The sequence below is a fragment of the Lentibacillus songyuanensis genome, assembly GCF_039548255.1.
Classification (GTDB): Bacteria; Bacillota; Bacilli; order Bacillales; family Amphibacillaceae; genus Lentibacillus_C; species Lentibacillus_C songyuanensis.
In genome coordinates this window covers 57,672-115,342 of the sequence record NZ_JBCLVH010000011.1, presented here as the reverse complement: position 1 = coordinate 115,342, position 57,671 = coordinate 57,672, and the positions used below count along the sequence as shown (strand labels likewise).

At 37.2% G+C, this 57,671-nt stretch carries 47 protein-coding genes and 3 pseudogenes (2 of these 50 cut by a window edge); 8 read left to right on the top strand and 42 right to left on the bottom strand.

Annotation, left to right across the window (positions count from 1 at the left end):
* Window positions 1-282, bottom strand: partial view of a LacI family DNA-binding transcriptional regulator gene (locus tag WMZ97_RS12450; RefSeq protein WP_343272414.1) — the 5' portion only. It extends 735 nt beyond the left edge of the window; the window shows 282 of its 1,017 coding nt (coding positions 1-282); it begins with the start codon at window positions 280-282; its stop codon lies off the left edge, out of view.
* A gap of 453 nt (window positions 283-735) precedes the next feature.
* On the opposite strand from WMZ97_RS12450, the pseudogene WMZ97_RS21940 reads away from it, so the two are divergent.
* Both WMZ97_RS21940 and WMZ97_RS21935 read left to right on the top strand, forming a co-directional pair.
* A pseudogene (locus WMZ97_RS21940) lies at window positions 736-863 on the top strand (transposase); the annotation flags it as partial.
* Window positions 844-1,059 carry an integrase core domain-containing protein gene (locus WMZ97_RS21935; RefSeq protein WP_405027690.1) on the top strand — a complete coding sequence of 72 codons (216 nt, stop codon included), beginning with the start codon at window positions 844-846 and terminating at the stop codon, window positions 1,057-1,059. The pseudogene WMZ97_RS21940 and the gene WMZ97_RS21935, both read left to right, overlap by 20 nt.
* A 176-nt stretch (window positions 1,060-1,235) precedes the next feature.
* Here WMZ97_RS21935 and WMZ97_RS12445 read toward each other — a convergent pair whose 3' ends face one another.
* Window positions 1,236-2,591, bottom strand: coding sequence for an IS1182 family transposase (locus WMZ97_RS12445; RefSeq protein ID WP_343272413.1), 1,356 nt, complete (start codon window positions 2,589-2,591; stop codon window positions 1,236-1,238).
* Between the two features lie 629 nt (window positions 2,592-3,220).
* On the opposite strand from WMZ97_RS12445, the pseudogene WMZ97_RS12440 reads away from it, so the two are divergent.
* Window positions 3,221-3,588: pseudogene (locus WMZ97_RS12440) on the top strand (IS4 family transposase); the annotation flags it as partial.
* A gap of 708 nt (window positions 3,589-4,296) precedes the next feature.
* On the opposite strand, the gene WMZ97_RS12435 reads toward WMZ97_RS12440, so the two are convergent.
* From WMZ97_RS12435 to WMZ97_RS12395, 9 genes are all read right to left on the bottom strand, one after another.
* Entirely contained in the window at window positions 4,297-5,580 is a 1,284-nt protein-coding gene (locus tag WMZ97_RS12435; protein ID WP_343272412.1) for an MFS transporter, read from the bottom strand.
* Window positions 5,581-5,684: 104 nt separating this feature from the next.
* Window positions 5,685-7,667: a hydantoinase B/oxoprolinase family protein gene (locus tag WMZ97_RS12430; RefSeq protein WP_343272411.1), complete on the bottom strand. Its 1,983-nt coding sequence runs from the start codon at window positions 7,665-7,667 to the stop codon at window positions 5,685-5,687.
* The gene (locus tag WMZ97_RS12425; protein WP_343272410.1) at window positions 7,667-9,736 is read right to left on the bottom strand and encodes a hydantoinase/oxoprolinase family protein; all 2,070 of its coding nucleotides are present in this window, start codon (window positions 9,734-9,736) and stop codon (window positions 7,667-7,669) included. The genes WMZ97_RS12430 and WMZ97_RS12425 overlap by 1 nt, the downstream gene beginning before the upstream one ends.
* A gap of 397 nt (window positions 9,737-10,133) precedes the next feature.
* Complete coding sequence (locus WMZ97_RS12420; RefSeq protein WP_343272425.1) at window positions 10,134-10,313, bottom strand: magnesium chelatase domain-containing protein; 180 nt, start codon at window positions 10,311-10,313, stop codon at window positions 10,134-10,136.
* A 776-nt stretch (window positions 10,314-11,089) separates the two neighbouring features.
* Entirely contained in the window at window positions 11,090-11,242 is a 153-nt protein-coding gene (locus WMZ97_RS12415) for a hypothetical protein (RefSeq protein WP_343272409.1), read from the bottom strand.
* A 381-nt stretch (window positions 11,243-11,623) separates the two neighbouring features.
* Complete coding sequence (locus tag WMZ97_RS12410; RefSeq protein WP_343272408.1) at window positions 11,624-12,898, bottom strand: SLC13 family permease; 1,275 nt, start codon at window positions 12,896-12,898, stop codon at window positions 11,624-11,626.
* 31 nt (window positions 12,899-12,929) lie between these two features.
* Window positions 12,930-14,276, bottom strand: coding sequence for an adenylosuccinate lyase (gene purB / locus WMZ97_RS12405; RefSeq protein WP_343272407.1), 1,347 nt, complete (start codon window positions 14,274-14,276; stop codon window positions 12,930-12,932).
* 456 nt (window positions 14,277-14,732) lie between these two features.
* On the bottom strand, window positions 14,733-15,893 hold the full coding sequence (locus WMZ97_RS12400; RefSeq protein ID WP_343272406.1) for a mandelate racemase/muconate lactonizing enzyme family protein: 1,161 nt from the start codon (window positions 15,891-15,893) through the stop codon (window positions 14,733-14,735).
* A 577-nt stretch (window positions 15,894-16,470) separates the two neighbouring features.
* Window positions 16,471-18,366, bottom strand: a complete 1,896-nt coding sequence (locus WMZ97_RS12395) for a sigma 54-interacting transcriptional regulator (protein ID WP_343272405.1) — start codon at window positions 18,364-18,366, stop codon at window positions 16,471-16,473.
* An 803-nt stretch (window positions 18,367-19,169) separates the two neighbouring features.
* Here WMZ97_RS12395 and WMZ97_RS12390 point away from each other — a divergent pair.
* Window positions 19,170-19,796: a sce7726 family protein gene (locus tag WMZ97_RS12390; protein WP_343272404.1), complete on the top strand. Its 627-nt coding sequence runs from the start codon at window positions 19,170-19,172 to the stop codon at window positions 19,794-19,796.
* Here WMZ97_RS12390 and WMZ97_RS12385 read toward each other — a convergent pair.
* The 5 genes from WMZ97_RS12385 to WMZ97_RS12365 all read right to left on the bottom strand — a co-directional run bounded on the left by WMZ97_RS12385 (window position 19,720) and on the right by WMZ97_RS12365 (window position 25,289).
* Window positions 19,720-20,778, bottom strand: coding sequence for a beta family protein (locus WMZ97_RS12385; RefSeq protein ID WP_343272403.1), 1,059 nt, complete (start codon window positions 20,776-20,778; stop codon window positions 19,720-19,722). The genes WMZ97_RS12390 and WMZ97_RS12385 overlap by 77 nt on opposite strands.
* Window positions 20,779-21,153: 375 nt before the next feature.
* Window positions 21,154-22,122, bottom strand: coding sequence for a glutamate cyclase domain-containing protein (locus tag WMZ97_RS12380; protein ID WP_343272402.1), 969 nt, complete (start codon window positions 22,120-22,122; stop codon window positions 21,154-21,156).
* Window positions 22,123-22,295: 173 nt separating this feature from the next.
* The gene (locus WMZ97_RS12375; RefSeq protein ID WP_343272401.1) at window positions 22,296-23,600 is read right to left on the bottom strand and encodes a TRAP transporter large permease; all 1,305 of its coding nucleotides are present in this window, start codon (window positions 23,598-23,600) and stop codon (window positions 22,296-22,298) included.
* A 2-nt stretch (window positions 23,601-23,602) separates the two neighbouring features.
* Window positions 23,603-24,112 carry a TRAP transporter small permease subunit gene (locus WMZ97_RS12370; RefSeq protein ID WP_343272400.1) on the bottom strand — a complete coding sequence of 170 codons (510 nt, stop codon included), beginning with the start codon at window positions 24,110-24,112 and terminating at the stop codon, window positions 23,603-23,605.
* Between the two features lie 121 nt (window positions 24,113-24,233).
* Window positions 24,234-25,289 carry a TRAP transporter substrate-binding protein gene (locus tag WMZ97_RS12365; RefSeq protein ID WP_343272399.1) on the bottom strand — a complete coding sequence of 352 codons (1,056 nt, stop codon included), beginning with the start codon at window positions 25,287-25,289 and terminating at the stop codon, window positions 24,234-24,236.
* 288 nt (window positions 25,290-25,577) lie between these two features.
* On the opposite strand from WMZ97_RS12365, the gene WMZ97_RS12360 reads away from it, so the two are divergent.
* Window positions 25,578-25,979, top strand: coding sequence for a helix-turn-helix domain-containing protein (locus WMZ97_RS12360; RefSeq protein WP_343272398.1), 402 nt, complete (start codon window positions 25,578-25,580; stop codon window positions 25,977-25,979).
* 1,260 nt (window positions 25,980-27,239) lie between these two features.
* Here the strand turns inward: WMZ97_RS12360 and WMZ97_RS12355 are convergent.
* Window positions 27,240-27,677 (bottom strand): Lrp/AsnC family transcriptional regulator, encoded by a 438-nt coding sequence (locus tag WMZ97_RS12355; protein ID WP_405027689.1) that lies wholly within the window; start codon window positions 27,675-27,677, stop codon window positions 27,240-27,242.
* 269 nt (window positions 27,678-27,946) lie between these two features.
* On the opposite strand from WMZ97_RS12355, the gene WMZ97_RS12350 reads away from it, so the two are divergent.
* Window positions 27,947-29,038, top strand: a complete 1,092-nt coding sequence (locus WMZ97_RS12350) for a YkvI family membrane protein (protein WP_343272397.1) — start codon at window positions 27,947-27,949, stop codon at window positions 29,036-29,038.
* 26 nt (window positions 29,039-29,064) lie between these two features.
* The gene (gene speB / locus WMZ97_RS12345; RefSeq protein ID WP_343272396.1) at window positions 29,065-30,042 is read left to right on the top strand and encodes an agmatinase; all 978 of its coding nucleotides are present in this window, start codon (window positions 29,065-29,067) and stop codon (window positions 30,040-30,042) included.
* Window positions 30,043-30,267: 225 nt separating this feature from the next.
* Here the strand turns inward: speB and WMZ97_RS12340 are convergent, their stop codons facing one another.
* The 23 genes and pseudogenes from WMZ97_RS12340 to WMZ97_RS12230 form a co-directional block, all read right to left on the bottom strand.
* The gene (locus WMZ97_RS12340) at window positions 30,268-31,188 is read right to left on the bottom strand and encodes an LCP family glycopolymer transferase (RefSeq protein WP_343272395.1); all 921 of its coding nucleotides are present in this window, start codon (window positions 31,186-31,188) and stop codon (window positions 30,268-30,270) included.
* 255 nt (window positions 31,189-31,443) lie between these two features.
* A pseudogene (locus WMZ97_RS12335) lies at window positions 31,444-31,641 on the bottom strand (NAD-dependent epimerase); the annotation flags it as partial.
* A 438-nt stretch (window positions 31,642-32,079) separates the two neighbouring features.
* Complete coding sequence (gene istB / locus WMZ97_RS12330) at window positions 32,080-32,799, bottom strand: IS21-like element helper ATPase IstB (protein WP_343272394.1); 720 nt, start codon at window positions 32,797-32,799, stop codon at window positions 32,080-32,082.
* Window positions 32,799-34,298: an IS21 family transposase gene (istA, locus tag WMZ97_RS12325; RefSeq protein WP_343272393.1), complete on the bottom strand. Its 1,500-nt coding sequence runs from the start codon at window positions 34,296-34,298 to the stop codon at window positions 32,799-32,801. The genes istB and istA overlap by 1 nt, the downstream gene beginning before the upstream one ends.
* 443 nt (window positions 34,299-34,741) lie before the next feature.
* Window positions 34,742-35,602: a polysaccharide pyruvyl transferase family protein gene (locus WMZ97_RS12320; protein ID WP_343272392.1), complete on the bottom strand. Its 861-nt coding sequence runs from the start codon at window positions 35,600-35,602 to the stop codon at window positions 34,742-34,744.
* A 149-nt stretch (window positions 35,603-35,751) separates the two neighbouring features.
* Complete coding sequence (locus WMZ97_RS12315) at window positions 35,752-37,122, bottom strand: sugar phosphate nucleotidyltransferase (protein WP_343272391.1); 1,371 nt, start codon at window positions 37,120-37,122, stop codon at window positions 35,752-35,754.
* A complete protein-coding gene (gene wzx / locus WMZ97_RS12310; RefSeq protein ID WP_343272390.1) occupies window positions 37,122-38,564 on the bottom strand; it encodes an O-unit flippase-like protein in 1,443 nt (480 codons plus the stop codon). The genes WMZ97_RS12315 and wzx overlap by 1 nt, the downstream gene beginning before the upstream one ends.
* Complete coding sequence (locus tag WMZ97_RS12305) at window positions 38,554-39,975, bottom strand: hypothetical protein (RefSeq protein ID WP_343272389.1); 1,422 nt, start codon at window positions 39,973-39,975, stop codon at window positions 38,554-38,556. The genes wzx and WMZ97_RS12305 overlap by 11 nt, the downstream gene beginning before the upstream one ends.
* Window positions 39,968-41,023: a hypothetical protein gene (locus WMZ97_RS12300; RefSeq protein ID WP_343272388.1), complete on the bottom strand. Its 1,056-nt coding sequence runs from the start codon at window positions 41,021-41,023 to the stop codon at window positions 39,968-39,970. Before WMZ97_RS12300 ends, WMZ97_RS12305 begins: the two co-directional genes overlap by 8 nt.
* 126 nt (window positions 41,024-41,149) lie before the next feature.
* Complete coding sequence (locus WMZ97_RS12295) at window positions 41,150-42,250, bottom strand: glycosyltransferase family 4 protein (protein WP_343272387.1); 1,101 nt, start codon at window positions 42,248-42,250, stop codon at window positions 41,150-41,152.
* 26 nt (window positions 42,251-42,276) lie between these two features.
* Window positions 42,277-43,431, bottom strand: coding sequence for a glycosyltransferase family 4 protein (locus WMZ97_RS12290; RefSeq protein WP_343272386.1), 1,155 nt, complete (start codon window positions 43,429-43,431; stop codon window positions 42,277-42,279).
* Between the two features lie 91 nt (window positions 43,432-43,522).
* Complete coding sequence (locus WMZ97_RS12285; RefSeq protein ID WP_343272385.1) at window positions 43,523-44,842, bottom strand: nucleotide sugar dehydrogenase; 1,320 nt, start codon at window positions 44,840-44,842, stop codon at window positions 43,523-43,525.
* A gap of 32 nt (window positions 44,843-44,874) precedes the next feature.
* Window positions 44,875-46,041, bottom strand: a complete 1,167-nt coding sequence (locus tag WMZ97_RS12280) for a nucleotide sugar dehydrogenase (RefSeq protein WP_343272384.1) — start codon at window positions 46,039-46,041, stop codon at window positions 44,875-44,877.
* Window positions 46,042-46,057: 16 nt separating this feature from the next.
* Entirely contained in the window at window positions 46,058-46,828 is a 771-nt protein-coding gene (locus WMZ97_RS12275; RefSeq protein ID WP_343272383.1) for a glycosyltransferase family 2 protein, read from the bottom strand.
* Window positions 46,815-47,675, bottom strand: a complete 861-nt coding sequence (locus WMZ97_RS12270) for an NAD-dependent epimerase/dehydratase family protein (protein ID WP_343272382.1) — start codon at window positions 47,673-47,675, stop codon at window positions 46,815-46,817. Before WMZ97_RS12270 ends, WMZ97_RS12275 begins: the two co-directional genes overlap by 14 nt.
* Window positions 47,669-48,307, bottom strand: coding sequence for a sugar transferase (locus WMZ97_RS12265; RefSeq protein ID WP_343272381.1), 639 nt, complete (start codon window positions 48,305-48,307; stop codon window positions 47,669-47,671). Before WMZ97_RS12265 ends, WMZ97_RS12270 begins: the two co-directional genes overlap by 7 nt.
* Window positions 48,308-48,575: 268 nt before the next feature.
* Window positions 48,576-49,466, bottom strand: coding sequence for a UTP--glucose-1-phosphate uridylyltransferase GalU (gene galU, locus WMZ97_RS12260; protein WP_343272380.1), 891 nt, complete (start codon window positions 49,464-49,466; stop codon window positions 48,576-48,578).
* A 29-nt stretch (window positions 49,467-49,495) separates the two neighbouring features.
* Window positions 49,496-51,325 carry a polysaccharide biosynthesis protein gene (locus tag WMZ97_RS12255; protein WP_343272379.1) on the bottom strand — a complete coding sequence of 610 codons (1,830 nt, stop codon included), beginning with the start codon at window positions 51,323-51,325 and terminating at the stop codon, window positions 49,496-49,498.
* Between the two features lie 214 nt (window positions 51,326-51,539).
* On the bottom strand, window positions 51,540-52,202 hold the full coding sequence (locus tag WMZ97_RS12250; RefSeq protein ID WP_343272378.1) for a response regulator transcription factor: 663 nt from the start codon (window positions 52,200-52,202) through the stop codon (window positions 51,540-51,542).
* Window positions 52,203-52,315: 113 nt separating this feature from the next.
* Window positions 52,316-53,083, bottom strand: coding sequence for a tyrosine-protein phosphatase (locus WMZ97_RS12245; protein WP_343272377.1), 768 nt, complete (start codon window positions 53,081-53,083; stop codon window positions 52,316-52,318).
* Window positions 53,084-53,185: 102 nt separating this feature from the next.
* Window positions 53,186-53,947 (bottom strand): tyrosine-protein phosphatase, encoded by a 762-nt coding sequence (locus WMZ97_RS12240; RefSeq protein ID WP_343272376.1) that lies wholly within the window; start codon window positions 53,945-53,947, stop codon window positions 53,186-53,188.
* A 299-nt stretch (window positions 53,948-54,246) separates the two neighbouring features.
* Complete coding sequence (locus tag WMZ97_RS12235) at window positions 54,247-54,945, bottom strand: CpsD/CapB family tyrosine-protein kinase (RefSeq protein ID WP_343272375.1); 699 nt, start codon at window positions 54,943-54,945, stop codon at window positions 54,247-54,249.
* The gene (locus tag WMZ97_RS12230; protein ID WP_343272374.1) at window positions 54,920-55,684 is read right to left on the bottom strand and encodes a YveK family protein; all 765 of its coding nucleotides are present in this window, start codon (window positions 55,682-55,684) and stop codon (window positions 54,920-54,922) included. The genes WMZ97_RS12235 and WMZ97_RS12230 overlap by 26 nt, the downstream gene beginning before the upstream one ends.
* 248 nt (window positions 55,685-55,932) lie before the next feature.
* Between WMZ97_RS12230 and WMZ97_RS12225 the strand changes: the two genes are divergently transcribed.
* Window positions 55,933-57,015, top strand: a complete 1,083-nt coding sequence (locus WMZ97_RS12225; protein ID WP_343272373.1) for a C40 family peptidase — start codon at window positions 55,933-55,935, stop codon at window positions 57,013-57,015.
* A 184-nt stretch (window positions 57,016-57,199) separates the two neighbouring features.
* On the opposite strand, the gene WMZ97_RS12220 is transcribed toward WMZ97_RS12225, so the two are convergent.
* Together WMZ97_RS12220 and WMZ97_RS12215 are read right to left on the bottom strand one after the other, a co-directional pair.
* A complete protein-coding gene (locus tag WMZ97_RS12220) occupies window positions 57,200-57,466 on the bottom strand; it encodes an alanine-zipper protein (RefSeq protein ID WP_343272372.1) in 267 nt (88 codons plus the stop codon).
* Between the two features lie 58 nt (window positions 57,467-57,524).
* Window positions 57,525-57,671, bottom strand: the final stretch of a protein-coding gene (locus WMZ97_RS12215; protein WP_343272371.1) for a nuclease-related domain-containing protein. Its footprint extends 831 nt past the window's final position; 147 of the gene's 978 nt are visible here — the last part of the coding sequence; its start codon lies off the right edge, out of view — the gene reads right to left on this strand; its stop codon occupies window positions 57,525-57,527.

Genomic DNA, 57,671 nt, shown 5'->3' with positions numbered 1-57,671 from the left:
ATGAAATTGATGCAAGTGACAATAATCTTCAATAGACCGGATCACTTGTGTTGAAAAAGTATGAAGGATATTCGCAACGATTACCCCAATGGTTGAAGTTTTTTTTTGTCTCAGGCTTCGTGCAATATAATTTGGCTGGTAATTCAATTTTTCAACTGCATCTTCAATACGCTTTTTTGTACCTTCACTCATATAGTTGAAACGCTTATTTAAATATTGCGAAACTGTACTATTCGAAACATCTGCAGCCTTTGCAACATCTGTAATACTTACTTTTTTCATCTTCTACCTCTTTCAATTAAATCGGTTTAGTAAATCGGTTTATATTTATTATACATACCTTTGAATCCATTTTCAAGTTGTTTTTCTATTATTCGACAAACTTTGATTTTCGTTAAAATTGATTTAAAGCTACGCGATAAGATGAGCGTTGCAGTCCCTTTGTCTCAGGGCAGGCTGCATTTTTAATATCCATACAATAAAGTTGAACTATTCCACCTATTAATCAGTTTGAGCAGTGTACCAGTTAGACATTATTTATGCCAATCCCTCGATATTCCCACAACACGGGCAAAAATCTTCTTAAAAAATCTAAACACAAAACCAGCAAAACAATCATCAAGCCAACAGGTAAATTCTTATTTCGTTTGATCATATTTGATGCAATCGAGGCTGACCACAAATATAATGGACCCAAGATATAGACACGTAAAAAGGATGTGTTAAGGTAGGTATATGAAACGAAAAAGATATACACCAGAATTCAAATCACAAATCGTGTTGGAAATCTTGAAGGAAGAAAAAACGATGAGCCAGATTGCTTCGGGCATGGGATTCATGTGAATCAACTGCATAAATGGAAGCAGAGGTCGTGCACTGGATAATATTAGGATAGAGCGTTTTTGGCGAAGTCTTAAATACGAAAAGGTCTATTTAAAAGACTATGGCACTCCAAGGGAGGCAAGACGCAATATTAGAGATTATATTGATCTTTATAATCACGAACAGTCTCATCAGTCAATAAACTATAAGACACCGAGCGCCATTTATTTTCAATAGGTCAATTCCCATTTCAGCAACTATCTTCCCCATGTCAGGAAAGGTATGGTTTGTAAGATGGAAAGAGACAAAATGATGACCAACCATATTTTTATAAAATTGAATCAATTTCATAATTACTCTTTTTAAAAATATAAAGACCTGCAGAATTTGAAAATATATTTTTTAAAAATTTTTTAAGCAGCTTGTTGCTGGTTTAAACGTGCATTAATACGATCCGCAGCCAATTTTGAAGCATTATAAATAAGCGTTACGATGTCAAAGTGAACTTTTGCGCGTTTACCAGTACGATTACGAACATTGTTGAGTTGAAAGTATTCCTTTAAGTAAGCATTGACGCGCTCAACTGCACTGCGGCGTTTGAAAATCGTTTTCCATGCTTTTGATCCTCGCGCTGGTGCTGTATATCTTCTGAGATCTGTTGTGATTTTTACTTTATAAATCTTTTGGCAGATACCTTCGTTTGCTAGAGGACAATCACTGCATTCGTTTGGTCTAGTGTATTTCAACGTTTCATATTTGGCATCGAAACTATCATAACGGTAAGAATGCTCCCTGAAACAGGTCGGGGCAAAATGCTTATCAAAGCCAACAAGTTCCCTTTCGTTTTTCTTGTTATAAGCAATGACAGATTGTTGTTCCATTTGATGCACTTGCTCATAAATTGGGTCGTAATCATAGCCAGCATCCATTGTTTGATAGCGCAAAGATGGAAGCGAAAGACGTTCATCAATCCCTTTTAATAGAGGAATAGCTGCTTTGCCATCATTTAAACTGCCAGACGAAAAGAGCGATTGTAAAATGTATTGACTTGATGTACCAACAGCTAAGTGGCCTTTATAGCCATACCAGAAAACATTCTTTCCTTCGCTGTTCTTCTTCACGCCCCATTTTGGGTCTTGAGGGACTTTAGCGCGTAATTCGTCTAGGGGTACATCTAATTGGGCTTCTATTTTCTTTTCGAAAATAGGAAGATTGGCTTCCTTTTTTGCCTGTTCAATAAGCCATTGTTCTCGCTCATCCTTGGATTTGCGCCCACGTTTTTTGGATTCAGCTTTTGGCTTTTCTTCTTTTGGTGGTGCTTGATCACGTGCTTCAAAGTGGGTTGCGTCAATAGCGACAGTGTCATCATCGATAAAGCCTTCAGCGATTGCTTGAAGAACAACCTTTTCTTGTGATTTCACTAGAACATCGGAATCACTAAGTTTTGTAATAAGCCGTGAATAGGCCGATTCAGAAGGTGTTTGGTCGGAAATAAGGAACCCGCAATTCAATTTAAATACAAAGTCATCATTCAAGCGTTTTACCAAATCCTTGTTGGTAGGAATTCGCTCGACAATCCGCACAAAAAGGGAAATAATCATTGCTGCGTAATTCAGGTCTACAGGTGCACCAAGACGAGTCTTTTTGTTCACTTCACAGTAGATTGTATCCAATTCTATTGCTGAAATAATCGATTCATAACGATGGGTAGGTTCCATCTCGTATAATTCTTGGATGCCAAATAAGCTTTGTTGCCGTATAATGGTCATAGGGAGTACTCCTTCAGTCTTTTTTGGTTGTCTGTCAACTACCATTATACAAGATTTGGGGAGGTACTTCCTTTTTCGTGTCTCAAACGTGTTGGGGCGCAAGGGCTAAGAATTATGAAATTCATTCAATTAGTGTCTTGACAATGGGGTCCACCTTATTTTTATAACCCCGCCAACAATAGAGAATCCGGAATAAACTTCATGCTCACCTTTCTTACATTACTTTCCCGCTTCACTAATTTGGATGATGTTTGCTGTGGTGCCGTTGTTTTCATTATTGGTAACATCATAGTTCACAAGATTATCGGCAATAGCGGTGAATTCATTATCTATTAACCGGTTTTCCTGAGATAGCGTTTAATATTTCCCGCTTTCCTTTACCTTAGCAAAGTTAGGACGCCTAGGACTAGGTATATGGTTACGGTATGTGATGGGAAAAGTTTGTTGCGGAAATTGCATCGTGATGTAGGGTGAAATGTAGGATAGAACGTTTCCAAACTTATTTATTGCACCTGCAAACGGATTTACTTTAGCTGTTAAATCTTTATTGGTTCATGTTTCTATTCGCACCATTAGTATAATTACAGGGTATTAATTTGTTTATTCAGAGAAGATACTCCTATTTTTACGGTGTGCCGATTAAGATAGTGTTCGTGCGCAATCGGAATAAGAAAAGTGACTAGCTTGCCATTTTAAGTACCGATTGTACGCTAAGTGACCAGGAAATCATTCATATTTACGGTATGCGCCGGGATATTGAATTTTTTTTCAAAACAACCAAATCCCTTTTGAAACTTCAAAAGGGATTCCAAAGTCATTCATACAATGCGCTAATCAGTCACACGACCATTGTGTTTACTAGGTTATCGTACTTTCAGGGCAAAATCGCTGCAGCACAGATGACCGAACATTGGGTAGTATGTTTTATGAATTATGTGATGAAATAGATAAACTTGATTGGGCTGTAGCACTACAGCAATTAATCGAGCTTCTTGATAGCGCGTAACAAACTAAGCCTTTAAAAAGGCTTAGTTTTAAAAGAATTTTAAAATTGTCAATCCCATTTTTAAAGCTGAAGAGAATACATTTTGTTTATGTGCAATATAAAGAATGTCAAACACAGTTTTCTTTCCTTGTTTATGACACTTCCTCCAGTGCCATATGGTCCCTAGTATCCTATGTAATTGGAAGGCAAGGCAAATAATTAAGAATCTAAAATTCGAATTCGGTTAAACAAATGCCTTTCCACAATAGCGTAGGATCCGGACACATGATTTAACCATAAAGATTGAAAAGTCCGTCACGTAAACCATGCTGCATTTGTATTGAAGCACTGATTTTATCCTTCTGTTGAAATCTTGAAATCAAAACAAGAACAAAGCTGATAAAAATATTCCCATTTAAATTGAAAGTTGTGGGAATCTCGCCCAAAATCTATGGGTTTGCTTTAAAAAACACTCGAATATTGAATCATCTGGATGGCAATTGCAAGCATGGTTCTAGAAATTATTTGCGGTGCGCGTCCAAATAAGCAGAACAAGTATACCGTTTGTAGCGTTTGGTACTTTAATCTTTTGTAGAACTTGTTTGTTTTTAAATATAGCATCAACATCAATATTGAAAAGCAAAATATTAAGTAAATCGATGGTCCCAACATTAAGTAATAACAAAACATCATCAATGTTGGGATCCACAAATAAAGTTCCTATTTTTCGCGTAATGGGGAGTTTTTGGTTTCTGCCATTCTGGAAACGGTGATTAATGTGATAATTGCGGTAATGATCAAATAGAAGCCTGGCATGGAATGATTACCAGTCTGTGAAATTAGAAATGTAGATATAAACGGTGCGGTTCCACCAAAGATAGCAACTGTTACATTGTAACTAATACCCAATGCTGTGTAACGTACTTTTGTCGGGAACATTTCAACAAGTGCAGTTGGCCCTGGTCCGGAAAAAACTGCTAGAATAATACCAAATAAGATTTGTCCGAACAAAACAAATAATATGTTACCTGTTGATATCAATAAAAATAGCGGGTAGGTCAAGAGTACCGTCAAAATTGCAAATGATATGAGAAGCGGCTTACGTCCGATTCGATCCGAAAGAGTTCCCATGATTGGCACAAAGAGCACAAGAACTGCCAGACCTATCGAATTAGTAAATAAAGCTTGTGTCAGCGAAAGATTCGTTGTTGTTACTATAAAAGTTGGCATATAAGTAAGAAGCATGTACGTTGCTACTGTCCAAGCTACGGTAAAGCCTACAGCGGTAAGACTCTCTTTCCAGTGTTCAGTTAAAGATGACTTAACTGGTGAATTCTTAATATCGTTCTTTAACTTTTGTTCCTTGAATGCTGGTGTATCCTCTATTTTCGACCTAAGATAAAGTCCAACAACACCAAGAACTCCACCAAATAGAAATGGAATTCGCCACCCCCAATTGTTAAGCATTTCTTCTGACATAACTATACCAGTTAATGCACCTATCGCAGATCCAGCCAACATACCACCAAAAGCACTAACTTGAACCCAACTTCCATACATACCTCTACGATCTGATGGGGCATACTCAACAATAAAAGTAGCCGATCCCCCCCATTCCCCACCCGCTGACAAACCCTGAAGTAAACGGGCTATAACGAGTAAAACAGGTGCTAACACCCCAATCTGCTCATGTGTTGGCACTAGCCCAATAACCAGCGTGGAGATTCCCATTAAAATTACAGCCATTGACAATGACGATTTACGACCGACCTTATCTCCATAGTGACCGAAAATGATTGCTCCAAGAGGGCGTATAAGAAAAGCAGCTGCGAAGGCTGCAAATGTTGCAAGCAAAGAAACTATTTGACTATCAGATGGAAAAAAGTTAACAGAGATAACGGTTGCAAAGTAACCGTAGATAGCAAAATCGTAGAACTCTACAAAACTACCGATTGCTCCTGCTGTAACCGCCTTTTTTGCCTTTTGATGTTCCGATATATCCATTTTCTTTACTCCTTTTCTTTAATCAACAATTTATTGAGTTGTAAAAATAAAAACCAAATTTTCCATTTACTGTTCTTTTAACATTTTTACCCTTTATAATTGTCTTAAAAGGAATCATTCTGAATGTCATTCCAAATTTCCGATAGAGTCTCCGCTGATACTGGAAATGATTTATTCCATGAATCAATCCGGCGGTGTATCTGTCGCTTGGCATAAGTGCGCATGGATGGAGAAAGTGTCAGTAAGTACTTGGCAAGTGCCATTGACAGTTCGGGACTCCAGACCTCTTCGTATTTTTTTCTTGACGGGCCAAAGTCAATCAATCCTTTCTCCGCCACATTCTTTTTCACTAAATAATGACGAGTTTCTTTCGTACACTTTTTGTCAACTTCACCATCTGAAAAAACCACACCATATTTTTCTTTGGCCACATCATAACTGAGTAAACCTGATCGAACATCGGATAATACAAGTTCCGGATCCCGTTTGAGAGGATCACCAAAACCGCCTCCTCCACTAGAAAAAATACTGACAGTATCTCCTGGTTCTAAATATAGAGTATCGATACGGCCAAACTTAAGTTCTCGTTCAGTATTTCGGTTCAGTATCGTTTCAGTACGACCAGCGGAGTGACCGCCAGCAAGGCCCCAAGGTTCAAAACGGGTCCTTTCCATACCCCGAGCAGTTACAATTGAATTCGGTTTGAGAACACGGAACTCGAAAACCGTCCCCCACCCTCCACGATTGTATCCGGGACCTGCTGAATCCGGAAGTAGTTCATAACGCTCTGTAAGAACTGGGGCGTTGGCCTCCATGCTCTCAATTGGAGTATTCTTAAGGTAACCAGCACTGGAGTCGACTCCAGCCACTCCATCAGCCAAAGAGGTTGCACCACCACCGCCGAAAATTGGTTCTAAAACGGTAACCTGTCGTTGACCAGTTTCCGCTTCCGGCACCGATAGAACAACCATTGACGCTTGACCCGCACCTGCCGCCGGTACCTTGTTTGGAATCACTTGTGCCAGTGCACCCAGTACGACATTGTAGAGCCTGATTACAGTTGCATAACGAACACCAACTGAAGCAGGATACAACGGATTCACTATGGTCCCCTTTGGAGCTACATTACGAATTGGACGAACAACTCCGCCAGTTAATGGGATGTGTGGATCCATACTAAACATATAATTGATAATCCCTTGGGTTAAAAATGGATGACGCTTACCAAAAGCGGGAACGTTAAATGCCGCATTAACCTGTGGATCAGTTCCAGTGTAATCGAGTACTATCTCATCTCCGTGAATGCAAAGTGTAACCTGTAACCGAATGGGTGAACCTTCCATATCATCATCCATGTAATCAGAAAATGAATAGTCACCGTCCGGAATTTTAAGAACCAAGTCTCGAACACGCTGTTCCGTCCAGTTAAGCATATCATTCATTCCTTGACGAAGAACGTCAACCCCGAACTTTTTAAGAAGTTTCTCCATTTGAAGTTCTGCTGTGTTAAGTGCGGAAAACATTGCTTTGAGATCACCCCAATTTTGTTCAGGGATACGACAATTTGCAAGAAACAGTTCTAGAAACCCTTTATCAAGTTCACCAGCTTGATAAAGTTTACGTGGGGGGATTCGAAAACCCTCCTGCTGAAGATCATATGCCTGAGGGTTGATACTGGCCGGAACCAACCCTCCAACATCTGAGCAGTGAATAAAGCACCACGCGAAACAAAGAACTTTACCATTTTCAAAGATTGGTTTAAACAAATGAATATCCGGTAAATGCGTTGCCATACCATCAGTGTTATAGGGATCATTAGTAATCACAACGTCGCCAGGATCATAGTGATCAAAAGCTCGAATTGCTTTACCTAAATTTAGTCCAAGAAAACTAGTTACACCGACATTGCGTGGATAAGCAAAAAATTCGCCTTCCTGTGTTGCGATGCCAGTTGTAAAATCAGCTGATTCTTTAATGAAAGTCGTGTGAGATGTTCGTTCTAGAGTGTAACCCATCCCCTCGGCGATTGCTACAAAATAGTTTTTGAGGATCTCCAATGTGATTTTATCCGTTTTTATGTCAACCATCAGGATCTCACCTTTCTTGAGATAATTAGATTACCCTGTCTGTCAACCTCACTAGTCCAATTGAGAGGAACAATTGTAGTAGAGCCTGTCTGCTCAATGACAACTGGGCCGTTTATTTTATCTCCCACAGCCATATAATCACGACGAAAGACACGTGCCTTCTGATTTGTACCAGAGAATATAATTGATCGAGACCCTACCGACAGGGGACTCAATTGCTCAGAGAATACAGGATTAGCCTCTGGAGGTTGTGGCATCAATCCAATCGCTCGTAATCTTAAATTGACAATTTCGGCAGTGGCCTTTGTGTCTGAGTAATTAAAAAGGCGGCTATATTCATCATGAAAAGCATTAGCGATTTTATCCTTATCTTTTCCTTGTATCCACGCCTCCTCAAGTGGAACATCAATCTCATAAGATTGACCCACATAGCGCATTTCGGCAGACCAACGTAATTCCTTACGAGCAACTGATGGAGTCTCCTGCTCAAGCCACTGGGATGCGCTTTTCTTGAGGTAATCAAAAGATGGAAAAAAACTTTCCGACGGCGGTAAGTCAAGCTGCCAATTAACAGTTCGAATAAAGTCGGACATTACGTCAGCCTTTAAGGATCCAAGTGCAGAGAGAGTACCAGGGGATTCTGGGACGATAACCCGGTTAATATTGACTTCCTCTGCAAGTTGGCAGGCAACAACAGAACCAGCTCCTCCAAATGAAACTAACGTATAATCACGTGGGTCTATTCCTTTCCTTTCAAGTACACCAGATAATTCTGCATACATATTGGCCAACGCTACCTGAATAACAGCATCTGCAGCTTTTTGAATACTAAGATCCAATGGTTCACTGATTGTACGCATTGCCTTCTCCGCAAAAGAAACATTAAGTTCCATATCCCCGGCAAAGCTTGTCGGGTTCAAGTAACCGCACAGAAGAAAGGCATCGGACAACGTCGGGTGTTTACCCCCTAAACCGTAGCAGGCAGGCCCCGGAATTGCCCCGGCACTATTTGGCCCCACCTTGAGCACACCTACGCTATCGAGCCATGCGATACTCCCGCCACCGGCTCCAATACTTGATATCCCAATTGCTGGAAGAATCATCGGGAAGTCACCTATTTGTTCCTCACGGCTATAGTTTGCTTTCCCCTCCTGAATTACCGCAACGTCGGCACTTGTTCCACCCATATCGAAGGTAATCAAATTGTCAATCTTAGCCCCTTTTCCAACACCAAAAGCGCCGACTACACCGGATGCCGGTCCTGACAGAAGGGTTTCCACAGGGGTTTCCTTTGCAGCATTCGTTGTCATGATCCCACCATTTGATTTTGTTAAATAAGGTCGGGCGTTAACACCGAGGTTATTGAGTGTGTTCTCTAAATTATCCAGATAGCGTGAGAAAGCCGGACGTACATAGGCATTCATAACGGTTACAACAGTACGTTCATACTCGCGCATCTGTGGCCATATTTCAGATGATGCTGAGACAAACAGGCGTGGGGCTTCTCTTTTAATCGCTTCCTTAAGTAGACGTTCATGACTAGGGTTAGCGTAGGAATGAAGCAGACAAATAGCAACTCCTTCAATCTTCAGCTCATTAAGCTGTGTTACCACCCGATCGATTTCTTCTTTAGTAAGTGGAACCTCGATACCATCATGACGGATGCGTTCACGGACCGGTATTACCAATTTACGGGGTATAAGCGGTTCTGGACGGCGGCTATAAAAGTCCCACGGTATCGGAAGACGAATTCGCCCTTGCTCCAATACATCACGAAATCCCTCGGTTACCAACAATGCTATCTGCGATCCAGAGCGCTGAATAATTGTATTTAGAGCAATTGTTGTACCGTGGATGAAGTATTCTATTTGTTCTGGTCGAATTCCCCTCTCTGCCAATAACTTTATGCCATTTTCAACTCCACGTTCTGGATTATCCGGAACAGTTGGAGTTTTGAATTCAACCTGCCTTCCGCTCTTACTGTTAACTGCGCTAAAGTCTGTAAAGGTTCCACCGATATCTATTCCTAGACGATACCGTTCATCACTTGAGTTTGTGTGTTCCATCATTGCATCACCACGCTATTTAATATTTGTGAACTACATTTTCCTTCTTAAATGTTTACAACAGTTGTAATTTACCTTCTAACAATGTATATTCAGTACAACTCTTAACAAACAAATATCTTTAAGAGATTATATGTATATATTCTAGTCATATGAAAGTTTTTGAACTTTAACGGATAATTTTAATGCATTATCTATAGTTTCGCGACAAGCTTATTCTTAACTGACAAATCTTACACAGCACTGAAGGAAAATAATTAATACGTCATGCGCTTTTTACGAGTTTTTATTTATTGAAGAACTATCGAACTTGCATCACTATAAAAAGACCCATGCTCCCACACAGGTTCCTTCTCCTATCTAATATTCATAATTACCCCTAGCACCTACAACCATTTCATCAGACAATAACCCTTATTTTCTTTTGCTCTGCAGGTGACAAATTAATCACAATCTTTTTGTCCGGTGCTTCGCAATCGTTTGCAAATAAAGCAGCCATCACCCGATCCTTTGACTCTTTCACAGATGTATCCGGCAAGCCGACAATACTGACTCCCTCTATTCGTGGCATCAGCTGCACCTCCACCTGAACTTAGTATCCTTCCATACCTTTCAAACCTATACTGGATACAACGGAGGCCATTGCTTCACCTCTTATTTATTTAATAGATATAAGATACTGTGCAAAACGTCAAAAGACCTAAGTTGATTTTTGGCTGTCAAAATGGCATATTTCAATAGCTAAAAGGTGATTTTTAGTAAGAGGAAACAGAAAGGTCATTTAAAATAAGCGGTAGAAATTCAATTTTGGTGTATTACGTAACATTTCAGTTCGGACGATAATACCACACAACCCATTTACTCGGCGAAAAGCGAGAAAATTCGAGGAGTGACAGGCACACCACAAGGTATGGAGAACTACTATTAAACATGGAGAACCCTATACTATAATGGTGATAGATGTCATCCTAAATTTTGCTTAAGGATGACATGAAACATGACTTTGACCGTTTAAGATGTCCAGCGTGTGGCAGATACTATTTGAATAAAGACAAAGTATTTGTTGAAGTGCTTAACACAGTTATACACCAAAGATGTTATAGTCCAAATGAGGTTTTTACAATTAAAGATAGTGGGACATATCGGGACATGGTAGAAAATTATGGTTTATCTGAGTAAAGTCTATATAATAGAGATAACTTGAAAATTATTGCAAAGGTAGCGTTGAGAAACACTTATCACACCGACAAAAGATCCGGTATGAAACTTGGAATGATTTCATATATAATGGATATAGATAGAGAAAGAAGTGCGATTAACACTTCTCTCCACCGTCCGAGTGGCGGTTGTCAAAATTTACGGTCTTTTTTGAGAACCACCCTTTTGCTTTTGTACTGCACTCAGGGTGGTTTTCTCTTTTTCAATAAAAGCTTTCTTAAAGAAATGCACACTAATTGTACGAACCATTCCTTTTAAAACATCTCTAAGAAAATCGAGAAATGTCTCCATGATTATCAATTCCTTTCCGATCCATAACGATCAGGAAGAAGAACGACAACCAACCACCCTTACAATATACAGTTACTACTTTATTTTTATCATACTTTAACATGGGGCCATTCGATCATTTTTCGACAAAATACGCCATAATGCGATAAGTGATAGCACTACATCATACTTTTTTCCACCAGATTTCTCAACGGAGGCATGGCATTATGTTCCCAGCCATTTTTCCGAGAAATGCCATTCCGGACTCCCCCTGGCATAACTTTCTGTTGCGACCAAATCTGAATGACCACGGAATTCCCCTAATGCAATAGACGTTGAGGCAAGGACTAGAAATCATAAATATACCCCAACTATATTTCACTATCTATTAAACTATGATGACTAATAAAATGGCCATATAAAAGGAACCACCACCACACATATGACTAATTGAATGACCAAATATGGGAAGCCACTTTTTATATAATCAATAAAGGTATAGTTACCCGGCCCATAAATCATTGTGTTTGGTGGCGTACCAATTGGTGATGCATAGGCAGCTGAAGCGCCAATAACAACTGCCATTAAAACTGCCTTCGGGTCTGCACCTATACTATTCGCTATTACAAGTCCAATCGGAGCCATTAAAGCAGCAGCTGCAGTGTTAGACATGACTGAAGTTAAAACTGCCGTTATGATAAACAATAAACCTGTTATAACATAGGGACTGCTCTCTGCACCAACCGTTTTCATAACAGAATCCGCAATCATTTGTGCTGCCCCGGTATCTGCCAGTGCTGTTGCCATTGGCATCATAGCCGCCACCAAAATAATTGTAGACATATCAAGAGATCGATACGCTTGTTTTTCTGTCATTGTACGTGTTAATACAATTAGCAATGCCCCCATAATTGAAACAATATGGAGAGGGATTCCTAACTGCTCCTCAAAAATCATAAAAATAATTGCGCCAATTAATGTTGCAACAGCAATAAACTGTTTAACAAGACTTTGATTTTGACTTGAATCAACAGCTGACACTTTCTCCGATTCTGTTTCTATCTCGTTTTCTCTCTTTGGAATAATTTTATAACCTATAGTCATCATATATATAATCCCAACTATAGTTATAGGAATCCCGATGTAAGCGAATTCGAAGAAACTATAAACAGGTATATTTCCATTTTGCATCACACCTTGAACAGCAAGATTTCCGTTACTACCTACCAGTGTAATCGTTCCTCCAAGAGCTGTTGCATATGCTAGAGGCATTAGAAGCTTAGAACGAGAGAATCCGACACTATCTGCAATCATAATAACGATTGGCATCATTACTGCCGTGGTGCTCGTATTGGACAAGAAAGCTGAAAGCCCTGCCCCTATAACCATGATAGCCAGAAGAAGCTGTTTTTCTGTTTTTGCAAATTTCGTAATCAGATCTCCTATTTTCTTTGCTACGCCAGTTTCAAACAGAGCAGCCCCAATGATAAACATTCCTGTAATCAAAATAACAATATTGTTCGTGAACCCAGAAAAAACAGTGTCAGCATCAATTACCCCTGTTAAATATAAAAGAGTCGTTGCTAACAAAGCAGTCATAGCAACGGGAATCACTTCCGTTACAAAAAGAATTGCTGCTCGTAATAAAATTAAAAGAGTTATTGTAGCTGAAGACATTACTTCAACTCCTTTTATTTAAGATTTTATTTCAGGACCACTTTTTTTCAACGCGGTCAATAAATTGTGAACAAAGCCCAATATAATGCTTTGGATCTAAATGGTCTGTCACTTCTTCTTCCGATATATGTGCCATAATCTCATTATCTTCTAATACAACATCTACCAATGGTCTTTTTTCTTCAAATGCTTGCATGGAAACCTTGTAAACCATGTCATGCGCAACTTGGCGACCGACAGATTCACCTAAATTCAACATCAGATTTTCAGAAACGATTAACCCTTGTAATAAGTTGAGATTCCGCTCCATATTTCCTTTATGAACAATAAACCTTTCTAATACACCTTGCATTTGTTCCAATCCACCACTAGTAAATATACAAATTTGTGGTATATACGCCCATTCAGTTGTCCAAAATGTCATATCTCTTTCATGTTCCTGAATCATTCCATCAAAACCCAGAGAAGCGTTTCTTTGCACTAGCCTTGTTAGACCCACAACATATTCACATATCATCGGGTTTCGTTTATGCGGCATGGTGCTGCTCCCAACTTGCCCCATTTTAAACCCTTCTTCAATTTCTCCTATTTCGGTCTTCTGCAGATTAATAATTTCATTTGCAATTTTCCCTATGGTTCCAGAAACCATCGCTATTATACTAGCAAACTCTGCAAACCCATCTCTTTGTACATGCCATGTAATTGTCGGCTGTTCAAGTCCAAGGTTTTTACAGTACCGTTCCTGTACAGATAATCCAAGTTCGCTAATAGAGGCGAGTGTACCTGCAGCTCCACTTAATGATCCCATTAGGTAACGTTTCGTGCCTTCCTTCAATCTTTCCATGTGCCTTCCCATTTCATCTGCCCAAATAGCAATCTTGTACCCTAATGTAATAGGCAAAGCATGCTGTCCATGTGTTCTGCCAGGCATAATCGTATCTTCGTGTTCACGGGCAAGTTTAAGTAATGTATCTAAAAACTTTTGCATCTGTGTTAAGAGCAGCTTTTGAGCTTCTTTTATTTGCAAAACAACAGCAGTATCCATAATATCTTGCGTTGTTGCTCCCCAATGAATATAGCCCCCAGCTTTTCCACCAACATTTTTTGTGAATTCGCGAATTTGAACGATTAAAGGGTGGGTTGTATCAACAAGCCCTTTACGAATCGTATCCATATCAAAATTTTCATAATTAGCTTTTTTAGCAATCTCTTCTGCCATCCCCATCGGAATAACCCCAATATCCTCTTCAGCTTGTGCTAATGAAACCCATGAATCTAACCATTTTTGTAAAAGCGATTCATCTGAAAAAATTTCCTTCATTTCTTCATTCACATAAATCCCTCGGTAAAGTTCTGAGTCAATTACATTTGATGCCACCCGTATCCCTCCATCATTATTGTAAACGCATACGAAAATATTTAATTGATAACGTTTATCTAATAGTTATAGTTCAACACTAAAATCTATGGTTGACTAATTCAGGCAATTCATTCCCGAATATATATCACCTCAGAACCTTGTTTGTTTTCTTTGAAACGTCAACCTTAGATCTTGGTGGAGAATCAAATTTTTCATACTCTCATGTAATAAAAATGGTCAATAAAGCAATAGAAATATACAACGGCATGAGCAGTCCACCCAACCTGAACTAAAGAATTCATGGTATGGGTGGATTGAAAATCACAAAAGCCTTACTGAAAAAAGAATAAATATGTCAAATGAAAGGGTATAAAATTATCCTTACAGAACATATTCGTCCGATGAATAAGCCATCATTTTTAACATATATTCTGAAGAGTTGTATAGGATAACTCGATCTCAATTGGAACGTTTCTATAATGTTTTCAAAAGATCATATAAATTATTTTTTGCTTCAAAACCTACTCCAGGAACATCTGGCAGACTAACAAAGCCATCTTCAACTGCATGCCCGTCTGCAAACCCTCCAAATGGTTGAAATACATTAGGATATGATTCGTTTCCATACAATTTCAAACCTGCAGCAATATTTAATGACATCTGATGTCCCCCATGTGGAATGCAATTTCGGGAAGACCATCCGTTTTCATCAAGCATTTTTAATATTCGCATATACTCTACAAGCCCATAGCTAAGCGCGCAATCAAACTGTAAGAAATCTGTCTTAGGGTTCATACCCGCATATCTAATTAAATTTGTTGCATCTTGGAGGGAGAATAAGTTTTCACCTGTAGCTATAGCATTAGGATATACCTTCGATAACTCCTTTTGTAATTTGTAATCTAAAGGGTCACCAACTTCTTCATACCAGAATAAATTATAATCCTTTATCGCTTCTCCAAATTGAATTGCTTCTTCCAGATTAAAGCGCCCATTAACATCAATCATGAGGTTTTGGCCAGAACCGACTACATCAATAACGGCCTCAATGCGTTTGAGATCTTCCGCTAAAGGTACTCCACCAACTTTCATTTTTACTTTTGAATAACCCATATCCAGGTAAGATTTCATTTCATCCTGTAGATCTACTAAACCTTTACCAGGTAAGTAATATCCTCCAGCAGCGTAAACAAAGACTTTCTCATCAATAGTTCCATCCCCATATTGATTAGCTAAAAGTTGATAAAGTGGCATATCTTCTATCTTTGCTACCGCGTCCCAAATAGCCATATCAAGGGTTCCTACTGCAAATGTTCTCTCACCATGACCTCCTGGCTTTTCATTCTTCATTAAAATTTCATAGATTTTTTCGGGTGAAAAATTGGTTCCTGATTCGTTTAGAATTTCATTAGTTTTAGCATTTAACAATCTTGGAATAAATCTTTTCCTTAAAATTCCACTTGGTGCATAACGCCCGTTTGAATTAAACCCATAACCTACTACTTCTTTACCGTTTCGAACTACATCTGTTTTTACTGCCACAATGGAGACATCCATTTTACTAAAATCAATAAACGCATTTCTAATGTTACTATCAATTGGTACTGCTCTTTCCTGAATATCAATAATTTTCATTTTTTGCACCTCATTTTAATAATTTACTAATTACAAATGCAAAAATCATGCCAAAAAATATTTAAGCTTACTCAAGGGATAAGTAGAATAGGGTCTTTCGTTTTGTGGGATCAAGTGGGAATGCAACAAATAAAGATATGTAAAAGGTATGGTTAAGTGAGTTTGGGGGCGATATTCAAACAGACGCCAACATTAAGCATGATTCGAGTTAAGGTGTTTACTGTTGCATAAATAATTGCATTAGACAACTAGACGGACGGTATTCTGACAGGCATCATCGTAGTAAACTTGAACTGCCCGTTAGAGTACTAACTTTTCTTCCATGGCTCCATATCATTTACCTTGTAATAACTTTGGCAGCAAAGGCTTTGTCTTGAAACATCCATCATGTTACCAAGCTTTACATTAGATTTATGTTTCTCGAGGGGAGGTTTTCCGCCGACTTCCTACAGACATAACGGTCGTCCGTCACATCCTTGCTTCAGTTAGAGCTACTTTCACTGAACAGGAATTTTACCTTTATCTTGCATACATAATGGGCACAAAATAAGATAAAGCATTTCAAAAATGAAATGCTTTATTTCTTATTTGAAATTTTTCGCCATAGTGTAGTCATACTGATTTGGTATTTCTCACAAAACTCTTCTTTTGTGCCAGTAAATTGGTGATAGAGTTTTTTCCATAGCTCTTTTTCCATAGCTTTGTAGGAGTCCAATACCGGAATGAGAATTTCCTGTTTTCTTTCTGTCATGGATGTTTTGAGAAATTGTTCGATTCCATCTTTTGTTATCTCATGCTGTTGATATGTAATTACGAAACGTCGAATGAAATTCTGAAGTTCACGACCGTTCCCAAACCATGGACAAGATAATAAAGGTGAAAACAGAGACGGGTCTTGCCATGTTAAATAGCGATTTTCTCTCTCCATTTCAATTTTTAAAAAATGTATAGCTAAAGGTATAATGTCGTCTTTTCTATCTCGTAAAGGCAATAGATTAAGAGGTAGTGTGGATATCCGATAAAAGAAATCTTCTTTAAACTCCCCTTTTTCAATAAGGTCTTCAATCGGTATATTAGAAGCACATATAATCCTTACGTCAACTGGAATATTACGTTTACCACCGACTCGTCTAACTTCTTGCTCTTGCAATACCCGAAGCAATTTAATTTGGAAAGGCCGGGACATCTCATTAATTTCATCCAAAAACAATGTACCCTCATGGGCCATCTCTAAAAGCCCAGATCGCCCTCCACGATTTGCTCCCGTAAATGATCCTTCTTCATAACCGAATAATTCACTTTCTAATAAAGATTCATTTAATGAACCACAATTTAATGATACAAAAGGATTCTTTTGCCGATGGCTGGCATTATGAATGCTTTGTGCAAACAGTTCTTTACCTGTACCCGTTTCGCCATAAATGAGAACTGTTCCTTCTGAGCGTGCATAGACCACAGCCTTTTGTATCATATTTTTCATTTTTTCATTGATAGTTATAATGTCTGAAAACGAATGTTTAGCAACCAAACCCTTCTTGTAGACTTCTTTTCGAGTTTTTAATTCTAATTGTTGAATATCGTTAACCTTTTCAAACATCTGAATGGCACCAGCATACAGTCCATTTGTTCTGGTTATCAACGTTGTGGCAAGTACCTTTTGATTTTCAACTTCAATAAGAATATTCCGATGATCTTTTTGACTATTGATATGGGAAATGAGAGTCTCATTTGCAATGACTTTGCAATATTCATCAGATCGGTTCATTTCCTTCAATCGCGGAAAAATCATTTCTGCCTTTGCATTATACGTTTTAATCTTGTTCCTATCATCAATAACAATAACTGCTTGTTGCATAGAGTGTAAAACCAGTTCAAGTTCTTTGCGTTTATTTTGATCTCGATGTTTCAATTCAAGTATACGAACCGCTTGTTCTAACGCGATTTGTAAAGCCTCTTGACCAGATTTTAACAGGTGAGTATAAAGGTTATATTGATCGGCTAACTGCACTGTCTGTCGATCTCCAATAACCGCATCGATCTGCTCCATTTTAATTAGATGCTGAAGCACCTGGTTTAATTCTTTAGTATGGTTGTAACTTTGAACGTGTACCGTTCCATCCTTGAAGTCTAAGGAGAATGCTTCAGTGTCACTAATTATTTGATCGAACATTAAAACAACTATTTTTCGATATCCTTTCCCATATACCTGAGAAACGGAGCGAAGCAGATCATAGGGGGTAACCGGGATATGTACATAAGGGATTTGAGCCTCATTATGTAAGTATTCACCGAGTCCGCCTCTAGAGACAATGATACTTGCAGATTCAGGAATTTCATGTAATGTTTTCTCATATGGGAATAAGGTCTCTATGAAAGTCACTTGATAAGGCCGATCAATGATCTGTTTTTCCATTAGATGTATTTGCTCTTGTGTCAAATCGAAAGGAGCAATAACATATATATTATCATCCACAATAATCCCTCCTGAGAAAAGTATTTTTATGAGATACTAGCAAATATTAAAGGATCCATTGATTACTGCCACTGAAATGTGCTACTTTTCACTTATGCAATATTATAATTTACTTTAGGAATCTATGGCAAAACTTAAAACATCGTTGATCAATTTGTTTAACGATCTATAACATATTGTTGTATAGAATCCCCAAAATTAGATATAGTTTATAGTTTCAAATAAACGCAACAATAGTTTGATACCAAACACAACTCCCATATACTTAGATGGAAATTTTTAGTCGCTGGGTAATAATGCAGTTCTAATTGAATACTTACCAGCCCCGGTTCAGTAATTTTTCAAGGTAATGACAAGTGAATCTCGCAATGGTTGACATACGTTACAATCGAACGGACAACACGGTGATGCACTGTATCGGTATTTGTTACCATAATCGCATCTGCTCCGTTCAATGCAGCTCAATTTAGTTGCCGCAATTAGATAATAGCCATTTAATACCCCTTGCAATAATTCCCCCATATTTAAAATATAACAGGTTGATTATAGCTAGGAACATATATATAATAACTTATATGGAAATACCCATTACATGCTTATTTTCATTGAAATTTTCTCACTGTAAAAGTACTTTATCCCGCATACCGGCCCAAGCATTTATTGCAAACTACATGTATAAAGAGGAATATGACTAATGAAAATAATAACTCCACTACCTGAAGAAACCCTTGCTAACTAATATTTATATAAAAGCTATTTATTTATGTTTTAATAAGCAATTTTGTAATTTTAGGAGTGACACTATGGGGCTTTACGATAAAGATATTAGGGAAATTTTGTTAAGAGAATTCCTTGAAACATCTGAGTTCTCAGATGATCGTAGTACAGTTATTGTTAACGAATTGGATGTTTGCTCAGGCTCAGCTATAATGGATATGACGCTAATTAATGGTAAAATCCATGGGTTTGAAATCAAAAGTGAACATGACACATTAGAACGACTCCAAACCCAAAGTTATTATTACAACCAGGTATTTGATACAGTAACTTTAGTTTGTAGTTCTAAACATTTGGATAAAGCTATGGCATTGATTCCTGACTGGTGGGGTATTTATAGTGTAAATGGTACTAGTAAAAACTCTTATCAAATGAATATTATAAAAGAACCACAATCTAATAAATCTATTGATATTTTCCATTTATGCGAAATGCTTTGGAAACCGGAATTAATTACATTATTAAAAATATCCGGTACCGATAAAGGAATTAAAAGTAAAACAAGAAGAGAACTGGCTAAAATTATATCAGAAACAATAGAAACAAAAATTGTAACATCTTTTGTAAAACACGCTCTTAAGAATCGAAAAGCATGGAAAGCTCGTCCACTACGACAGGAATATGGTGAGAAACAGCTATCGTCACCCAATTAGTGTTACTGCCTGGTCCCACAGTCTTTTCCGGTGAATCTTTTTTATGACCTAATGCTCTTTCCATTATATCATAATCTCCAAACGAGAAGTTTTCACCGTAATAGTAACTAGATGAAAATATGGTTTGTGCCAACGTTTGATGATTCATAATCCACTCTTTTGTATAGTTGTCCCTTTTCCCTTTTAGTATCCAGTAATCATCCTTTGTAGTATAACGAGCTTTCGGAAGGATCCCATATCTTAAACGTGAAAAGTCAATTTCTGATTCTGTAAATTTAGTTACACCATAATCAGAATAGCATATTTTTTCATTCAAAGCATGGAACTCCTTAGACTCCATTAAACGAGTGAAAATTTTTATATCAAATCGCTTGTAAAAATTCTCTCCACCGGAAGAGATATCGGAGAGGTCATCCGGAAATGAAGTTACACTAATGATTATATTATTTATATTGAGTTCCATAATATACTTATCTAATACTCTTTTAAGTTCTGCATACTGTCTATTGGCATCCATCCTATTTTCAATCAATCCAAGATCTAGTAAAACACTTAAGTTAACGTCACATTTATTTATCCATTTTTTAATCGAGTCGAACATAGTGTTATAGTCATCACCATCAAGATCCTCGGGGATAGCAATCTTTACTAATAATTCATCAGACTTAATAAAATTATCCGCTCTATATTTAAATTCATCGTATGACAGAACCGGATATATCGGAAGACCTTTTGAACCTGCTTCAATCATTAAGTTTTCTAAATAACCACTATTGTCATCTTCCACATAACTGGTATCTAGGAAAATTTTATCGAAGCCATTTATTTGTCTTATTTCTCTCAGAATGTCGATTTTCTTTTCGCTTTCAACCACCTCAATAATCGGTGCAATTTTATTTATTACATTTTTAGAAAGCCTTTCCAAAGCAATTTTCTCACCCATTTTCCACTTTAAAATGGGATAGTATTTCAATTCAGTCACTTTACATCCCTCCCAATAATTTTCCACTCCTCTATGCTGCTCCCCACACATATATAAATACCCATGACTATATTACCATTAATTCAAAAAAATTACTATTTTCTTATCACTTCAAGTTTATTTATGCTTACGATTCATTAGCTGTAATACTATAACTAGACATCCATACATTAAGCGAAAAAAGCACAACGACAGGTTAAATACCTGCTAGTTGTACTTTTTTTTACGCAAAAGCCAGAATGCTCCCATTTACAAGAAAAGTGCTGGCCTCATTTCAAATAATATACTTAACCTGATGGCTACAAGATCCGACTCCCAAATCCCCGTATCAATCCAACCACAAAAATCAAGTCATAAATTACTTCGTCAGTTTTATCAAAACCCCCTCTCTTCCACATTAAAATACATCGTAACCATTTCCTGTAATAGCCTAACATAAGCAGCTATTGATCGATCCTGCACACCATCCACATAATGATGAGCTTTTCCGAATCCACCATCTCTGCAATCCATCTCTGCACAAATATGGATAAGCGCTAGTTCATCCTCCGGTTTATGCAGAATATCCAGGTTTTCAGTTAATAGTGCAATTGCAGCTGCCAATCCATATGCTCCAAGATTTGATATACTTGAAGGTAAAAGATATTCTGTCGCTAATTTAGTGACAAGTCCATCTGGATTTTTGCATTTACATATTTCACCAAACGGATGTATCTTTCTAGCTTCATCATAAATTTTTCCGAAGCCAATCTCGTTACCCATGTCTCCTATACCTACTGTCACCTTTCCATTATCTCTCAGTTTATTTAATAGCAACTCTAATGGTGCATCATGGTGCTCCCCACGAGCCAATCCGCTAGCAAAGTGGTAAACACCTTCTTTAGAGGGACCAATCTTTTCTATAAAAACAGCACCATTCAATTCATCTGCAATACTTTCATTTTCATAATCATCTTCCCTGGATAAAGGAATAAAGGTAGCTGGAACACCTAACTTTGTACACAGAGCTTTCATTACAGGAACAATTTCCTTTTCAACAAAAAACTTAACTTCTGCTCCAGCAAGATACAGGGCTTTACCTAAAACTACAGCACCAATGGGACCATCATTTTCACCGTTTGGCAGCCACTTCGGATCCCATACTCCCGTAAATATCCCCACTGTAAATGTAGAATCTCTATTATCCTCTATCCTTTTCTTCATTTCAGATGCAATTTGATAAGTAAGAGGTTCTTCATTTGACCGAACTGCATAATACAACAAATGTGCAATCCCCCTTGGCAAAGATGGTAACCGTGACTCTACCGTTATGAGTCTATCAATATTTTCACATACAGTAATCATTCGCAAACCTCCAAATTTTAATTAATAATGTTGAACATACTTTTTTCTAAACTTAAATTAGAAATAGATTTTGAGCCTCGACTTGTACCGACATCACGAACACTTTAAACGTCTTTTGCTATACGCTAACATTGAAAAAATCAATCGCCTCCCTTCCTTATATGTTTGTTCCCCTACATTTTCGAAGGCAGCCACAAAGCAATTTGCGGAAAGAAGGTGACTAATAGAGCAATAAATAAATATAGGAAAAAGTACGGAATATTCCCTTTAACGATCTCACTAAAAGAAGCTTTTTCGCCGGCAATCCCTTGTAAAACATATAAATTTAGACCAACTGGTGGTGTTATTTGGGATACTTCGATTAATATAACTAATACTATTCCAAACCAAATAGGATCAAAGCCTACAGCCTGCACCAAGGGCCATAAAACAGGCAGAGTCAAAAAAATAAGTGAAAGCCCGTCTACTACACAACCTAAGATTAAGTACACAACGAATACAATGAATAAAAAAGTTACAGGAGATGGATCTATACTTATTATCCAGTCTGTTAACCCTCGATTAATACCTGATTGCACAATAAGGTACGAAAGAATCTGTGCCCCCACTACGATAAATAAAACCATACTGCTTGTCCGTACCGCGTTAATGATCGCGGATTTAACATTTATATACGTTAATTTTTTATATATAGCGCATATCACTAATGATAAAATAACTCCCAGTCCCGCTGATTCAGTTGGGGTTGTGTACCCCAAATAGATTCCTCCTGCAATAATGACAATAAGTACAGTTATAGGGAGTAATCCCCCGATGCTCTTAAACTTTTGCTTCAGTGACAATGAGCCTTCTTCTACATGACTTGTCAAATTAGAATTCAACAAACATCGAATACCTATATAAATCATAAAGATAAGTATTGCGAGCAATCCAGGAACAACCCCTGCCATAAACAACTTTGCAACGGACTCCTCAACCATCGATCCATAAATGATCAAGGGGATGCTGGGGGGAAGAAGAATTCCTAACGCTCCGCCGCCCCCTAATGACCCATAAATCATGGAACGATTGTATCCTCTTTTCGATAATTCTGGAATAGAAACTGATCCTACCGCCGCTGCTGTTGCAAGGCTAGAACCGCTTATAGCGGAAAAGAAACCACAGGATACGATATTCGTTTGAAATAACCCTCCAGGTATCTTTCTTAACAAAACGGAAGTACTATGAAAAAAGCGATCACTAACGCCACTGCTTAATATTAATTCTCCCATTAAAATAAATAAGGGGATCGCAGTTAATTCAAAGCTATTTACACCGTTCCAAGCAACGAACCCTAGTGATTGAAATACATGTGAATCACCGAGCAGTAATAATCCAATCAAGCCTGTGGTTCCTAATGCGAACGGTACCCAATAACCCATAAATAAAAATACGAATAAAAGGAGTATATACAGAATGAACAATACATACCAAGCCACTATCAATCACTTCCCATCTTATTTTGTATACGTTTGCGAATGTATTCAACCAATTCCACAACATTCTGCAGCATAAGAAATGCAATGCCTACTACCATTACTAATTGGGGAATATAAAGTGGCGTTTCACTGATATAAACCGATGTTGCTTGAGAAGTATAAGATTGGAAAACGGTGCCACAAATGTAATAAAATAAAGTTAACGAAAAGGCGATCGATAATACGATGCTCACAACATCGACTATTCCTTTCCATTTTGAAGAAAAACGATTGTACAAAATAGTGATTTTAATAAATCCATTTGATCTAAAGGTATAAGCTAATCCAAAAAATGCAATTGCGACATTTAAATATCCTGCCATTTCGTCTGCAATGAGTGTTGATCTGTTCAATAATGACCGACTCATAACCTCTATAAAAACTAATCCAGCCATAAAACTCAGTGATATTCCGGCTAAGACAAGATTAAAATTAGTAAGCTTTTCCACAACTTTTTTTATACTCGCCCACATGATAATATCTTCTCCCCCAATTTAATTAGTTTTGACTTAGAAGGATTCAGACATATGATTACGAAAGAATTAATATCTCCTTTTGCTTATGAGTCCTGCCTGAACCCCCCATGCCTTTAACTCACTGAATTTCATCCAAAATCTCTTGAAGAACTTCCTCCATTTCGGGACCACCTTCCTTAGCCCATTCTCCCCAATGATCCTGCATCAAATTTTGTGCCATTTCAATATCTTCGTGACTTGCCTCATTTATTTCAACACCATCGGAGATAAAACCCTCAATCGCTTTATTATCTAATTCTTCTGTTTCTGAATTTCCTTTTTCCTGCCACTTTCTTGCCTCATCGTCTACAACTTCACGGATATCATCCGGCAATTCATTCAAAGCCTCGGAATTCACTAACATAAAGGCACCAGATCCAGAAAACGGAATTGTATAACCCCAATCTATTATTTCTGACCACTTGCCAGCATAAGCACCAACGGCTCCTGTAATTGCGGCATCTATAACACCACGTTGCAACGCTGCTGGAACTTCAGAAAGAGACATGGAGACTGGTGTAGCTCCTATTTCTTTTAAAAATGTCTGCTGTTCAGGAGCGAATGTTCTTATCTTTAAACCTTTTAAATCGTTCAGATTTTTAACCGGGGCTCCCACCCCCCAAATACGTTGAGGTGGGTCCATTAACCAAAACAAGATCTCAATGCCTCGTTGATCCATCTCCTCCTCCGCATACGGCAACACAGTATCCATAGCCGTTAGAAAAGTGTCCGTATCCTTTGAAGCCAGAAATGGCCATGTAGGAATAACAGACTCTTTCACGTCACCCGCTATATATCCAACAGGCGCATCTGCCATTTCAATTGAACGATCACCTACGACCCGTACAGACTCCATTCCTGTATATGGAAGCTCACCGGGTGGACGAGGAGTAATATTTAATCTTCCCTGTGTTTTTTCCTTAACAGCTTCTGAAAATCCGTTCATATACTCCCCTGGACCTTGATCCAAATTTACGTGTAAATTGAAATCCCATTCATATGATTCATCAGACGCGTTCGCATCGCTCTTATTATCTCCATCTCCTGATGTTGCACCACACCCATTGACAATCAAAAGCAACATAATTGATAGGATTGATAAAAGCCAATACTTTTTGGTTTTGAATAAGTGCATATAAATTACTCCCCCTTTTTGACAATCTCTTTTAAATAAACTATTGGTTACTATTAATAACCTGATTTTCAGTTAAAATAATTACTTAGTTTCCTCCTTCCTTTTATACTTTTTCGTTTCACCCTGATACGAAAACATTACTAAAGAACTATCTCGCAAACACACAAACTGTGTTCCTATTGTTAATAATAATCTAAATTAACAGAAATGTAAACACCATTTGTGTGTTTTTATAATAAAAACTTCATTTTGTGTTACGTTTTAGGCGAAAGAGATGAGGTGTTGACGATGAAAGGTTTTGGACTACGCCTAGAAAGCCTTCGGGAAAAGTATGGCTATTCAAAAAGGGACGTAAGCTTAATGCTTGGATTCACCGCAAACGTATATGGATCTTACGAGAGAGAAACAAGAAGACCAGCATTAGAAACAATTATAAAACTTGCAGATATTTATAACGTTTCGCTGGATTATTTGATCCGCGGAACAGAGTATCAAAAAGGTACTATTGATAACCCTGATCAGGAAAAAGTACAGAACCTTTTAGAAATATTTGCGGAAAAAGGAATAAAACAACCATATATTTTACAATTAGAAAAATGGTCTATACTTAGCCAAGAAGAAATGTTGGAGATAAATAACCATTTTGAATGGGTGGTTTATAAGAGTAAAAATAAAAGAATGAGTACATAAATAGGAAATCTGCCCTAAAGTAACACACGGGTAGATTTCCTTTTTGATATATTGTTACCTGTTTGCTAGATTACTCAATTAGAATTATTCATGTTCGAGGTAGAACTATAGAGAAAGGGTTACTTCCTTTAAGTTCTTTGTGGATGCGTTTGTTCATAATTTAGTATCCTACTAGAGCTAGGTGCTTCGAATTGGCATTGTTATTTTTCTTGAAGACCTCAACCATCACCCCAGGTTTATCATCGGATTTAGGGCATATGGAATAACCTAATAGATATAGCGATGTTCCAATGTATTTAGCGCATTATCGATTTGATAAATGGGTTCTTTTGATTACTTTCATAAAGAACCGTTTTCATTAACTTGGGAAAATCGATGTAGCAGTGCCTGGCAAGTTGACAAGTAGATTAACTAATTCCCGGCTTTTTACCAATCTAAGCATCTCGTTCTCTAATCTCTTTAATACATTGACAACGGAGAGGTTGCACAATTAGATAAAAACTCATTATCTGATCCTTTCTCTTCCCCGCGTTGAATAGGATAATCGGCATGTGAAATATCACATTATTGGACCACCTACATTTGAATAAACTGGTTTGAAACTATAATACTTTATTGTTAAATCAGCTATATATCCAGCCATCGATGCTGCGCTTTTTAAATTCATCCTAGAAAAGTCAAACGGATTGTCGTTTGTAATTTCCTAAATGGCTCAGTCTCTCTTCCCCAGATAACCCCGTAGTTGCTATCAAGATTATTAACATGAACAATGTTCCCATCTTCTATTTGATACACTAAATGTTCTTCCTCATCATAATCAGAAAGCACAATAGGACCTTTAAAGTTATACAAATTTATACGTCTTTTTAGTTTATTCGCTATCATAGGGATGGTGTCGTTACTACTTACATATTATTTATCAAACATCCTAATAAATTGTAGCATTCTAAATCCATCTTACATAAAATCACTCGAATAAACTACACCCACTTTATTGTCTCTTATCAAAAATATCTGCTGGAACATGCACCACTGAAAATATTGTCATTCAATTCCCCCCGCCCCATTTCATACATTTTGGATTGTACACAATATCGGTACATATCTAATGAAACTTTCTTGTTTACTCCATAGACATAGTTAGATAATGCATATTCGAGAATATTACACGTATTACAACATCAACGCCCTCAGATGTATTATTTTCAATTCTAATAGTTGTTATAAGCACGTTGTCAACCCAATATATTTTAATATATTTCAATCCGGCAACACAACATGCTTAACAACCGGAGTTGTCAGCAAAACAGAAGTCTTAGTACTCCCATAAGGAATCAACTTTTCTATCAAGCGTGTCAATTCATCTGTCCCTTTTAACGCCACTTTTATATAGTAATGAACATGCCCTGTTGCCCGGTGGCATTCCATCACATTTGGCTCATCAATAATCATTTTTTCAAATTCATACTGTGAAACCCGCAATTCACTTAATTCAATCATAAACATTAATTTTTTACCTACCGAAGCAGGAGGCACCTGTGCAGAAAAACCTTCAATTATACCTTTCTCCTGAAGCCGCTTTAAACGTTCTGACACGCTGGGACGGCTAAGAGCAAGCTTCTTCGATAGATCACTAATAGAAATCCGGCCATCCAACTGCAATATTCTAAGCATATTTACATCTATTTTATCCACCATATCCCTCCTCGCTTTCACTATCTTCAAAATGAATGTATTATTAGGAATTTAATTCAATTAATAGGCGTATAGCTTTTAATATCTTCATTTTTGTATATACGAAGCTATTTAACTGTACTATTATTATAACATGAATTAATTATTAGAATAATTAAATTACCAAATGGATTAGCGAGGTGATTTCAACAAGCTGGGATAGAATCGTGGTGTCATTCAATTAGGTATTATCGTTATTACCACAAATAACTTTATAAAAGAAAGGAGTAAACATGAATAATACATTTAAAATTATTGTCTTAGCTGGGGCATACGTATCATTCATACTGGGAGCCGGCACTGCAACAGGTCAGGAAATTATGCAGTTTTTCGTATCCTTTGGTTATTTTGGCATAGGCGCTATTATAATTGCAGCTATTTTGCACATGTGGTTTGGAGCATATGCGATGGATGTAGGATTACGTTTAAAAGCAAAGGACTCAAAGGCGGTTTTCGTATATTTTTGCGGAAAATATCTTGGAACATTCTTTTATTGGTTCTCACAACTTTTTATATTAGTAGTCTTTGTCGTCATGATTTCTGGAGCAGGCGCTACTGTTGCTGAACACTTTGATGTAGGTAATATAATCGGTCGCGCAATTATGGCAGCTCTTATCTTAATCACCGCCTTACTACGACTAAATACCATTATTAAAATACTGGGAATCGCCGGGCCAATTATAGTTATATTTGCAATTATTGTTGGTGCTGGAAATTTTGATACAGCTGGCCTTGCACAGGTAAGCGAAATCATGAAAGAAATTAACTTATCAAAGGCAACTAGTGCATGGTGGCAAGCCGGATTTGTTTATTCTTCTTTTGTCTTACTTGTTGCTCTGCCGTTTTTGGCAAACTTGGGAAAAGAAGAGACTAACAGAAAGAATGTAATCATCGGCGGTGCTCTAGGAGGATTGATCATGCTGATTGGGGTATTTGCAATCTATATTGGTATCCTATCTAACGTCGAGAAGCTTTACACGAAGGATATCCCAACCTTGTTTTTGGCAGATCAAATTAGCCCAGCACTATCTCTGGTATTTTCCGTTATCTTGCTTATTGCTATTTATACAACAGCAGTTGGAATGCTATGGACTGTTTCCACCCAATTTTCCAAAGGCAACACAGTAAAATATAGAATCATAACAATAGCTTTAACAGTACTAGGATTTTTCGGCGGACTATTTCCATTTGCCAAAATTATCGACTTCGTTTATCCCATTGTTGGATATATCGGTTTAATATTAATTGCTGGAATGCTTTATCGACAGTTTATAAATAAAGGAAAAATGAAAAATACGGAACCAGAGAAATCAAATGCCGTTTAAAAAATCGAAAAATGAGAGGCGATAATATGAGTAAATATGCAAAAAAAACAGATTACACAAGGGTCAAATTGGACATGCCGTTTACAGGGATTACATCATTTAAAAAGTATCCTATTTGTACAAATTTAGATGAATTAGATGCCGACATTGCAATTATAGGAGTACCAAATGATATGACAACTGCCTGGCGGTCTGGAGCTAGAATGGGGCCTAGATCAATTCGTGAACAGTCTTCCTTATACGCATTTGGAGCAAGTTATGATCACGAAAAAGATATTATGTACAGTGATGAAGGTTGGAAAATTGTGGATTGCGGAGATGTTTCCATCATTAATGGTGATGTAGAACAAAGCCATGAAAATACCGAAGAGGCAATCAAAAAAATTATTTCTAAAAATGCCATACCAGTTATTTTGGGTGGTGACCATTCTATAACGAACCCGGTAGCATTTGCTCTTGAAAGTGAAGAAAAAGTCAATGTGGTCCAAATTGATGCACATTTAGACTGGCTAAAGGAAGCCTCAGGCCAGCGCTTTACATTAAGTAATCCTATGCGAAGAATGTCTGAAATGGATCATATAAATAAAATGGCTCAACTTGGAATTAGAGGAGTTGGCAGTAGTCAAAAAGAAGACTTTGACGATGCCCGCGCTTATGGAAGTACGATCGTATCACCAAAACAAATGAGAAAAATGGGAATTGAAGAGGTATTAAAAGATATGCCTAACGGCGAAAAATATTATGTAACGATTGATATTGATGGCTTAGATGCTTCTATCGCACCAGGAGCAGGCTCTCCGTCACCGGGTGGACTTTTTTACGATGAGGTAAGTGAAATCTTGGAGGTTGTGGCAAAGAAAGGAAAAGTAATCGGTTTTGACTTAGTAGAGGTAAATCCATTATACGATCCAACTGGTGTAACTTCTCAAATTGCTGCACGACTTATTATTGATTTTATTAACTTTATCATTAGGGAGAGACAACTTAATTTAACAAATGGATAATTTTGTAACAGTATGTCATAAAAGTTATTAAAACAAAAAGGCCTATATAGCCTAATCTCTTTGGTTGTATAGGCCGCTGTGTAATAAGGTTAATTTTTAATAGAAAAAAGGATTCATTTTTATATAAAACTATAATATTTTCTATACTAGCTTAATCAGAATCAAATCTATAGAGCCATTCGTCCTATAGTATTTCACTTTGTTCAAGACAAAACCTATACACTATTAAATCCCCTCAATCATCCCATGCACCTTAGCAACCTCTTCATCCGGCACAATTAGATAATAAATCCCGTCGATTTTCGTACCGCTACCTTCCATCATATAGTTCTCAATTTGTTTTCTTGTATCTTTATAACCACTAAACAATTTCTTCATGTCATCGAAATCAAGATTTGTAGCCATGTTATTCCCTAGTACGTCAATCACACCATTGATCTTACCTACTGACCCAACACTTGCGCCTCTATCCACAATAGCCTGAATAACTTGACGCTGACGTTTTGTTCGACCGAAGTCTCCGTTTGGATCATTTTTACGCATGCGTACAAAACTTAGGGTTTTATCGCCATCCATCTCAATGTTTCCAACTGGAAAATCATACTTACTATCTTTCCAAGCAATCTCATTATTTACAGTGACTCTCCCTAGTTGGTCAACTAATTCCTCTAAACCTTCCATATTCATCCGAACATAGTAATCCAGGTCAATATCAAGGAAATTCTCTACCGTTGCTACTGACATATCAGCCCCGCCAAAAGCATAGGCATGATTAATCTTATCTTCTGTTCCTTTACCAATAATCGTAGTTCGTGTATCACGCGGAATACTAACTAATTGCATCTTATCATTTTTCGGATCTAAGCTAAGAACCATTAATGCATCGGAACGCCCTCTATCATTCTCCCGTTCATCAACACCTAATAGTAAAATATTTAACGGCTTGGTAGCCTTAACTTTTTTCTTTGATTGTTTGTAATCAATTGACCCGACTGGCTTATGCATTTTTTCATTTACTGTTTGCTTAGCGTTATGATAGATGGAATATGCATATCCCCCAACACCCAGTACTAATAGTAAAATAATAATTAAAGGTATTTTTAACCAAAGTCTTCTTGGTTTTTTAGATCTTGATCGTTTTGCCATTTGGCTATTCCCCCGTATTTCTTTGCTACAATCCATGCAGCTAGATATTTACTCTCTATACTTCTTTATACATCTTCATAAAAAAAGGATGGATACCACTCGGTTTTATTAAATTTGAACCCATCCTGACGTCCAGGCTCAAAGCAATCTGAAAAATGAAGTATATCTGATTTCGCCTACATCTTAAACTTATATCATATTTTTCTTTTATTACTTTCGATAATACTCCACATACCACTCCGCAAATTTTCTTAATCACTTTTCAATTGAAGTCTCCGTCTTAAAGCCAACCGCCTTTTGCAACAGTTCCGTTGATTGATGCATAAGTAGCAGGCGCATATCCAGGCTTAATTGGTTCACAAATTCAACTTCCGCACCCAGCGCACTACTCAATGCCTTTTTCAAAGCATGAATAAATACCATTAGCTTCTCGGGACTGTTATTGCCCATGTTAATAAGGGGTTCAGACACCATAACTTCAGAATGGACCAACCTATTTGAAGATGAAAAAATGACCACTTCTTTACTTGATCGTCTGACTTATTGATTACATATCCATTTACTTAATGGAAAAGGATAGATTCGAGCGCGCAACCTTATTTACACATTATTAAATAAATTACTTTATTGCTTTAATGCTTTAGCGTAGTTGGGGGCTGACCCCAAACTCAATCATAGGACCTCCCAAATTGCCGTAACATATCAATGTGTAACGTGCCAAGGCCTGCGAATCCGAGCAGGCTCCTACCCTCTAGCCATTTAATGAGAATAGGAATGTTGCTTTCTGTACGGACCAGCACATCAGCCCTACTAATTTCGGGTTTTGTGTATTTGGCAAGTAAAAAATGTATGAAATGGCATTTAAATTTGTATGCCACTTGCCACCTCTAATTACTCATGTAATAAAGATTCTTTATAACGGAAGCTGTCTCCGGTAAAAAGCAATAAATGCGAGTGATGAATCAATCGGTCGATAACCGCCTCTGTAAGTATCGGATCGCCAAAAACATGATTCCATTGGCCAAACTGCAGGTTAGTTGTGATGATAATACTTTTATTTTCGTAACACATAGAGATGACCTGAAATAAAAGCTCTGCACCCTCCTTATTGAGGGGAATATAGCCAAGCTCATCCAATACTAATAAATCCAGCTTCTCAATCTGTTTCATTAGTTTCGTAAGGTTTCCCTGCTGATTAGCGTCGATTAATTTATTCACCAAGGATGCCACAGTGTAAAATCTGACCCGGCTGCCAAACCTATGTATGGCATTTAAGCTAATTAACGATGCCAAATAGGTTTTTCCAGTCCCAACCCCGCCATACAAAATAAGATTTTCCTTTTCATTAATAAAGTCTCCGTTCAAAACTCCCGACCGGTCAATGCCCTGTGGAATTTGAATATGCTCCCACTGATACGGGGTGCTACCTGTCTTTGGCAGTCCTGCTTGCTTTAGTAGTAAGTTTATTTTTCTTTCCTCACGGTTCTGTACTTCATTCTCAAATAACTTGAGAAGGTATTCTTGATAACTGTCGGCCTCTACATTGCTGTAATTCTCCCTAATCCAACTTAGCTTTAAACGTTTGGCGTAGGCTTCTATTTGATCATTCATTAACTGATCCCTCCCTTCTGGAAGAAGGAATCGTAATGGGATAACCCTCTTGTCACATTTGGCACATTAGGTATAGACACCTTTGGTGTAATGGCGGCATGGGCATCGTTTTGGTTAAGTAATGAATAGAAACAATGCTTAATTTGATCAGTATCTGGGTGGCCATGTGTAGAGGCCAATTGTAAAGCTTCATTCAACAATGAAAAGTCGTCATTCTTTAAAAGCCCTCCCAATAACCGCAAGGCACTCTTTTGTTCTTCCTCTGTACAATCTAGTAGATATTCTGTCCAAATTGGCGGGAACTGATCATAAATCCCTGAATACTTAATTGCCCTAGGACGTTTCGATAGTAGATTCAAATAAGGCTGCCACATCATTGATTTTCTCTTTATGCCATATAATCTTGGATGTTTTACGATAACCTCATTATTCTCCTCCAGGATGGTTATATTGTTATATGTGATGCATACACGCACGTTCTGTTTGGCGAATCGAGGAGAAGTGGAGTATTGCTTCTTGTCTATTGAAATGAATCCGTATTTGTCTGATTTTATCTCCTCATATCGTGCGCATTCAAATCTTTTCTCAGGTAATAGAAGCCAATTCCCCTGATCCTCCTTAAATAGTTCTGATTGAAGGATACCTTTCTCATAATGCATACGATCACGGTCCTGTTCTGCCATTTCCCAGAGTGTTTCATTGAATTGATCTAGTTCTAAAATTGTATTCTCCGGTAATAAAAAGTTATTCCTCACATATTTAACCATTGCCTCTACGTGCCCTTTTTCATTACCTTTACCAGGATTACAAAACTCGTATGTAAAACCATAATGTAAAACGAATCTATCAAAGGTTTCCGTTAACTCACGTTCTCCCTTTGCGCGGATCTTCTTTACTGCTGGTGATAAATTATCAAACCGGATTGTCTTGGGAACGCCTCCCATATGACTAAACATGCGTTGTAGCCCTTCTAGTAAACACTCTGTATTTTCCGAAGGAAAAACCTGAAAGTAAAAACTATTACTATTAGGAAAAGACATCACCAGATAAGGAAGATCAATCACTTCAGAATGATACTTGAATGGTGCTGTCCCAAAGTCGACTTGCGCCGTACCTGGAATTGACTCAAGGGGCAATGCCGCATTCTCATTATTCTCTTTTAATTCCCGTTTACGGTGTGAAACATAGTCACGAACCGTACGGTAAGATCCTTTGAAACTGTGAAACTTCTCCAATTCCTGAAACATTCTTTTTGCCGTTCTATGATACTTTCTTTTCTTCTTTAAATCTTCCTTGATCCATTTATCCAAAATTGGTTTAACAGGATCCATGACAGGTGATTTACGTTGTTGCTTTTCTCTTTTCGTAAATTCCTCCTGATTGGCATACTTATTTACCGTGCGAGGGTCAATTCCCATTCGTCTTCCCACACTGGCATATGTTTCACCTTTTTGATTCACTTCATGTCTGATATAATCAACTTGTGCCACTGCTAACATCTCCTAATATCCTCCTGTTAAACGTTGTTGGTCCAACGAGGAGTTTAAAGTTTTTTGGAGAGGTTGGCAAGTGGCCTTTTAATTTATGCAGGGCCCTCCGGGCCCTGCATAAATTAAATGCCAATCCCTACATAATTAGTTTGCCATAAACAGGTTTTGGAAGCTCAATCCCTTCAACCTAATGGTTTTCTGCCATCGCCTAGCTGTCTACGCTTAAAGATAATGGTTACCCATTATCCTTCAAAACTTACTACGAGCGAGTGGCTAATTCTTACTCGACGGGAATCCCACCCGTTATATGTTACATCCTCGCTCGGCCGCACGGTCTGACCCCAAACCCTTACGTAAAGTTAGTTTTAAACTTTAAGAATTTTACTACTAGTACTATAAGCAGGTTTTGATTACTCAGTTCTGAGCACTATGGTATTTTATGAATATTATTATTATTTCTCTATCCATAAATCACGCGGAAAAGCTTTAATTACACCTTCCTGCAACTTTTTCAAATTTGGTAGTTGATTTGGTTCTAGCACTAAGGCTTCCTCTATTGTATTTGCAACGTTAAAAGTAGTTCTATTTGTGCTATAATAGTAATCTTTATATTTGAATAAATCAAAAGACTTCCGATCATTTAATAATATAGCGGGAACCCCATAGGCTTCAGCTAATATAATACCATGCAAGGATGAACTAATTACAACCTCAGACTGCACAATAGTATCAATAAATGATTTATAATCTTTAGTAAGTATATTTAGCGATTCATCTTTTGATACTTCATCTTTGTATAAAGATGAATAATGGAGAATTATTGAATACTTTCTGTTTTTTTGTTTATAATTTGGCTTATAAAAAAAGGGCAACAATATAGCAGGATCTCCATAGACATTGGGACACTTAAATCCTTTATCTATTAATACCCTTCTTGTTTCTGGCCCTCTTACAGAACGAACATCTAGTGATACATTCCTTAATCTTCCTGTGTGCTGGTCACTCAACAAACCACTTCCCCATATAGTTGCGTTATGATATCCAAACCCCAAAATAGAACCTACCGAATAAATATGCTTAGTATGCTTCACTTTTTGATCCGGTTTAATATTATTCATTCTTAACATATTTTCGTAAATTACAGTAGATAACCAATCACCTAAGTTTTCTGTTCCATCTTTTCTTTTCATGCTAAACCAATGTAAATTCACTTGATTTTGTTTTACCAATTGCCGAGGGTTATTTAAAACAAAAATATCTTTGCTTAAATATGCTAAAGAATTTTTAGCATGTCGTAAAATGTTACTTTTCAAAATGCATATCTCCTTTAAACTCAGCATTAATTGAACCAAACGAGCACGCACTAAAGTGGGTAGCTTAATTGGAAATTTATACTGATATCAATTAAATATTATAATTTCTCTATGCAGTTCGGTATTGAAATAAACATAAACAAATTTCACTATTTCGCTTTGCTTGTACAACATCCCCTTACTTCTTCCCATGTCATATAAATACGGACAATATCTTCTTCAATAAGTTGTGAACCAGTCTGTACTTCAATAAATTCCAAGTCATCTGTAGCCTTAATACCATGCTTGGCTTCAACAGGAATAACTAAGACATCTCCGGATTTCACATTTCTGATTTCATCATCCAAAGCAAATTCACCTTCACCTTTAATGATCGTCCATACCTCACTCCTTGCATAGTGTTTTTGATAGCTTAAATTTTTTCCAGCTTTAACACCAATTCTCTTTGTCAGGACTTCATTTCCCTCTTCGAACTTTGTATGATCAAGTACCCTATACCATCCCCAACGTCTTTCTTCATACATTGGACGCTGTTCAAAATCTTTTAATAATTTTTTAATTTCTGGACTTGCAGCTTTATCTGTAACTAAAATTCCGTCTGGACTTGCTGCAATGACCGCATCTTTAATACCTAATACAGTAACTGGAATATCCAGTTCATTTACGAGGTGGGTATTAGTAGAGTCATCACTTACAAAACCTTTTCCGAGTTGATTTGTATCCATTTCTTCAGTTAACGTATTCCATGTACCAAGGTCTTTCCAGACTCCATTATATGGAAGAACAACAATTTGTTCTGCTTTTTCAACTACTGCGTAATCAAAGCTAACTTTTTCAAGCTTATGATACTGTTTAACAAATTCTTCAAACTGAATTGGTAACCCCTTAGCCTGCAGTAAAGAGATAATGTAATCAAGTTTAAAAGCGAACACACCACAATTCCATAAAGCATTTTGTTCCATTAAATGTTTTGCTTCAGTTTCCGATGGCTTTTCTTTAAAGTGACTTACCTGAATATAATCATTTTTATTGTTGTGCATAGGAACTATATAACCATATTTTGTTGATGGAAAAGTTGGATTTACTCCCATTAATGCAAGGTCCGCGTTAGAAGTGTTTAAGGCATCCTCCAAATCATTTATTCTTTCAAAATAGCTAATATCTACATAAGGGTCTACTGGTAATACTCCAACTACTTCATTTAAATTACTTCCCTTTACAGAATAAAGATAAATAGCTGCTAAAGCGATAGCAGGAAATGTATCACGACGTTCCGGTTCAATAATTAAGGGGATATGGTTTCCTAATTGATTATGAATCATATCTACCTGCGATTTACTTGTTGCAATTATTGTAGATTCAGTTAAATTTAGTTTTTCTAATTGTCCCCATACCCTTTGAACCATTGATTCTAGATCACCATTATTTTCTAACACCTTTAAAAATTGCTTCGATCTAGTATCGTTAGATAGTGGCCAAAGCCTTTTACCAGACCCGCCAGACAGTAAAATTAAATCCATTAATTATTCCTCCAATTTACTTTTGAAACTTTATTAACTTGGGTAGAAATCATTTTTTTTATTTCTTTTAACCCAATTGTAATTACATCAATAAAATGTACACCTAAGAAATTCCAGACCTTCTTTGGCCACATCCAATTATTATATACTCCTTGTACAATAATCTGAGCAACGATTAGTGCCCAAACACCTAAGTCAGTTAGCTGAACTAAAATTATTGCTAGGATAATTCCAATAAAGCTAGAAGCAGTAAAAGATTTAACATATGGAACATTATTCGTATTAGATATAAAAGAAGCATAATATGAATGATGCTTTAATAAGAAAATGTATAGTGCAATTGCTAACAATATCGGAATATTAAACTTCACATCAGATTTAATTAATTCCAATAACGGTAGTCCTACTACAATTAGAGCCACCACACCGATACCAAAAATAAGCTGATACACTGTCATAGCAGTAGACATTAGCCTTTTTTGTTTCACAATATCCTTATTTATATAAGCAGATTGAAGGGATGGTTGAAATGCTGTATAAAGGGCACCCGAAATAGTTGCAACTGCTGTTATTAGCTGCATGGAAATTGAGTATATACCGGTTTCCATTAGACTTAAATACATAGAACAGATTAAAATACTAGCCTGATTAGATAAAAAAGCTGATAAAGAAACTAGTCCATCACGCCACGCATTATGCCATACTAAACTAAATGTTTCCTTTAAATCCCTTAACGAAACTATTGTTTTGTTATTTTTTAAACGCTCTCCAATATTTTCATGTTTATAAAAGTAAACTTTAGAAATCATTCTAATAAGAATGCCATTAGCTAAATAAGCAAATGAAACAGCTATTAATCCCAACCCAAAATATAATAAAACAATTGAGAGTATAATTTGAATTGCCCTTGATATAATTCTTGCTTTATTTACTTTTGAGATAGCTCCAACGCCACGTAAAAATGTTGCATAATATCCATAATATAGATTCAAAAATACAGCAACACTATAAATGATCCAAGCAATAATATAGTTGTTGCCACTTAAATGTTGAGATATATATAGTATATAAAATGTACCTATAGTCAGTAATAATATTAATGCGATTAAAGAAATAATAAAATAGATCTTTTCACAAGTGGAAAGTACTTTTTTCAATAAACCAATATTAGGCTCTTGATTATTAACAAACTTAACATTGGTTTTACTTAGTTGTTCGGCTCCACTCCAACAATAAGCCACATTTCTTGCAATTGTTGGGTTAAAACCAAAATCAAATAGTGTTACTATGCCACCTATACTTAAGTAGACATACCACAATCCTAATGAATCCCCATCAAGAAAGTGTATCATGAAAGGTAGTATTAAAAAGTTACTACCCATCGTCATAAATACACCTAAATAGTTCCAAATTACGGCTTTTTTTGTTATCTTAATTCCCATCTGATTCTCCATACTTTGAGACATAAACGAATATTAATCCAAAATAAAGTAATAACACATAAGTGTTCCACATCAAAATAATAAATATTAAACTTATCAAACTATAGAAAGACACTCTTTTGTCTTTCAATGTTTTTTTAAGTTGTTCAACTATTAAACCAATCCATAAGCCAATACCTATAACCCCATTCATTAGAAATATATCATTAAAACTTTCATGGGGTCTTACAAATTGACCAGTTAATATTTGGTTATCACTAAATGCTCCTTTAGATAAATCTAAGGTTGAAAACATATTTGATTTATCTTCGAAATATCCCCCAAATCCTCTACCCACAATAAGATCAATTAAATTTTCCTTTTGTGATAGGAAAATATTTATTGCTTCAATAACCCTAACTTTTGGGGAAAAAGGTACATTTTGAAGATTTACCCCCCAATTATTTATATTTAAAAGGGAAAAAAGCTGTTCAAATTTAGCCTGAAATAAAACATTAGACTTAAGCGAATAAAAGAAATCATCAAGCATTATTAGCGAGCCAACAGATATAGCAAATATAATAAAAGCAAAATATAAAAATCGCCTAATATTCGTTATGTTTTTATATGAATATACTAGTAATGCAAGAATAACAAATAAAATAGCCTTACCCGTTGCATTAAAAAATATTATATTTACGCAAGCTAAAATTCCCATTAATAGTATAAAACTTTTCTGTTTACCACCTACATATAATGATAAAACTATCAAAAAGGGAGAGAACCATAAAATTTGATTTGCAGGGAATGTAGTATGTGCACCATAAGAAGCCTCAACGCCCAATAAGGCACCAGTATAACTAGCTATAACACTTCCTACTAGAGCAGAAGTTAACAAGATTTTCAAGTTCTGAAAATCTTGTTTATCATCATGTTCAATTAATAAACTGTATACACAAAGATATAGTAAAGGTTGCATTGCCCTTTCAAGAAATAAGGTGATACTATAGTCTCTAAATAAGATACCGATCGTTCCGGTTATAAGAGGTAAAAGGAAAAATATAATAGTAGCTTTATAAACTAAATCATTTTTTTTATATTTAACCTTTCCATTCATTAGTATGTTCATTACAAATAAAAAAATGGTCAATAGAGTACTCACTGAGATAGGTAGAAAAGGGAATTCAAAATGTTTATACCCATATATTAACCCTTTATAATTCGCGAGATCTGTACTAACCTCTAATGAAGATAATAGAAATAACGTATGCCAGTAAAATGTCCTTTTAATTGATTGTGTTATAAGAAAATATATTAAAACAAATGCTATTTCTCCAATTGCCATGACGTTACCTAACAAAGGATTTTGGGAGAACATAAAATTTAGAACTAATAAAATAGTAAATACTAAAATGCTTTTTTTGTTAATCATTAAGCTTCTCACCGTCGCTAAGTATTAGTTTAAGCTGCTCAGTTAATGTATGTGAAGAATAATTCTTTTTTATTAAATTCAATTCCTCTGAAGTATTATTGTTACTCCCTGTCTTTAAACTCTCAAGCATTCCAATAAAGTCACTATAATTATCATACTTTAAAACTGTTTTAGGGTATTTATCAGCATAATATTTCAGAGTATTGTTACTACTTATTATACAGCGTTTATTAAATACCACTGCCTCAAAAAACACACCACTGACCCTATAATTATAGTTAGAGTTATACGGCAGTAAAATATAATCACAATTTGACATTAAATTATAATATTCCTCGTTCGTTATTCGCTTGTTGTATACTTCTAATTTTTTTAAATTAATACTTTGCTTTTTGCTTTTGATTATTATCTTATAACCTTTAATTCGATCACTATTTTCTATTAAATATGAAACAAAATCTTCATCATTACTTCCACTAGGTGCAAATATTATTTTATTTTCCTTTGCGGTGTTATTATATTTCTTTATGGTCGGAAGTGGATGTTTTAAAATCCAAACTTTATTTTTTACTTTCAAGTTTTCTTTCAGATAAACTTTAATATATTCTTCCATAGCTATCGCTTGGATTTTCGGATTTAGATGTTGCCAAAAATATCGTTTAACTTTATTTTTATCTAAATATGTGATTGCATGATCCACAAAAACATAACGTTTCACAACTCGTTTCGTTGCCAAACTAAAAGATATAATATCAATTCCGGTAAATAAAATTAAATCGTAGTCATTCTTTTTAACTAACTTACCGACCCATTTCACCGCTTTATATAGATTATATCTATACAACACTTTATATATTAAACCTTTCTTGTTTGAGATAGACTTTGGTAAATACTTTTCAGGGATATCATAACTTCTGTTAATCTTATTATTTATTCCTTCAAAGTCATTTAAATAACCACTCTCAAAAACTGTATCAACATCACAGTTTTCAACTATGATGTTTAAGAGATTAAAATTATAATTTTTATGTCCAACTGGAGATAACAAGTCTACAAATAATATTTTAATAAGACTCCCCCCTTTTTCACAATAAACTAAATGATTAGATTTATAAGATGTGACACTAACTTCTAATTGATTAAATTTTATTCACACAAAATTGTCGTTTATCATCTATAAATCCCCATAAATTTGCAGGTATTTTTGGACTATCTCTTCCCAATTAAATTTCTCCACCCGGTCTATACAACGCTTTGATAGTTCCTCATATTCTTTCAGGATGTCCTCGATTTTGCTGGATATTTCTTTATAGGAATTATAATGAACTGAATAACCTACTTCCCCTTCTCTAAACTGGCCATCGAAGCCTTGTCCCTTAGTATAAATCACTGGTTTCCCTTGTGACATAGCTTCAGCATAGGTAAGACCAAAAGTCTCCGTCAGGGATGGCATAACATATATGTCAGCTTTTCGAAATTCGGTTATTAACTCTTCCTTAGATAAGAAAGGTATATAGTTGACGAAAGGATATTTCAATATTCTCTTCAACGCACTTTTTTCTGGAACTCCTCCAATGACAGTGTAAATAGTTTTGATTCCTAATTTATTGAGTTTTTCGACTGCTTTACAGACGGTGATTTGATTCTTATTTTTGCACACATGCCCTACGGTAATAATATTTAATAATTTCTTTTTATTTATAGGCGAAGGTGCATAGCTACCTTTATTCTCTAAGAAATAAGGGTCTATACCATTTGGTAATACAACAGTTTTATCCAAGAAAGGAGCCTTTAAATCTTCAGGAATAAACTTTGATATTGTAAAATCTTTATATGAAGAAGATAGAAATATAATTTTTTCAGCTTGCTTTAAAATTTCTATTCCTAACTTTCGAAGATTTAATCTATACTTAAAAAACACATTGATATCAACATTTCTTACAGCTACGATATATGGAATTCCCCACTTATCTTTTGCTTTCATGGCTATATACCCATTCGAAAACAAAGTATGGGCATGAATAAGATCAAATTGACTTTTTTGATAAAGCTCAAAAAAATCCTTTAACACGGTACTTTCTTTTAGGTAAAAAAAAGGTCTATGCCAATTACTATAGTTCAACCTAATATCAACATAATCCGATTTAACTTCAGGTAATCCTCTTTCTTTAGCTCTGAAATAGAATACTCTGGGATCAATTCCATTTGATATTTGTTTTTCCATTAAGTTAATAAAAAAGTTATCATAGTTAGAGCATATGTGACAGACTCGCAATTCTTTTGCCCCCTAGTAATGTAAAATTATCCTAACTGGGAAATTGTATCATTCCATTGTGAAGTTATAGTATCTTCATCAAATGGGGATGAATTTGCAATACGTAATGATTCCAGAGACATTCTTTCTAAAACCTCTCGTTCTTCATATAGAAAACATATTTTTTCTATTAAAAATTGCACAGTAGCTTTATCGATATCCTTTGAAAAGATAGTTTTTTTTCTATTATTCCATACGGATGGGTTTGGAATATTTTCTTCATCAAAGAACCAATACTTAGGTTCAATCAAAAATCCATTCTGTCCCTCTTTTACCATCTCAGGAATAGCGTAGAGCTTTGTTGCAATTATAGGTAGTGCTGCCTTCATTCCCTCAAGTACCACTAGCGCAAAGCTATCTTGATTTGTGGGGTGTAGCAATACTGAACTATTAATATATAAATCTTCCATTTCCTCGTAGGTAAGTTTAAAGTCCAATAAAGTAATTCCGTTTATACTTTTTATTTCTTGGATTAGCTTACTATCTATCTCATTTACTGTTGTAAGAATAGTCAAATTCACATCTATCATCCCTTGTTTTCTTAAGGTTTTAAAGGTTTCTATTATTTCTAAAGCCCCCTTAGAAATGAATGCACTACCTTGAGCCACAAATAGTAAATTAAATTCTTTTTTGAAACACCTCTCATGAATCTGTTTATAAGTTGCTTTCTGGTTCCTAGGTACATATGGATATATTAACTTCTTTTCACCCTTAAATTCTCCACAAAGTTTTTCAAATGTACTATAGCAAGCATTCGACATACATATAACAGCCTTAAGTGTGTCTGTATTTAAAAGCTGTTGCAACTTTTTTTTGCCGATTTTACCTTTCCCTCTCTCTAAATTATAGTGAAACAATGCTGTTGGATTTTCCAAATAAATAAAATAAGGCTTATCTACATTAAGAAATCGGTTCGAACTACCATAAATATCACAATTTTTATTCTTACTACTGATTACTTGAATCAATCCAAGCAAATCAAATACTCTCATTTTTGCTACCCTTGAAAGTAGTTTTCTTTTCCCCCCATTTACCTCATAGTATTTTGAATTTGAATATATAAATTTATGTCCAAGTTTAGGGGTATCAAACAAGTGCTTAAAAAAACCTCTCACCCTAGTTGCAAAGTATACCTGTTTCATCCTTTCTATCCCTCCTAAATGGCGACTAAAGTAAAATATAGTAATTTTCTATTTAGGCACTCTAAATTAGTAAAAGTTTGAATTAAATATATTATAGTCTCCAATAACTATAACCTTTTTCTTCGATTTCATTTTTGTCAAAAATGCTCTTAACGTCTATTAATATCTTCTCACTTTGAGCATATTCACCATACAAACCGTCAATTTGTTCCCATTCCATATTCTTAAACTCTTCATGAGCAACAGCAAATACTACACAATCCGCATTTCTTACTTCTTCAAGTCCAACTAAATTAATATTAAGTTCGTGTTTAGCGTCAATTTCAGAGGCTTGCGGGTCCACTACAATAGGGTTAATACCATACTCATTTAGTGTTGAAAGTATATCTACAACTTTGGAGTTTCTTATATCTGGGCAATTCTCTTTAAAAGTAATTCCAAGAATAACTACTTTAGCCTGCTTTACAACTTTATTTGCCAAGATTAATTTTTTTATAATAGCATCTCCAATAAACTTACCCATACCATCATTGATCTTTCTTCCAGACATTATAATTTGACTATGATAACCTAATCTTTCAGCTTCATAAACGAAATAATATGGGTCTACGCCTATACAATGTCCACCAACTAGACCAGGATAGAACCTAAGAGCATTCCATTTTGTGTTCATAGCTTCTACAACTTCTTTTGTGTCTATTCCCATACGATCAAACACTATAGCAAGTTCATTCATAAAAGCAATATTTATATCTCTTTGACTATTCTCTACAACTTTGGCTGCTTCGGCTACTTTAATAGAACTCACCTTATGCACACCAGCGTTAATTACCAATTGATAAACTTTGGAAATATCTTCTAAGCTTTTGTTATCCATTCCGGATACTATCTTTATAATTTTTTCAAGCTTATTAACTTTATCTCCAGGGTTAATCCGCTCTGGTGAATATCCTACTTTAAAATCAACTCCACATTTTAACCCTGATTCCCTCTCAAGTATAGGAATACAAATCCCCTCCGTGACACCTGGATAAACTGTCGATTCATAAACCACAATCGATCCTTTAATTAAATTACGACCAATAATAGTGCTTGCTCCTTCAACAGGTGCAAGATCAGGTGTTTTATCTAAGTTGATGGGCGTCGGAACTGCTACAATATGGAATTTAGCTTCCTTTATACTACTTTCATCGGACGTGAATTTTATTGTAGTATTCTTTATAACATCATTTCCTACTTCACCTGTAGGATCTATTCCGGATTTATACAATTCGATCTTTTTTTTATTTAAATCAAAACCAATAACTTCGGTCTTATTAGCAAACTTAACTGCTAACGGCATCCCAACATAACCCAATCCTACTACAGAAATTTTTTCCTTTCTATTTATTAAGTCATTAAATAATGTCACTTTTTTTCCTCCCTAATTACATTCAAAATTTATTAATCTCTGCTAAACAAATCCCTTGTATATACCTTATCCTTTACATCATTTAGTTCATCAGACAACCGATTTGCTACTATTACATCTGACAACTTCTTAAACTCTTTAAATTCGCTAATGATTGTAGAATTATAGAATTTGTCCTCATGTAAAGCCGGCTCATATACAATAACTTCAATACCCTTAGCTTTAATTCGCTTCATAATACCTTGAATAGCCGATTGTCTAAAGTTATCCGAGTCCATTTTCATAGTAAGTCTATAAATTCCAACAACTTTCGGATTCCTTTTAATAATCATTTCTGCTATATGGTCTTTTCTTGTTCTATTTGCATCAACAATTGCTGTCATTATATTGTTGGGAACATCCGCATAATTTGCCAATAACTGTTTCGTATCCTTTGGTAAGCAGTAACCCCCGTAGCCAAAGGATGGGTTATTATAATGATTACCAATCCGGGGATCAAGTCCTACCCCATCAATAATTTGTTTTGTATCCAACCCTCTTACTTCTGCATAAGAATCAAGCTCATTAAAAAAAGCGACCCGCATTGCTAGATAAGTATTTGCAAATAATTTTATAGCTTCAGCTTCCGTTGAATTTGTTAATAATACAGGGGAATCTTTTTTAAAAGCCCCTTTAACTAACAAATCTGCAAACTTCTTGGCCCTTTCTGATTGTTCTCCAACTACAATTCTTGATGGGTATAAATTATCATAAAGAGCTTTTCCTTCCCTCAAAAATTCAGGGGAAAATAAAATATTTTTTGTTTCAAACTTCGCTTTTATTTTTTCTGTATAACCCACCGGAATTGTTGACTTAATTACCATAACAGCATTTGGATTAATTGAGAGTACATTCGCTATAACTGCTTCAACGGTTCTGGTATTAAAATAATTCTTGTCGGGGTCATAATTTGTTGGTGTCGAAATAATAACATATTCAGCATCTTTAAATGCCTTGTAACTATTCGTTGTTGCAAGTAAATTTAACTTTTTTTTTGTTAAAAATCCTTCAATATCCTTATCAATAATAGGTGATTTTTTGTTATTTATCATGTTAATCTTTTCTTCAATAATATCAAGGGCTATTACTTCATTGTGTTGGGCTAATAAAATAGCATTTGATAACCCTACGTATCCTATTCCAGCAATTGTGATTTTCATTGTCTTGAATGCCCCTTTACCTCAATTTAAAAACTGTTGCAACAACCCAATACATAATTAGATAACTTGATTTAATTATCGACAATTGCTCTATCTCGCGATAAACTTTCCAATGATAACCTACTAAATTTAGCTTTTTTTGGGATAACGAGCCAGTCCTAATCCTGTGACTCCCCAATGGTTCCTTAATACCATAAAGATATTTGGCCTTTTTTATTACCTGTAACCACATTACATAATCATTTCTCTTCCTTATATCAGGAATCTTGAACTTCCCTAAAACATTGGAGTCATATATTATAGTTGAATTACCAGGGTTTCTTTTTAAAATTCCATCATAATCACTTTCAACTGTTGCATTGATAACACGATTAAGATAATTATCCTTTTCATCAATTTTCGTATAGCTAGTGCAGGTAAAAGTATAATTATTACTTTTCATAAAAGTAATTTGTTTTGTTAGTTTTTCTGGAAACCATAAATCATCACTGTCAAGGAATGCAATGTATCTACCTAATGCATAGTTAACAGCTTTGTTCCTGGCAATTGCCGCACCAGAGTTTTTATCCAACCTATAATAATTGATTCGAGGTTCTTTTAATTTATAATTATTAACTATTTCCTCGGTATTATCTGTAGAGCAGTCATCAACTATTATTACTTCCCAGTTTTGATAAGTTTGTGCTAATACAGTATTTAGTGTCCTACCTATAAATTCGCCACTATTATATGTAGGTATTATAATTGATACCAAGTCTTCTTTCACATTTGATTTATACCTCATCATTCTCCCTACTTTCGCTCGCATTAACCGAATCATGGAAACTAATAATCGCATAACTCTCTTTATTCTGAGACATGCCCTTTTCATAAACCAAATCTCCAAATATTTTTTGTACCGTGCCAGTTTTAATCAATTTTATAAAAGGGTTGAAAATTTTTGTAAACCAAATTTTTTTTTTATGCACAGCGGCTATGTTCCTAGCCAATTCACTTGTACATACGTATTCTGTATTTTGCGGAAAGAATAATCCGCTACTATGGTTATCAATTATCAACTTTATAAATTCACAGAGGTTATCTATATATATCATACTCCGTTTATTTTTTATATCCGGAAAAATTGGAACCTTCATTATAAGTTTTGATAATTTGCTATAATTACCTTTACACTTTCTACCATAAATCATTGGTGGACGAATAGTAGCGATTTTAAACCCTTCGCCATCTAAAGAATTTATTAGTTCCTCTGCCTGAAGCTTAGACTTACCATAATTAGTTTGGGGATTAGGTGTAGATTTTTTATTAATCACTCCACTTTCCATTCCATAAACACTCATGGAACTTAAAAATACGAACTGCTTAACACCATCACTCTTTGCTTTTGTAGCTACATCATAAGCTAAGTCGCGGTTCACCTCGTAATAAAGTTTCTCGTTTTTTTTTGTTTCTTTTATGTGCGCTATACCAGCTACATGAAATACAACATTATACATTGAAAAATCTTTTTTTTTCCACGATCCATCTCTTAAACTAATTGTGTCTATTGAATATCTACCAAAAAAATTCCCTAGCCATTTTTCTAAACTTGTTCCAACATAGCTATATTTACCCGTTATTAGTATTCTTACCATTTTGAGCTACGCTCCTTGCTATTAGTTATTTCTTCTTTAGAGGTAACTCCAGCCCCACCCTCAACAACACCTTTACTCTTTATAACACTTACGATGGTCCCATAGAAGCACTTAATATCCATCCATAGACTAATATTCTCAACATACTTTCCATCCAACTTAGCCTTAATTTCAATAGGAATTTCATCCCTACCGTTAATTTGTGCCCAACCGGTTAACCCTGGCGGTACATCGTTGGCGCCGTACTTATCACGTTTAGCTATCAGATCAAACTGATTCCATAGTGCTGGCCTAGGTCCAATTATACTCATTTGACCCACAAAAATATTCCAAATCTGTGGAAGCTCATCAAGTGAAGTCTTTCTTAAAAACTTCCCCATTTTGGTAATGTATTGTTCTGCGTTTCCTAATAAATGGGTTGGAGTGTCTTTAGGGGTATCTATCCTCATAGTGCGGAATTTCAAGATATTAAAATGTGTCTTATCGATTCCAACACGCTTTTGTTTAAAAAGAACCGGACCTCTTGAATCAATCATAATAGCAACGATTAGAATTAAAAAAACAGGTGATAATACAATAAGCCCTATTAAAGAAAGAATTATATCTATCAGTCTTTTAACCTTCATATACATTTAGCTACACTCCTTAAAATTTGCTCTTTAGTAGATTAGGACTTAATAGGAATATTGTATTCTCTTTCCAATCAACTACTAAACCACTAAATATCACCAATATATGAACTTTAATATATATGGGGTATTCAATCCCACGGCATAGCACAGTTAGGATCCTGTTAAAAAAGCTAAAGAGACATCACCTAAAACCAAATCAAGAAGCCCCTAAAAAGTAGAGGCTTTAACTACTGGAAACAATCTTAATCAAAATATACGTATTCAAACCTTAAATACCTACCTTATTCCCCTCAATTTTACCTACCAAAAACGCCAACAACTCATCCCTAATTTCCTCATTCTCCAAAGCCAAATCCACCGTCGTCTTCACAAAGCCCAACTTCTCCCCAACATCATACCGCTTACCCTCAAAATCATAAGCGTACACATTCTGCATCTCATTCAACTTCTGAATCGCATCAGTAAGCTGAATCTCCCCACCAGCACCAATCTCTTGCTTATCTAGAAAACCAAATATCTCCGGAGTAAACACATATCTACCCAAAATTGCAAGATTCGATGGAGCCGTTCCCTGTGCAGGTTTCTCCACAAAACCATTCACCTGATACCTTCTACCCTCAATTGTCAGTGGATCAACAATCCCATACCGATGTGTTTCTTCAGAGGGAACCTGCTGCACACCAACAATGGAAGATTGCGTCTCCTCAAACTGATCAATCAACTGCCTTAATACAGGTTGCAAATCGCCCGTTGTTCGAACAATATCATCACCCAAAAGAACAGCAAACGGCTCATCGCCAATAAATTTCCGTGCACACCAGACCGCATGTCCCAGACCTTTAGGCTCTTTTTGGCGAATATAATGAATATCAACTTGGGAAGGTTGCTTTACTTTTTCCAACATCTCAAACTTTTCTTTTTTAACAAGGTTATCTTCCAACTCAAAGTTATTATCAAAGTGATCCTCAATCGCACGTTTCCCTTTACCGGTCACAATAATAATATCCTCAATACCGGATTCAATCGCTTCTTCAATAATATATTGAATGGTTGGTTTGTCCACAATCGGCAGCATTTCTTTTGGCATCGCCTTTGTTGCCGGTAGGAATCGCGTTCCCAGCCCCGCAGCTGGAATAATCGCTTTTTTGATTGTTTTCATTCCGCACGCTTCCCTTCATATAATTTTAATTATGAGCCATTCGCTACCATTTCCGTTTGCTCCGTATGTGCAATTCGTAATAATTCTGCTTTCAAATCGCCCACAGAATAGGCCTCAAACTGATCAAGCAAGGAAAGAAATAGATTTGCTTCCACCATTCCCGTCCGTCCAACATAGATTTTCTCGTAAACCTCGCCAGGGTGAACGTCCTTATCGCTAAGCAGTTCCTCGTACATCTTTTCACCCGGTCGTTTCCCCATATATTCAACTGGAATTTCTTCTTCTGTATACCCTGATAGTTTAATAAGGTTTCGTGCCAAGTCAACAATTTTCACCGGCTCGCCCATATCCAGCACAAAGATTTCGCCACCGCTAGCAAGCGTTCCAGCCTGGATAACCAATCGGGAAGCTTCTGGAATCGTCATAAAATAGCGGGTCATTTCTGGATCAGTTACCGTAACTGGACCACCGCTTTCGATTTGTTTCTTAAATAACGGAATCACACTACCACGGCTGCCGAGCACATTACCAAATCGAACCGCGACAAATTTCGTTTTGCTTCGCTGCGCCATGTGCTGCACGATCATTTCGGCGACTCGTTTCGTTGCGCCCATCACGTTGGTTGGGTTGACCGCTTTGTCGGTCGATACCATGACAAACGTTTTAACACCAAATGTATCGGCTGCTTCCGTGACATTTTTCGTGCCGATGACATTGTTCTTTACGGCTTCATGTGGATTATATTCCATCAATGGGACATGTTTATGTGCTGCCGCATGATAGATAATTGCCGGTCGATGCTGCTCAACTATGTCAAAGATACGTTCTCGATCCTGTACATCACCTATAATTGGTATAATTTCTATTTCCGTGTCATAGTAGTTTTGCTTCAGTTCCATATCAATGGAATAAATGCTAAATTCTCCATGACCAACGAGTAATAGTTTCCCAGGGCTAAACCGCATCAGCTGCCGGCAGATTTCCGAACCGATCGATCCGCCTGCACCGGTAACCATGACCGTACTGCCTGTTACATATTGGGAGATCGCATCAATATCCAGCTTCACCGGCTCGCGTCCCAATAAATCCTCCACCTCGACATTTTTTAGGTGGCTGACCGAAACTTTCCCAGTCATCAAGTCCTCAATTTTCGGGATCATTTGCACACGTGCGTTGGTTTTATTACATTCGTCAACAATTTTCTCCAAAGCACCATTACGTAACGACGGAATCGCAATCACGATATGCTCAATATTCATGTCCGTAACAACCTGTTGAATATCTTTGACGATCCCGGCTACCGGAAGATTATATAATTGCATTTTTTGCTTGGATAGATCATCATCGACAAACGCAACGGGCGATAATTCCGCATTGTTCGAGTCATTCCTAAGCTGCCGGGCAATCATCGCCCCTGCCGATCCAGCACCCACAATCAGCGTCCGCTTCTTATCGGTGTTCGTTGCTATGTATCGATCGCGGAAAATGCGCCACATAAATCGGGAGCCGCCAATTAAAATAATGTGCAGCAGCCAGGTCACAATTAAAGCACGTTTATACAAATGAAAGTCATTGACTACATATTGCACAATTCCTGCCGATATAATCGATAAGGTAATTGCTTTGACAATGGCTTTTAACTCACCGACACTGGCATAGGCCCACACTTTGTTATATAACTTGTAAACAAACGCAAAGATATGATGAAAGATTAATAGTGCAATCGCGCTAATCACAAGTGCAGGCATGTCCAGCATGTCAAGTGTTGGATAGACAACCCATACCGCCACGAAAATGGCACACGAAACGATGATGGAATCTAGCAGGATGAGTAAGCCCAATCTTGTTCGATACGTCAATAGGCCATCTCCTTTCTTTGCATGTAGAATTGCAATGAATACCTGCTACTAGATCGTAACAACCATTCATCACAATTCTATATTAGCCGTGGACAGCATTCGCCGAGAATACGGATTAGTAGACATAAAAACATGGCCATCAAATAACGCACTTACACATCATACTAAAGTCACGGTCACTTTTTTAGTGAATTTCACCTAAAAAAGTCATAATTTAATGAATTGCCAACACGGATTTCAGAAACGTCATCGCCTCGTTCCGATTACGAGTTCCGAACTTATGGTATAATACACTAATATAATTTTTTACCGTGCCTTCACCAATAAATAGTTTCTGGGAAATTTGTTTGTTCGATTTCCCGTCCATTAGCAGATAGGCGATATCCAGCTCTCGATTGGTTAAAAGCAAGCCTTGATTCTCTAATCGTTTGGCTAGAATCTGTTTCTTGTTTAGCGACAGTTCCCTGATTCTGGTTGCCAGTATGTAAGCTACTTCGCCGGAAAGCACGACTTCACCGCGGTATATTTCGCGAATCGTTCGGCGCAGTGTGTCCGGATACAGTTCTTTTAACAAGAATCCGTCCGCACCAACAGTGACTCCCCGGATCACCATATCCTCCTCGGCCGCAGTCGTTAAAAGGATGACTTTAACGGTTGGGTGCAGTTGTTTGATTTTTGCCGTCGCTTGAATGCCATCGAGCGCGGGCATATGAATATCCATCAACACGACGTCCGGTTGCAGTTTCTCAATCTGCTCCAGAGCCTCTTTCCCATTTGCCGCCATGGCGATCACATGGATATCCTCTGTGTCATTAATCAATGCTTGAATCCCTTCACGAAACAGCCGCTGATCCTCTACTATTAACACACGAATCACAAAATCGCCCCTCACCATCATCTGTCACCTACACTATACCAAACATGCCATACAAAATTATGTATACCCTTAACTTTGCATGTCCTTAAACGGCTTAACGTCGGCCTGGAACATTAAAAAATCCCCAGAATCTTTTTCCGTTTCACTGGCTCTGGTTCGTATTTGATCAGATTCTGATTGTCCAATATAAATTGGGCATTTTCTACAAACATATAAAACGCGTCACTCCCATGCTGATCCTGCACCGCTTGATAGGCTTCGCTTAATGCAAATCCCCGTGTCGTTGTATTATGTGCGTCCGATGCAATCACATGCGCAAGATTCGCCTCAACAAGCTGGTGCGAGAACTTTTGAATCGTTTTCCCAAACTTGCCGACCAGACTCGCCGCCGTCACCTGGGACAATGCTCCCTTTTGCACAAACTCATATAAAAGCGACGGATGCTCGGCAATCGCCTGGTTTCGTTCTGGATGCACGATGATTGGTGTGTAGCCGGCGACTTGAATATCAAATAGCATCTGCTTGGAATAGCGTGGTACCGAACTGGACGGGAACTCGACAAACACATATTTGCTCGTTTCATTCAATGGCAGTACAATGTTGTTTTCCAGTTCTGTGATCACCTCGCCATTGATCCGCGTCTCCTGTCCAGGCAAGATCGTCAATGGGATATTTTCCTCCTGTAAGCGTTCATTAAAGAGTTTGACATACGTCAGAATATCCAATTTCACATTCGTATAACGTCCATTTTGATGGTGGGGTGTCGCAATAATCGTATGGATCCCCTGATTCACCGCGTCCTCGGCCATTGCCAGGCTATCCTCAATCGTTTGTGCACCGTCATCAATCCCCGGCAAAATATGACAATGTATATCAATCATCCACTCCACCCCCTTCTACTAGTGCGAATTTCCTGTTAATTACACTCATTATAGCAGATTTTGTCACAAAATTAACCTATACAGCTTGAAAAAAGTACGTTTTTAGAAGAAACGCCTTTTCGTACTCAACCGGGTTGGTGCATCACGAATAATCGGTTCGCCTTGCAACAGCAATTCGCAATTAGCCATCAATTGCTCGGTAACGGACGAACCAGCGTGTTTTTTGATTGCTTTGTATGCCGCTTGCAGCTGGATACGCCGCTTCTGGCCATCATACGCCCCCGAAGCAACAAAATGCGCAAGCCCGGCATCCAGTACTTGCAGCACCCATTTCTGCGTTTTCTTCCCTGCTGTACCTGTTACACTTTCCGCACTAATTTGCGTAAGCGCACCCTGACGAACCAATTCATATAACACATTTGGATTGGCGCGTAATTCTTTATTTTCCTCCGGGTTGGCAAGCACCGGTTTATACCCCGCAATTTGCATAGCAAACACAACCTCAGAAGCAAACGCTGGCACATGGGTCGTTGGCAGCTCCAGCAGTACATAACCAGATGTTTCATTCAGCGGCAATAAAAGCCCCCGTTCCAAGTCACGGACAAGCTCCGCATACATGAAGATCGCTTGTCCAGGCAAAATCAAAACATCCAACTGCTGCTCCCGTAATTTGGCATTAACATAGTCCACCGCACCCAAAATGGCTTCTTTTTCATTCTCATAACTGCCATTTCGATGGTGTGGCGCAGCAATAATCGTGTGAATCCCTTGATTATGTGCCATTTCTACCATTGTTAAGGTCTCCTGCATCGTTCCCGGCCCATTATCCATTCCCGGCAAGATATGACAATGTATATCAATCATGTTCCCACTCTCCTTTTGATAACAGTTATCTAGAGCAGCATTCACGTTGACTTCCATTTTCAATACACCGAATAGTAAAAAATACCCATTGATGATAATTCCTATGAAATCAGACCTGTAAAGAGAAATCTACCCTGCGTTTATAGGGCGGAGCAGTGTTTCTTGATCGTCTTCCCGCGTTTTCGACCCATTAGCGTTTGTTCCCGATCACTTAGTCGGCGTTTCCGAAATATCCCTTCCAGTAACCACAGACATTTTAAATAGAAAAACACCCTGCCAATGGTAGCAGGGCAACTGTTCTAGTTTTTTCCGTAGTAGTAATAGTAATTCGATTCCTTCTTCTCCTGGTCGTTCAATACAACGCCCAGAAACTTCGCTTTAGCCGATTGTAAAACATCAATCGCCTTCTTCGCTGGTTCTAGTTCGGTTTGTTTACTTCTTACAATTAATAGAGAGCCATTACATAGATTGGCAAGAATCTGCGCATCCGTTACGGCTAGGACAGGCGGTGTATCAAACAAGATCACATCGTAGGATTCCCCGGCCTCTTGGATAAATCGTTCCATTTTTTTCGATCCCAATAGTTCCGATGGATTTGGCGGGATTGGCCCACAGGTAATGACATCCAAATCCATGACGTCCGTTTCGGAAATGGCATCAGCCAGCGCTCCCTCTCCGACAAGGTAATTGCTTAGCCCTGATAAATTATCCAGGCGGAACGTATAATGAACAGTCGGTTTGCGCATATCTGCGTCGACGAGCAATACCTTTTTCCCTTGTTGCGCATAGACGACGGCAAGATTGGCAATGGACGATGACTTTCCTTCCGATGGCCCCGATGATGTCACGAGAATAGTTTTTAAAGCTTCATCAACGGACGCAAACTGCAAATTGGTCCGAACCGTCCGAAATTGCTCGGAAACAGGTGACTTCGGATTTAATTTTGTAATTAAATGTCTGTTTTTGCTGTTTTTAGATTGACCTTTTTTGCGTGCCATTATATGCCCCCCGTTTCGTCCGCTCTACTGTCGGCTGGAAATGTCCAGTCCTTATTTCCTTATCATCAATGTGACTGATGACACCCAGGATCGGAACACCAAGTTTACGTTCAATATCATCCTCCGTCTTGATCGTGTTATCCAAATACTCCAGCAAGAAGGCCAGTCCAACACCTACCATCGCACCTAAGACAACCGCAATGGCAATATTCAGCATTGGCTTTGGACTTACCTGTACTGGATCCGCTTTCGTTACTGCTTCCGACAGGACTTTGACATTATCGACATTCATTAGCTCGGGAATTTCATCTTGGAACACGCCAACCGTTGTGTTCGCCATTTTCGTTGCCAGTTCCGGATCCGGGTCCGTCACCGTCACCGTCACCACTTGCGAATTCTCCGCACTGGTGACATCCAACTTCTTTTCCAGCTGCTCGGGTGTGAGGGACAGCTTCAAATCCTCGATTACTTTTGACAAAATAGCCGGACTCTTAATAATGACGTTGTATGTATTGATCAGTTCCACATTCGTCTTTATTTCATTGACGTCATACTGTACAGCCTTCTCTTGTTCACCCTGATTGACGATAAATTGTGTTTTCGATTCATAGGTTGGCGTCAATACAAAATAACTGACCACCCCACTAATCAAAGCCGCAACAACGATTAATGACATGATAAGCAATATCCGCTTCTTGATGACCTCAAATATTTCTTTGAGGGAAATTGTCTCCTCCATGCAGGTACCTCCATCTATCTTTTTTTACAAACTGCGTAAGGTTAAATACCTATTAATGATTTCAATATACATTCGGAATTATAACACAAAGCCAGAATGATCTGTATACCTTTTTTACAAGACTTCGAGTAAATTCTCGCTTATATTACAATACCATTACAAATGTACTATTAATCTATTAAATTTTTGCCGTAATTGCTATAATTATGCCATAACTAGTAAATTTTTCTTGTGAGAGGGGTAAGGAATTGGCGAACAAAAAAATTCTAATGTCCGTATCAGCGAGCGCCGTTATCGCATCGGCATTTTTCGTGGCTGATGAAGCAGAAGCAGCTTCCTACAAAGTAAAAAGTGGGGACTCGCTATGGGCCATCGCTCAAAAGTATAACACCACGGTTTCCCATTTGAAATCGGTCAACAGCTTGACAAGTGACATGATCTTTCCAAAGCAAGTACTGGAAACGGGCAAAACCAAGAAATCATCCAGCTCAACGTCATCGTCTAAATCAACTAATAAACAATCAACTAATAAATCTACTACATATACCGTAAAATCAGGGGACACCCTATCAGGTATCGCGATCAAACATAATATATCCTTATCCGATCTAATGAAGTGGAACAATCTTGATACAACACTCATCTATCCAGGCAACACATTTGTCGTATCGAAAAATGGCGCTTCATCTAGTTCAAAAGGATCAAGCGGCTCCAGCTCTTCCGGTTCGAAAAAAGGAAGCGGCAAGGTCAGTGCATCATCGGTTCATACCGTACGATCCGGTGATACATTATCAGGTATCGCATCCAAGAACGGCGTCACCGTCGCGAATTTGAAAAAGTGGAATGGACTGAAATCTGACCTGATTATTGTTGGGCAGAAGCTGAATATCAATGCAAGCACAGGATCTGGATCCGGATCTAGTGCGAGTTCCGGTTCATCAAGCTCTGGCAGCTCATCAAGCGCCAGCTATAACGTAAGCAAGCTAATTAGCACAGCAAAAGCACAAAGCGGCGTTCCATACGCATGGGGCGGGTCAACAACAAGCGGCTTCGACTGCAGTGGCTATATTTATTTCGCCTACAACAAAGCAGGCAAATCCATCGACCGCCAATCCGCAGCAGGCTATTACAACCGGTCGTTCTATGTCAACAAACCAGAATTAGGTGACCTCGTCTTTTTCGAAAACACCTACACATCTGGCATCTCCCACGTAGGCATCTACCTGGGCAACAACCAATTCATCAGCGCCGAATCCGATGGCGTAAAGATTAACAGCCTAAGCAACCCTTACTGGAGTCAGCACTTCGAAGGGTACAAGCGGTTTTATTAAAAGGCATTTTAGTTAATGAAAATAAGAGAGGAATCCGGCTTAGGCCGGATTCCTTTTTTTGTTGTGGAGCGCGGAGCCTCTGACTTTTGGGTGCCTCCTGATTTAGTACGCATCCTCCAAATTAAAGCGAATTTAAAAGATATAAATAGTTTTATTAACCGGCATTTCATTAAAATTTGGTTAATCAAGTAGTGGGGCAGTGGAGCAATACTTTCTCGCTCACTCGATCAACTTTCTCGCTCACTCGATCAACTTTCTCGCTCACTCGATCAACTTTCCCGCTCGCTCGATCAACTTTCCCGCTCGCTCGATCAACTTTCCCGCTCGCTCGATCAACTTTCCCGCTCGCTCGATCAACTTTCCCGCTCGCTCGATCAACTTTCCCGCTCGCTCGATCAACTTTCCCGCTCGCTCGATCAACTTTCCCGCTCGCTCGACCTGTAACCGGCATTTAGTTAACTAAATACCGGTTACAGGTGACGTTCCACATCTGGTTTTGCGCAATTATGTCACCTAACATTGCACTGATTTGCTCTATCTTTCATCCAGTATCTACCCTTTGGTGAATATACCAAATTAGATGACTTCAGTATTCTCGAAGCTAGATGACGAGAATCAATCTTTAAAAATTGCATACATTCTTGATTCGTCATTTT

Bases quoted from the DNA above. Each gene is read 5' to 3' on its own strand.
- istB (WP_343272394.1), bottom strand. From the start codon at position 32,799: ATGAATGATCAAATAGAAGCCTACGCCAAACGTTTAAAGCTAAGTTGG.
- WMZ97_RS12380 (WP_343272402.1), bottom strand. From the start codon at position 22,122: ATGATTACTGTATGTGAAAATATTGATAGACTCATAACGGTAGAGTCA.
- WMZ97_RS12220 (WP_343272372.1), bottom strand. From the start codon at position 57,466: ATGCCGGTTACAGGTCGAGCGAGCGGGAAAGTTGATCGAGCGAGCGGG.
- WMZ97_RS12270 (WP_343272382.1), bottom strand. From the start codon at position 47,675: ATGGTAAGAATACTAATAACGGGTAAATATAGCTATGTTGGAACAAGT.
- WMZ97_RS12275 (WP_343272383.1), bottom strand. From the start codon at position 46,828: ATGATGAGGTATAAATCAAATGTGAAAGAAGACTTGGTATCAATTATA.
- WMZ97_RS12350 (WP_343272397.1), top strand. From the start codon at position 27,947: ATGAATAATACATTTAAAATTATTGTCTTAGCTGGGGCATACGTATCA.
- WMZ97_RS12230 (WP_343272374.1), bottom strand. From the start codon at position 55,684: ATGGAGGAGACAATTTCCCTCAAAGAAATATTTGAGGTCATCAAGAAG.
- WMZ97_RS12305 (WP_343272389.1), bottom strand. From the start codon at position 39,975: ATGATTAACAAAAAAAGCATTTTAGTATTTACTATTTTATTAGTTCTA.
- WMZ97_RS12265 (WP_343272381.1), bottom strand. From the start codon at position 48,307: ATGTATATGAAGGTTAAAAGACTGATAGATATAATTCTTTCTTTAATA.
- WMZ97_RS12445 (WP_343272413.1), bottom strand. From the start codon at position 2,591: ATGACCATTATACGGCAACAAAGCTTATTTGGCATCCAAGAATTATAC.
- WMZ97_RS12430 (WP_343272411.1), bottom strand. From the start codon at position 7,667: ATGGTTGACATAAAAACGGATAAAATCACATTGGAGATCCTCAAAAAC.
- WMZ97_RS12340 (WP_343272395.1), bottom strand. From the start codon at position 31,188: ATGGCAAAACGATCAAGATCTAAAAAACCAAGAAGACTTTGGTTAAAA.
- WMZ97_RS12415 (WP_343272409.1), bottom strand. From the start codon at position 11,242: ATGGAGACATTTCTCGATTTTCTTAGAGATGTTTTAAAAGGAATGGTT.
- WMZ97_RS12390 (WP_343272404.1), top strand. From the start codon at position 19,170: ATGGGGCTTTACGATAAAGATATTAGGGAAATTTTGTTAAGAGAATTC.
- WMZ97_RS12280 (WP_343272384.1), bottom strand. From the start codon at position 46,041: ATGAAAATCACAATTGCTGGAATAGGATACGTAGGGTTATCAAATGCT.
- WMZ97_RS12290 (WP_343272386.1), bottom strand. From the start codon at position 43,431: ATGAAACAGGTATACTTTGCAACTAGGGTGAGAGGTTTTTTTAAGCAC.
- speB (WP_343272396.1), top strand. From the start codon at position 29,065: ATGAGTAAATATGCAAAAAAAACAGATTACACAAGGGTCAAATTGGAC.
- WMZ97_RS12235 (WP_343272375.1), bottom strand. From the start codon at position 54,945: ATGGCACGCAAAAAAGGTCAATCTAAAAACAGCAAAAACAGACATTTA.
- WMZ97_RS12410 (WP_343272408.1), bottom strand. From the start codon at position 12,898: ATGTCTTCAGCTACAATAACTCTTTTAATTTTATTACGAGCAGCAATT.
- WMZ97_RS12435 (WP_343272412.1), bottom strand. From the start codon at position 5,580: ATGGATATATCGGAACATCAAAAGGCAAAAAAGGCGGTTACAGCAGGA.
- WMZ97_RS12240 (WP_343272376.1), bottom strand. From the start codon at position 53,947: ATGATTGATATACATTGTCATATCTTGCCGGGAATGGATAATGGGCCG.
- galU (WP_343272380.1), bottom strand. From the start codon at position 49,466: ATGAAAACAATCAAAAAAGCGATTATTCCAGCTGCGGGGCTGGGAACG.
- WMZ97_RS12245 (WP_343272377.1), bottom strand. From the start codon at position 53,083: ATGATTGATATACATTGTCATATTTTGCCGGGGATTGATGACGGTGCA.
- WMZ97_RS12360 (WP_343272398.1), top strand. From the start codon at position 25,578: ATGAAAGGTTTTGGACTACGCCTAGAAAGCCTTCGGGAAAAGTATGGC.
- WMZ97_RS12400 (WP_343272406.1), bottom strand. From the start codon at position 15,893: ATGAAAATTATTGATATTCAGGAAAGAGCAGTACCAATTGATAGTAAC.
- WMZ97_RS12315 (WP_343272391.1), bottom strand. From the start codon at position 37,122: ATGGATTTAATTTTACTGTCTGGCGGGTCTGGTAAAAGGCTTTGGCCA.
- WMZ97_RS12370 (WP_343272400.1), bottom strand. From the start codon at position 24,112: ATGTGGGCGAGTATAAAAAAAGTTGTGGAAAAGCTTACTAATTTTAAT.
- wzx (WP_343272390.1), bottom strand. From the start codon at position 38,564: ATGGGAATTAAGATAACAAAAAAAGCCGTAATTTGGAACTATTTAGGT.
- istA (WP_343272393.1), bottom strand. From the start codon at position 34,298: ATGTTAGCAGTGGCACAAGTTGATTATATCAGACATGAAGTGAATCAA.
- WMZ97_RS12425 (WP_343272410.1), bottom strand. From the start codon at position 9,736: ATGATGGAACACACAAACTCAAGTGATGAACGGTATCGTCTAGGAATA.
- WMZ97_RS12365 (WP_343272399.1), bottom strand. From the start codon at position 25,289: ATGCACTTATTCAAAACCAAAAAGTATTGGCTTTTATCAATCCTATCA.
- WMZ97_RS12355 (WP_405027689.1), bottom strand. From the start codon at position 27,677: ATGGTGGATAAAATAGATGTAAATATGCTTAGAATATTGCAGTTGGAT.